Below are 56425 nucleotides of genomic sequence, written 5' to 3'. Positions count from 1 at the left end.
TTATATTGAAGTATATATTACTCTAGGTTTTACTTATATTTTCACTGCCTTGAATAGTTTTTAATAAATGAAGAGATATGGGGAGACTCGTATCTCTTTTTTAGTGAAAAATGGGGATTTAATAGAAAAGGGGGCTTTAATTTTTCAATCCTGAAAGTGTGGGATAAATATGCATATTAGTACTTTGTGCACAAATAAATACAATTTAAAATGTTTACTTTTAATAACAGCTTGGCAAGTGCCAGAAAGTAGAAACAGAATACAATAGAAGTATTGAAATTTATTTTCACAAATGGTAAGATACTTTCAGATGGAGGTAGTAAAAATGAATGACAGAATCAAAAACCTAAAAGGGAAACTGATTGTTTCATGCCAGGCGCTGGAAAATGAACCGTTACATTCAGACTTCATTATGGGGAGAATGGCTCTCGCGGCAAAGATGGGCGGAGCTTGCGGCATCAGAGCAAACACTGTTGTGGATATCAAGGAGATACAAAAACAGGTGGATTTGCCGATAATCGGAATAATTAAAAAAGATTATGATGACAGTGAGATTTATATCACACCTACAATGGACGAGGTAGATGCTTTGGTAGAAGCGGGAGTTGATATAATAGCACTGGATGCGACGAACAGACTCAGACCGAATAAGAAAAGCTTAAAGGAGTTCTTTGGAGAAGTTAGAGCAAAGTATCCGGATAAGCTGTTTATGGCGGATTGTTCTACAGAAGAGGAAGCAATCTTTGCGGATGAATTAGGTTTTGACTTCATCGGTACTACTATGGTCGGATATACAAAGGAGAGTGAAGGGCTAAGGATTGAGGAGAACGATTTTGAGATATTGAGAAATATCCTCGCTAAAGTAAAACATAAGGTAATAGCTGAGGGTAATATCAATACACCTGAGAAATGTAGGAGAGTAATAGAACTTGGAGCGTTCAGTGTGGTTGTAGGTTCAATTATTACCAGACCGCAACTTATAACAAAAGAATTTTCAAAGGCGCTTGAACAGGTTGTGTAAAGGAATAATCTTGAGTGTAAGACTCATTAAGGAGGAAATATGAAGAAATTATTGTTAACAGGTTTGACACTTACAGCGGCGGGTATGCTCGCGGCATGTGGAGGAGGAAAAGCGGCAGATCAAACAAGTGCAGCGGCTGATTCAAAGGCGGATACAAAGCAGGAGGGAGCAAGTGAAGCGGCAGGAGATACTGCCGAGGTATCACTTTGGACATATCCTGTAGGAAAATGGGGAGACTCTGCAACAGTTGACGGAATTATCAAAAAGTTCAATGAGAAGTATCCAAACATTAAGGTAACTGTAGAGTATCTTGACTATCAAAACGGTGATGACCAGATCAACACAGCTATAGAAGGAAAGCAGGCACCGGATATCGTACTTGAAGGACCTGAGAGACTTGTAGCAAACTGGGGTGCAAAGGGACTCATGGTTGATTTAAAGGATATGTTTGAGAAGGATGCGGCATCAGATATCTATGATCCTGTAAAGGCTGCATGTAAGAGTCCTACAGGTGAGTTTTATGAGTATCCTGCATTCATGGTTGCACATTGTATGGCTATAAACAAGACAATGTTTGAGAAGGCTGATGCATTACAGTATCTTGATTTGGATACACATACATGGACAACAGACAACTTCCTTAAGGCTGTTCAGGCGGTATATGATTCAGGACAGCAAAATGTAGGTGCTATCTACTGTGTTTCACAGGGTGGAGATCAGGGAACAAGAGCTTTGGTAAACAATCTTTACTCAGGTACATTTACAGATAAGGATCATACAAAGTATACAGTTGATTCTGAAGAGAACAAGAAAGCTTTACAGGCAATTGTCGATCAGGCAGGTTTAAACTTCGATCCGTCTATAGCAGGTGGTGATGAGATTACACTTTTCAGAAACGGTACTTTGGCAATGTCACTTTGCTGGAATGCATCACAGCAGACAAATTCAGATAACGGCCCTGCAGGAAAGACAAATGCAGGTGATGAGATTATACCTATGTTATTCCCAAGTGATGACGGCGTTACAGAGCTTTGCGGCGGTATCTGGGGATATGGAATCTTTGACAACGGAGATGCAGGTAAGATTGAAGCTGCAAAGACATTTATCGACTTCGTATGTAATGATGAGGCACAGGTTAAGGAAAGCGTTAAGGCTTCAGGATTCTTCCCTGTAAGACCTTCTGTAACAGGTGTATATGAGGGAACAGAGACAGCTGATGCAATGAAGCTTTTCGAAGAGAAGTTCATGCCTTCAATGGGTGACTACTATCAGGTAACAAAGGGATGGACTACAGCCCGTACAGAGTGGTGGAACATGCTTCAGAGAATAGGTGCAGGCGGCGATGTGGCAACAGAGGTCGCAACATTTACAACTAACGCAAACGCGGCAGCAGCTCAATAATAACAGTAGTAAAATACTGATCTTTAAAAAATAGTTAGGTGATCTAACATGTTATAAAATGTTGCTAGAGAGTTTCTTTAGCAACATTTTTTAGAAAGGGGAAACATGGCAAAGGGTGTTTATACAACTAGGTCAAAGGAATTGGTAAGAAGAGAAACCGCTTCAGCTTATATGTTTTTATTACCAAGCCTTGTATTCTTTATCGGTTTTGTAATAATACCGATGATTATATGTATATATACCAGCTTCTTTGATTCTACGATGGGCAAGGATGCTAAGGATGTATTTATCGGATTTGGAAATTATATAGAACTGTTTCAAGACGGAATTTTTCTAAAGGCACTTAAAAATACCTTTGTTATTGTTATCGTTTCAGTTCCTGTGGTTTGTATATTTTCATTGTGGGTTTCATCCGTAATATACAATCTAAATGATAAAGTGCTTTCAGTTTTCAGATGTATCTTTTATCTCCCTGTAGTCACCGGTTCGGTAGCCGTTACAGTGGTTTGGAAGTGGATGTACAATAATTATTACGGTATCTTCAATTATATCGGAAAAGGTACAGGTGTTTTAAAAACAAATATCAACTGGCTTGGAGACGAGAGATTTGCTCTGGCATGTATCATACTTATCCTGCTTACCACATCTGTAGGTCAGCCTATAGTATTATATGTATCCGCACTTGGAAATGTGGATAATTCATTGGTTGAGGCCGCACAGGTGGACGGAGCAAATGAGTTGCAATTATTCTGGAAAATCAAATGGCCGCAGATTATGCCTACAACATTATATATTCTTGTTATAACAACTATTAACAGTTTCCAGTGTTTCGCTCTTATACAGCTTTTAACATCAGGCGGACCGAATCATTCAACAGATACTGTAATGTATTATATCTATTATATGGCATTTAAGATGTTCAGATACGGATACGGAAATGCAATGGGCGTGGTACTTGCAATATTTATAGCGGTATTGTCTGCAATTCAGTTTAGAGTGGCAAAGGAGAGATAATATGAAAACTTCAAATACACTAAAAAAACTGTATACTGTTGTATCGATAATTGTACTGATAGCTTTGGCGTTTTGCTTTGTTTTTCCACTGTATTGGATAGTTACAGGTGCATTTAAAACACCTGTTTCAATAAATTCACCGGTACCTGATTGGATACCTAAGGAGCTGGTACTTGATAACTTTAAAAAGCTGTTCTCAAGACAGACGGCACCTATATTTGAATTGGGATTCATAAAGGGACCTATGGCGCCTGCGGCAGTAAGATGGATGATAAATACGGTATTTATGGCGGTTATGGCCATGGTACTTACATGCCTTACAGCATCTATGGCGGGATATGCACTTGCAAAAAAGAGATTTCACGGAAGAATTATACTTTTTACACTTATAGTATGTGCTATGGCATTGCCTAAGCAGGTTATTCTGATACCTCTTATCAGAGAGATGTCCGCACTTAAGCTTTATAACACTATATGGGCGGTTATACTTCCTACCGTAGGATGGCCTTTCGGTGTATTCCTTATGAAGCAGTTCTCCGAGGGTATACCTACAGAAATGCTTGAAGCTGCAAGAATTGACGGTGCAAGTGAATTTAAAACATTTACTGATATAGTTTTCCAGATGGTAAAGCCGGGAGTGGGTGCTTTGGCAATATTCACATTTATTAACAGCTGGAATGATTATTTCATGCAACTTATTATGCTAAGTTCTACTTCTAATTTGACAATTTCTCTCGGAATTGCTAAACTACAAGCAGAAAACTCGACAGATTTCGGACTTATAATGGCGGGAGCTACACTGGCCGCAGCACCTATACTGATAGTGTTTATTGCACTTCAAAAATACTTTACAAAAGGTATTACTCTGGGTGCTGTAAAGGGTTAGTAAGTAGCGGAAAGAGGGGAAAATGATATACGAAAAATCAGTGATTCCGATAATAGAATCAAAATATACGCTTTTTACAAATACTGAAAAAAAGATAGCGGATTATTTTTTACAATGTGATGCAAATATGGATATAAATATCCAGAATGTGGCCGAACAGCTCTATGTATCACAGGCATCTATTTCAAGATTTGCAAAAAAGTGCGGCTTTGTAGGTTTCAGAGAATTTATATTTGCCTACCTGGACAGTGCAAGAGTGAAAAAGCCGAACGGTAACAGCACTACACAAAATGTATTTAATACATATCAGGATCTTTTGAATAAGGCATATTCACTGCTTGATAACGATCAGGTACAAAGAATAGTGAAGATGCTTGTAAATTCAAAGAAGGTCATAGCTGTAGGTAAGGGAAGTTCAGGATATGCGGCAAGTGAAATGGAGAGCCGTTTTGTGAGAGTGGGACTTGATATAGACTCTCTTACGGATTCAGACAGAATAAGAATGCAGTCGGTATTTTTAAAAGACGGAGATACAGTGGTCGCATTCAGTATAAGCGGTAAGACTGAGGATATTATTTTCCTTTTAAAGCATGCACATGACAGAGGCAAGAAGACCGTATTTTTCACAGCGGCGGACAACCCTCATTTACATGAATTCTGTGATGAGGTTGTATTGGTGGCTTCACTTGAATATCTGGAGAACGGAAATCTTATTTCTCCACAGTTTCCGATGTTACTTGTACTTGACCTTATATACAGTGAGTACATAAATATCGATCCTGTTTTTAAGAGTGCAATCTTGGAGGATACCGTTACTACTTTAAATAAGAAAGAAGATGACAGAAGATTTTATCTGTCAAGACCGACCAGATAATTATTATATGAAAATTCGGTAAAGAGCTTGTATTATACTCGACAAAGTAATTTACAGGCTCTTTTGATATTATTTTCAATTTTACTGTATAAATATCCGCTTGAAAAAATATATTAAAAGCATTATAATGTCAATGCAAATGATAGAAGTAAATACAATGGCTACTTATATTCATTTTAAGAACGTGCATTTATTTCAGATTGTTTGCAGATAAAATAAAAATAGATATGTCAATTATCGGCATCTATTTGTGAAGGGATGATCTTAGTGGCTAAAGAAAACCGAAATACTACAGGAAGTAAGGCATCAAAAGGCAGTGAAAGTGCAAATAAGAAAAAGATGTCACCGCAGGAGTTCTTACAGAAACTGGAGGAACTTGTAAATAAGGGCATGGCTTCTGACATGAAACTTAATATAGGTGAGATAAATGATTTTTTTGCGGGTACGGAGCTGAATGCCGACAGCGTAGAGCAGATTTATTCTTACCTTGAGAACAAGGGTATTGAGATCAATGAAAACATCTCGGATGATATTAATATTGATATTGACAATATTGATAATATAGACAGTATTGTAGATGATGACTCACTACTCTTAGACGATGATGATGAGTTTGACAAGGACTCTGAAGAGGACATAGATCTCAGTGCGATTGACCTGCTTGAAGGTGTAGGTACTGAAGACCCTGTAAGAATGTATCTTAAAGAAATAGGTACTGTACCTCTCTTGACAGCAAATGAGGAGCTTGAATTGGCGAAAAGAAAACAGGATGGCGATGAATACGCAAAGCAGCGTCTTATAGAAGCTAACCTTCGTTTGGTTGTAAGTATTGCAAAGAGATATACAGGAAGAGGAATGAGTTTCCTTGACTTGGTACAGGAGGGTAATTTAGGCCTTATAAAAGGTGTAGAGAAGTTTGACTACACAAAGGGCTTTAAGCTTTCAACATATGCTACATGGTGGATCAGACAGTCTGTAACAAGAGCACTTGCAGATCAGGCAAGAACCATAAGAGTTCCGGTACATATGGTAGAGACCATAAACAAGATGAGCAAAATGCAAAGAAAACTTACTTTGGAACTGGGTTATGAGCCAAGTGTTACAGAACTTGCAAATGCACTTGATATGACTGAAGAAAAGGTCATGGAAATAATGCAGATTGCAAGAGAGCCGGCATCTTTGGAGACTCCTATAGGTGAGGAAGATGATTCAAACCTTGGAGATTTTGTTGCAGATGCAAATGTTTTGACACCTGAGGGAAATGTTGAATCGGTAATGCTCAGAGAGCATATCGATACATTGCTTGGTGACTTGAAAGAAAGAGAAAGACAGGTTATTGTGCTTAGATTCGGTCTTGAGGATGGACATCCTAGAACCTTGGAGGAAGTAGGAAAAGAGTTCAAGGTAACAAGAGAGAGAATAAGACAGATTGAGGCTAAGGCTTTGAGAAAGCTCAGAAATCCTGTCAGATCAAAGAGAATCAGGGACTTTTTGGCGTGATGAAGAGAAATTTACAAAAAGAATTGGAAGATATTATAAAGAAAGAGGAAGCTTTGGGCAATCGCCCAAGGCTTCTTCTTCATGCCTGCTGCGGACCGTGTTCATCATATTGTATGGAATATTTGGAAAAGCATTTTGATTTGACTGTGTTTTTTTACAATCCGAATATTGATGATACCAAGGAATATAAGCTCAGGGTGGAAGAAGCAAAGAGACTGATAGAAGAGATGGATTTTACTTCAGAGGTAAAATTCATCGAAGGAGATTATGATCCGAGCATTTTTCACAGCAGAATAAAGGGATATGAAAATGAAAAAGAGGGCGGAAAAAGATGTGATATCTGCTTTGAGCTAAGACTGCATGAGGCTGCAAAAGCGGCATCAGATTACGGTTTTGACTATTTTACAACTTCTCTTACCATTTCACCTATGAAGAATGCCGAAAAACTTTGTGAAATAGGCGAAGAGGTGGCTAAAGAATATAATGTAAAGTATTTGCCGAGCAATTTTAAGAAGAAAAACGGATATAAGAGATCTGTGGATTTGTCTAAGGAACATGAGCTTTACAGGCAGGATTATTGTGGATGCTCATTTTCAAAACGAGAGTCGATTGAAAGAGCCAAGGCAAGAGAGAATATCGTTTGACGATTGGTATACTTTGATTTATAATTAATAGGTAATGTTTATATCAATGATCAAAAGATCTTGAAATATGAAAGGAAGATTATTATGTTAAGTAGAAAAATTACTATCAAGAATCCTTCAGGTTTGCACCTACGTCCGGCAGGAGTTCTGTCACAGACAGCAATGAAGTTTAAATCAGATATAATAATTGAGTACGGTGAGAAGAAGATAGTTGCAAAGAGCGTGCTTAATGTTATGGCTGCAGGTATCAAGTCAGGTACAGAGGTAAATCTGATAGTTGAAGGTGATGACGAAGAGGAAGCAATGAAGACTTTGGTAGAGGCTATCGAGTCAGGCCTTGGTGAAAAATAATAAATAATTTTTCTATTTGTAACATATCATACTTGACAAATGCCTATATTTGGTGGTTAAATAATGCAATGTATTTTGTATTGTGCAAAATACGATGTTATAAAATGAGGTATAGATATGAAAGAAAGAAAAATCCGCCTTCTGTCGGTTGAAGACGCTAAGAACTTTGTTAAAGTTGCTACCGAGTGTGATTTTGATGTGGATTTATATGATAACAGTATTATGATTGACGCAAAATCTATTATAGGAGTGCTGAGCATGGATCTTAGACATGTTTTGACAGTCAGATATTCAGGCGAGAACGAAGAATTGGAAGCTTTTTTAGATGAACATATGAAGGGAATCGAAAAAATAGCTTAAGCATATTTATGATATATCATAAATGGTTTAAAATAAGCCGGCTTGACCGGTAGTTGTTTAACATACAGGCAGGTCTTTGACTTGCCTGTTTTTTCATATAGAAGAGACGGAAAGGTAATTATGAGAATAGGACATGGATATGATGTTCACAGACTTGTAGAAGGCAGAAAGCTTATAATAGGAGGAGTGGAGATAGAGCATACTCTGGGACTTCTCGGGCATTCGGATGCGGATGTACTTTTACATGCGATAATGGACTCTTTACTTGGAGCTGCAGGACTTGGAGATATAGGAAAACATTTTCCAGATACAAAAGCGGAATATAAGGATGTAAGCAGTGTTGTACTTTTGAAAAAAGTTGCTAATATACTTGACGAGAATGCATATATAATAGAAAATATAGATGCGACTGTTATTGCGCAAAAGCCTAAAATTGCTCCTCATATTGATAGGATGAAGGAAGTGATATGTGATACACTGAGTATATCACCGAGCCAATTGAATATAAAGGCAACCACTGAAGAGGGGCTTGGCTTTACAGGAAATGAAAGCGGTATATCTGCGCACAGTGTTTGTCTGTTGAATTCGGTAAGAGATGCTTTTTATGTATCTACAGATTCAAAGGATTGCACTGCCTGCAACGGATGCCCAAGTAAAGGATAAAAGGAATTTTATGAAGATTTTTAATACACTTTCTAAAAGGAAAGAAGAGTTTGTGCCTATTGAAGAGGGAAAAGTAAGAATGTATGTCTGCGGACCTACGGTCTACAATTTGATACATATCGGAAATGCCAGACCGATGATTTTCTTTGATACGGTAAGAAGATATTTTGAATACAGAGGATATGGTGTAAATTATGTTTCAAACTTTACGGATGTTGATGATAAGATAATCAATAAGGCGATAGAAGAGGGGGTTGATGCCTCTGTAATTTCCACAAGATATATAAATGAATGTAAGAAAGATATGGAGGCAATGAATGTGCTTCCAGCCACCAAGAATCCTCTGGCAACAGAAGAGATAGGCGGCATGGAGGAGATGATATCAACTCTTATCGAAAACGGCCATGCATATGTGGCAAAGGACGGTACGGTATATTTCAGAGTAAAAAGCTTTGACGGATACGGTAAGCTGTCACATAAGAATATTGATGAACTTCAGTCAGGATTCAGAGAGATTAAGGTAACGGGTGAGGACGGAAAGGAAGACAGCAATGACTTTGTTCTTTGGAAACCTAAAAAAGACGGAGAGCCTTACTGGGATTCACCATGGTCAAAGGGAAGACCGGGATGGCATATTGAGTGCTCCGTTATGAGTAAAAAATATCTTGGAGATCAGATAGATATACACGGAGGCGGTGAGGATCTTATCTTCCCTCATCATGAAAATGAGATAGCTCAGTCGGAGTCTGCAAGCGGAAAGAGCTTTGCAAATTATTGGATGCACAATGCGTTCTTAAATATTGACAATAAAAAGATGAGTAAGTCTTTAGGTAATTTCTTTACAGTAAGAGATATCAGTGAGAAGTACGATCTTCAGGTATTAAGATTTTTTATGCTCTCAGCACACTATAGAAGTCCACTCAACTTCTCTGCAGAGCTTATGGAAGCATCTAAGAACAGTTTGGAGAGAATTCTTACAGGAGTTGAGAATTTAAAGGATGTTCAAAAAAAGAATAATTCTTCACCAATTACAGATGCAGAGCTCTCAAATCTTGAGATGGCAAAGGTGTTAAAGGATAAGTTTGTAGCCGCAATGGACGATGATTTCAATACGGCTGATGCGATAAGTGCTATATTTGAGCTTATAAAGCTTTCAAATACTTCATTGAATGAAAACTCTACACTCGAGTATGCAAACGGACTTTTAAATATAATAGAGCCGCTTTGTGACGTACTTGGAATTATTACAGAAAGAAAGACGGAAATCCTTGACAGTGAAATAGAGGATCTGATAGAGCAGAGGACTCAGGCCAGAAAGAATAAGGATTTTGCACTTGCAGATAAGATCAGAAACGATCTTCTTGACAGAGGTATTGTACTTGAAGATACAAGAGAGGGAGTTAAATGGAAGAGATCTTAGATTATCTTCTGAAACCTTTTAATATAGAAAAAAGGGATGCAAAAGAGTTTTCTCCGCTGGTACTGGCTTATATAGGTGATGCGGTATATGAGCTTATAATAAGAAGCATTTTGGTATCCGGTGGAAACCGCCCGGTAAATAAACTTAATAAGGATGCCACTTCACTTGTAAAAGCGGGAGCACAGGCACAGATTATAAAACTTATAAATGACGAGTTAAGCGAGGAAGAGTTCACCATATTTAAAAGGGGCAGGAACTCTTCTCCGCATACCATGGCAAAGAATGCCAGTATGACTGATTATAAATATGCTACCGGGTTTGAAAGCCTTATAGGTTTTTTATATCTGGACAATCAGTTTGACAGAGCGCTTGAACTTGTCAAAACCGGTCTTGACAGATTTTTGGAAAATAATGATATTGGAGTAAAGAATATATGAATGAAAATGCCATTGAAGGCAGAAATGTGGTAATAGAGGCTTTCAGAAGCGGTAAAACTGTTGATAAATTATACTTGCAGGACGGTTTGAAGGACTATACTGTTTCTACAATATTAAGAGAAGCAAAAAAGCATGGTACATATGTAAATTTTGTGAGCAAAGACAGGCTTGACACAATGAGCGAGACCGGGAAGCATCAGGGAGTTATTGCAATAGTTGCGGCATATGAGTACGCAAGTGTTGAGGATATACTGGAAAAGGCAAGACAAAAAAATGAGCCGCCTTTTGTATTTATTTTAGACGGCATAGAGGATCCTCATAATTTGGGTGCAATCATAAGAACAGCCAATCTTAGCGGTGCTCATGGAGTGATTATACCTAAACACAGAGCCGTAGGGCTTACTGCTGTAGTGGCAAGAGCTTCTGCAGGAGCAATTAATTATACACCTGTTGCCAAAGTCACCAATATAAACAAAACTATGCAGGAGCTGAAAGATGCAGGAATGTGGTTTGTTTGTGCAGACATGGGCGGCGAAAAGATGTATAATATTGATTTGACGGGAAGTATCGGACTTGTAATAGGTAATGAGGGAGACGGAGTAAGTGAAAGTGTTAAGAAAAATTGCGATTTCATAGCTTCTATACCTATGAACGGTGATATTGATTCACTCAATGCATCTGTTGCCTGTGGTGTATTGGCTTATGAGATAGTCAGACAGAGGATTGCGAAAGGAGCAATATATGAAAAGTGATAAGAGAAAAGTTGTTCTTGTGGGATGCGGTATGGTCGGCATGAGCTATGCATATGCCATGTTAAACCAAAATGTTGTGGACGAGCTTGTTCTTATAGATGTAAATAAATTAAGAGCTGAGGGAGAAGCTATGGATTTGAATCATGGCTTGGCTTTTTCAGGCTCACATATGAGAATCTGGGCAGGAGATTACAGTGACTGTACAAATGCGGACATTGTCGTAATATGTGCAGGTGTAGCTCAGGCACCTGGAGAGAGCAGAAGAGATCTTTTAAAGAGAAATATGGAAGTGTTTAAATCCATTATCGATCCTATCACAGAGAGCGGTTTTAACGGAATATTCCTTGTGGCTACAAACCCTGTAGATATAATGACAGAGATCACATACAAGCTTTCAGGATTTAATCCAAGAAGAGTAATAGGTTCGGGCACCGCACTTGACTCTGCAAGACTCAGATATCTTCTCGGATCTTATATACAGGCAGATCCAAGAAGTGTGCATGCCTATGTTATAGGTGAACATGGTGATTCGGAGTTTGTGCCATGGTCAAATGCAATGCTTTCAACAAAGCCTATTACAGATCTTATAGCCGAATCAAAGGGTAAATTAAATATAGAAGAGCTTGACCGCATTGAGGAGGATGTAAGAACAGCAGCTTATAAGATAATAGAGGCTAAGAGAGCAACATACTACGGTATAGGAATGAGCCTTACAAGAATTACAAAGGCAATACTTGGTGATGAGAATTCAGTACTTACAGTATCGGCAAATCTGCGTGGTGAATATGGACAAAATGATGTATTCGTTGGAGTTCCATGTGTTATAAACAGCGCAGGAATTCAAAGAATACTTGAATTTTCTCTTACAGATGAAGAAAAGGCAAAGTTTGCAAAATCATGTGAGGAGCTTAGAGCTACGTATAAAGAGTTGGAAGAGAAATAAAAAAAACATCTTAGTTTCATTTGGAGGATAGACTTGAAAGATAAATATTATTCTATTGGAAGAGTATCTGAAATATGTAATATACCGATAAAGACTTTAAGATATTATGATAAGATAAATGTGATGGTTCCAAGTATCAGACAGGAAAACAATAATTACAGATATTATAGTCATGATCAAATGGTAAGGCTTTTTATCATAAAGAGGCTCAGATATTTGGGCTTTTCGCTGGAAGAGGTTAGAAATATATTAAAAGAAGATGATATTCAAAAGATAGAACTTATAGTGACAAAAAAACAAAACTCCATAAAAGATGAAATTATTGAGCTCAATAAAAAGTATGAAGAAGCTGCTACTTTAAATAATAAAATTAAATCTGCGCAAAGAATACTTGAAGACAGTAATAATTACAATGTAGAAAGTTCTTTTAAGCTTGAAAAGCAAAGAGAAGTATATGTATTTGGTAAAACTACCATGATGCAGTCTTATAAGAACGAAAAAGTCAGTCTGGAAAAATGGATAGATATTATAGAGTCTGCAAAAGAAAGGAATCTGAATATTCAGGGTGATATACTTGTATCCTATCATACTGAGATGTTTGGACAATTTATTCACAGAGATTGTGAGGTGGAGTTTTCCATTGTAGTTGAAAATGATATCAAGGATGCTGAAGTAAAGAAATTCGGAAACTTTCTTGCCGCCAATGCTATATATGTCGGCGATTACAGCGATATAGTGCATACATATATTTCTTTGAAAAGATGGATAGAAGAAAACGATCTGATGGTAGATGGACCTGTAACAGAAAGATTTATGCTTTCACCGGTGGATCTGCCTAATACAGATCAACATATAGTAAAAATAATAGTTCCGGTAAAACCGAGAAACTAATAATTGAATAAAGAGTATATTTATATACCGGTAAAAAGTCTCCCCTTAGGGGAGGCTTTTTTGTTTTACATAAATAAGGTTACAAAATTTTGAGATATACATAACTAACAAAAATACAAAGTTGATATTGTGTAAGATTACTTTCGAAAAATAGCAATATACACAAAAAAAGACTTATAGTTGCTTTTTGTTAAATTAATTATATGTAAATTTATGCTTTGAGTAATAAATTTATAGGAGACAAAAATGAAATACATATAAAATATATGTTAAATTCAGAAAAATTTAACTTGAATATACAATAGCTGTATATTCTAAGATAATAATTGAATAAAATAAGTTCTTAAACAAGTAATAGTTAATTATTTAACATTTTAAAATAAAATATGTAGGAAAGGAGGACAGTATGGCGGGATTTATTATATCAAATACCATATCAAACATAATTGTATGTGGTCTATGGACATATATATCAGCTATGTTTGCAGGTCCGCTGATAGCAACTTGGGTAGGCTTTGCAGGATGTACATCTTATTATGCAGCCGGTTGTGGTAAAAACGGTTTTATCAGATCTTTATGCAGTAATATGGCGGGAATCTTTATAGGATGTACCATAATTTGGCTATGTGTAAATGTAAATGGAAGTCTATGGTTTAACGGATTGATAACAGGAATTTTCAGTGGAGTTATCATTTATATCACTCATTGTGATTTGACCAGATTTGCAACTTGCACATTTATGGGCGGCTTCAGTGCATTTGCATCAGGTGGTAATTGGAAGATGCTTATTATTTGCTTTATCCTGGGAAATATCGTTGGGCTCGCATCAGATTATCTGGGAAGATTTATTTTAGCAAAGTTTTTCAAGAAGACCGATAAAAAAGACTGGGTCATAGCTAAATTTTTAGAGGATTAAGAATCAAAAAGTAAGGGGTTTTAATATGAGCAAAATTTTAAAATTGGCATATGGCATGGAGAAGTCGGAAGGCTTTAATTACAGACTTGCCATGGAGGAAGCATCCAGGTGTCTTCTATGTGAAGATGCACCTTGTTCTAAGGGATGTCCTGCAGGGACAGATCCGGCTAAGTTCATTCGCTCACTGAGATTTAAGAACATAAAAGGTGCTGCGGAAACAATAAGAGAAAATAATCCGTTAGGTGGTTCATGTGCTTGGGTATGTCCTTATGACAGAATGTGTGAAGAAGAGTGTAGCAGATGTGGAATAGATAAGCCGATTCAGATTGGTAAAATACAAAGATATCTGGTTGAAGAAGAGCAGGCTATGTCGGCAAAATTTGTCAGTGCGGGAAATAAAATCGGAAAAAAAGTTGCATTGATAGGTGCCGGACCTGCATCACTTGCTTGCGCAAGAGAGCTTGCACTTGCAGGAGTGGATACAACTGTTTTTGAAAAGCAGGCTAAGGCCGGTGGAGTTTTGAGATATGGTATTACACCTACAAGACTTCCCGACAGAGTTGTGGATTTTGATATAGAACTTATAAAAGAGCTGGGAGTAAAGTTTGAATTTAATAAGGAAATAAAATTTGAAGATATTCCTAAGCTAAAGAGTGAGTATGACGCCGTATTTGTCGGAGTCGGACTTTGGGATTCAAAGAAGGTTGCAGTAGAAGGAAGCGAGCTTAAGGGCGTTGAATCGGCTATTGATTTCTTGTTTAAAGCAAGAACCGGTGAGACAAAAGAGCTTCCGGAGAGAGTAATTGTAATCGGTGGTGGTGATGTAGCGATGGATTGTGCTACAACCGCAAGACAATTGGGTGCTGAGAAAACATGTATCTGCTATAGAAGAACTATAGAAGAAGCACCTGCAAATATTGAAGAGATTTCTTTTGTAAGAGATATGGGAATTCCTATTTATACAGGATTTGCGCCTGAAAAGATCTGTGGGGAAAACGGTCATGTAACGGCTCTTGTTGCAAAGGGAATGAAGGACGATAATGAGATGACACTTAAGGCAGATATGGTTATCTTTGCTATAGGCCAGGACCAGGTAGAGGATTATAAAGGACTTATGGCAGGTGATGGAGTATTCACCGGCGGTGACGCATTACATGGTGTCGGTATAACAGTGGTAGAGTCTGTTCATGAAGGAAAAGAAGCGGCTTACCAGATATTAGATTATATAAGGTGAGGAGATTAATATGGCTTTGAAAAAAGATTTATCAATAAATTTTTTGGGTGTTGATTGTGAGAATCCTTTTTTTCTATCTTCTTCACCTGTAGGCAGTAATTACGAGATGTGTGCTAAGGCACTGAGAGCCGGTTGGGGTGGTATTTTTTATAAAACAATAAGTGTTTTTATACCAAATGAATGTTCTCCAAGATTTGATATAGCTTCAAAAGAGGGAACACCTTGGACCGGATTTAAGAATATGGAGATGACTTCAGATAAGCCGAATGAAGTAAACTTTGAGTTTATTAGGCAACTAAAGAAGGATTTTCCGAATAAAGTAATAGTTTCAAGTATCATGGGCGCAACTGATGACGAGTGGGCAATACTTGCAAAAGAGTCTGAAAAGGCCGGAGCGGATATGATTGAGTGTAATTTCTCATGTCCACAGATGACATCATCCACTATGGGTTCTGATGTAGGACAAAATCCTGATTTGGTAAAACATTATTGTGAAGTGGCTTCTTCAAGTACTAAATTGCCGATAATAGCAAAGATGACACCGAATCTTGGAAATATGGAGATTCCTGCAAGAGCTGCTATAGAAGGCGGTGCAAAAGGAATAGCTGCAATCAATACAGTAAAATCTATTACAAATCTTGATATAAACTTAAGAACAGGAATGCCGGTTGTCAACGGAAAATCTGCAATATCAGGATATTCCGGAGCGGCGGTAAAACCTATTGCACTTAGATTTATATCGGATTTAATGCATGATCCTATTGTAAGTAAAGTTCCTATAACAGGAATGGGCGGTATAGAGACTTGGAGAGATTGTCTTGAATTCTTGATGTTAGGTGCATCAAATCTTCAGGTAACAACTGCAGTAATGCAATATGGATATAGAATTGTTGAAGATATGATAAGCGGTATGTCACATTATATGAATGATTACGGAATCAATAAACTTCAGGATATAGTGGGCACTGCTGTAGGAAATATTGTGGGAGCTGATGATTTGGACAGATCATATAAGATTCTGGTTCAGATTGATAAAGAAAAATGTGTCGGATGTGGAAGATGTTATGTATCATGCTTTGATGCGGCACATCAGGCTATTGAATATGACTATGCAACCAGAGTACCTACAATAAATGAAGATAAATGTGTAGGATGTCATCTCTGCTTAAATGTTTGTCCGGTAATGCATTGTATACAGCCGGGTAAACTCGTTTATAAAGATAAGAATGATAATCATACCATAAATTTAAAGGAAACTAATAGTTATCTATAATATATCAGGGGGGTTGATCTATGTTAGATTTAATTATTAAGGGTGGAACTGTAGTTACGGCAACGGATATGTTCCCGTGTGACGTGGGTGTAAAAGACGGTAAGATTGTTGAGATGGGAATGAATCTTGACATGGATGCAAAGGAAGTAGTGGATGCTACAGGAAAGCTTGTGCTTCCGGGAGCATTGGATGTACATACTCATCTGGCTATGCCTTTCGGAGGAACAATATCTGCAGACAGTTACCTTTCAGGTACCAGAGCTGCAGCCTGTGGAGGTGTTACTACAATATTTGACTATCCGGTTCAGAGAAAAGGTGGCACTATTATGGATTTGGTAAATTCCAAAAAAGCCATTCTTGAAAAAGAAGCCTGTGTAGACTGGGCATCTCATTGTATAATTACAGACTTTAATGACGGTCAGATACTTGAAGAGATGGAAGAAGCCGTTAAAGAAGGTATTACTTCTTACAAATGCTTCATGGTATACAAAAAAGCCGGAATGATGGTAGATGACGGAATGTTTGCGACTTTGCTTCTCAGAGCGAAGGAACTTGGAGCATTGGTAAATGTTCATGCAGAGAATTCCGATATGATAGATTATTTTGAAGCTAAGTTTAAAAAAGAAGGAAACTTAAGTCCTTGGTATCACTATCTGGCACGTCAGGAGTTTGTTGAGGCTGAAGCCGACAGAAGAGCTTTGCATTGGTGTAAGCATTTGGATGCACCGCTATACATTGTTCATATGGCTGACAAGGAAGGCCTTGAGGCATGTATAGAAGGCAAGAAAGAGGGCGTACCTATTTATGTGGAGACCTGTCCACAGTACCTTGAGTTTACATGCGAGGTATATAAGAGAGAGGACGGAAGAAACTTTGTATGTTCACCTCCTATAAAGGGCGAGGAAAGCAGACAGGCTCTTTGGGAAGCTATAAAGAAAAATCAGGTTGATGTTGTTGCGACCGATCATTGTCCGTTCCAGAGTTATGAAAAGGATTGGGGAATTGACGACTTTACAAAGATTCCAAACGGATGTGCAGGTGTAGAAAATATGTATCCATATATGCTTGATGCAGCTAATTCAGGCAAAATCACTTTCTCACAGGCGGTAGCTCTTTGCTCAACAAATCCGGCAAGAATATTCGGATGTGATAAGAAGGGCGGAGTCAGAGTAGGGAATGATGCGGATATAGTTATTTATGACAGAGATAAGTATTTTACAATAAGTGTAAATAATATGCATTCCGACTATGACCATACCATATGGGAAGGAAAGAAGCTTCATGGATATCCTGTAAAGACATTTCTTAGAGGACAGCTTGTCTATGATAACGGAGATTTCGTAGGAAAGCCTGGAATGGGTAGATTCGTAAAGAGAGTACCTAGAAGTTAAAGTATTAATGATTGTATTTTACTGTCACTGCTTTATATATAGGTAGTGGCAGTACGATTTTAAATAATATGTTGTTTTAATAGGGGGTAATATGTATAAGTGTAGCGAAGATAGAATGGCAGATAAAATCAAGACCATGAGTCAGTTTGGTGATGCAGGACATGGCGGTATCACAAGATATTCTCTTTCAAAAGAAAATCTTATGGCAAGAGCTGAATTCAAAAGAAGAATGGAAGCTATAGGTGCAAAAATAAAGACCGATGATATGGCAAATATGTATGCAACATTAGAGGGCAGCGATCCTACATTACCTGCAATTGTTATGGCTTCACATTCCGATTCGGTTAGAAACGGTGGAAACTATGACGGTATTTTAGGTGTAATGGGAGCTATGGAGGTCTTGGAGTCTGTTGCAGAGCAAAAGATACCTCATAAGCACAATCTCGTAGCAATGATTTGGACAAATGAGGAAGGATCTTTATATCCACCGGCTATGATGTCATCAGGAGTTATCTGTAATGATTACTTACCTGAAGAGATTGGAAAGAAATTTAAGCATGAGGATATGCTTTCATCAACTTCAGTCCTTGATAAGAATAAGACATTTAAAGAGGCCCTTGAAGCAAGCGGCTATAAGGGAGATGTAGCAAACAGATTAAATCCTAAGGATTATAAGGCAATGTTCGAGCTTCATATTGAGCAGGGACCTATCCTTGAGGCTGCAAAGAATGATATCGGAATAGTTACCTGTGTTCTTGGAATGATAAACTACAGAATCAAAGCGTTCGGACAGTCAGATCATGCAGGAACAACTCCTATGCCATATAGAAAAGATGCATTATATGCAGCTGCAAAGCTTTTACAGTATCTTCATGATGAGCTTGATAAGCTTGATAAGGCACTAGTATATACCACAGGTGAGATAGTATGTCATCCAAATGTACATACAGTTATTCCTGATTTTGTAGAGTTCTCGATTGATGCAAGACATGAGGATCCTAAGGTTATAGAGCAGGTTGTTGAAGTAATAAAGAATATGCCGAAGGAAATAGTAGGCTGTACTACAGGTTATGAGAGGGCATGGTCACGAGACACAGTTTACTATGATGAGAAGCTGGTAGGTTATGTAACAGAAGCTGTAAATGAGCTCGGATATTCAAATCAGAGAATTAACTCAGGTGCAGGACATGATGCACAGTTTGTAAGCTATATGATGCCTACTACAATGATATTTGTACCTTCAAAGGACGGACACTCACATTGCGAAGAGGAGTTTACACCGGTTGAGCAGTGTACAAAGGGTGCCAGTGTACTTTTGAATGCAGTATTGAAGTGTGATGCTCAATAATATGATTTAAGTGTTGGGGTCAAATATTTTGGCCCCAACATTACAGTAGAACAGAGGTGTGAAATGAGTGTTAGAAAAGTAGCGGAATTAAATTACAATATGACAACTGCCGATGCAAATAATGTAGACGGAAAAATACCGTTTGGAAGACAGTTTGATTTTATCGGTGATGTTGAAACAGAGTTGATGATATTAAATGACGGTGATGAATCTTTGTGCCTTGGATATACAGATGTTGAACTGTATGAAGATGCGTATGTAGGTGATCAACTTAATTTTAGAGCAGAGATGCTAAAGGTGGGAAATACATCAAGAACCTGTAGAATAAGTACATATAAGGTTGCAACACCTGCTTACAGAATGGGTATCAAAGATGCAAATCCGGGAGATATGTATTATTTTGATCCTCCAAAATTGATTACTGAAGGTACTGTAGTACTTGTAGTAAAGAAAGAATTACAACGTGGAAATCAGCCAAGTGGTGAAGTTATTGACCCTTGGAGAGAACTTGATCTTTAATAAGGGGGTATTATGAGTACTGAAGTTACATTAAGATATAGAATGTCCGATAGAGATGTTTTCTACGGTGGAGGAGTTGTAAACGGTGCAAGGTCTATTACTTTGATGGAAGATACCGCAAACAGATTGATGACCAAGGTTTATGGAAATCAGAGCAGATGTGCAAAGGTAAGAAAAGTAAGATTGTTTGTGCCATGTTTTGCCAGAGATTATATGGAGTATAAGGCGAGACTTTTGGGTGAAGAAAACGGTAGAGCAATTATAGAAGTACGTTCTTTTAAGGTTGCGGTTATCCCTGAGGAGCCTGAGTTTGAAAGCTCTATAGATGTTTTGGAAGATCCTCCTCTTTCAACCGTATGTATTTTTGAATATATTATTCCGGAAAAAAAAGAGAAAAAGAAGGCAAAAGCGCTTGAGGGGTTGAAAGTTCTTGACCTTACACATGCATATAACGGTCCTTTCTGTACCGCACTTTTAGCAGACAACGGTGCTGAGGTTATAAAGATAGAGCCTCTTACAGGTGATCAGTCAAGATATTGGCCTCCAATGGATGACAATAGCGGTGAGAGCGGATTTTATGCATTTATAAACAGAAACAAAAAGGGAGTTACTCTTAACTTAAAGACTGAAAAAGGAAGAGAGATTTTCTATGACCTTGTCAGAGAGGCTGATGTGGTGGTAGAAAACTTCAGAGTCGGAGTAACAAAGAAATTACAAGTTGACTATGAGACATTAAAGAAGATAAATCCAAGGATAATTTATGCTTCAGGTAGCGGTTTTGGACAGTATGGACCTTTCTCAAACAGACCGTGCTATGATATCGTTGCACAGGCTTTGGGCGGTATGATAAATCTTACAGGTTATACAGATGCCCCTCCTGTAAAATGTGGTGTATCGGTAGCCGACAATGTTACCGGAATTTATCTTTGCGTCGGTGTACTTATGGCTCTTTACAGAAGAAATGTAACCGGTGAAGGTCAGCAGGTAGATGTGGCTATGGCAGATACTATATTCACATTGCTTGAAAATGCAATAATCTATACAACCCTTAAGGGAATTATACCTCAGAGACAGGGAAATATTGATGCTACAGTTTCACCATTCAATGTATATGAGGCGAAGGACGGATATATAGCGCTTGGAGTAGGTACAGATAAGCTGTTCAAGGTATTCTGTGATGTAATAGGCAGACCGGACCTTGTTACAAATGAAAAATTTGCAACCAATGATCTCAGAATTAAAAATTACAATGACGGTTTACATGAGATAATTGTGGATTGGGTAAAGCAAAGAGGTAAGGCAGAAGTAGAGAGTATGTTTGAAGAGGTAGGAATACCTTGCGGACAGATACTTGATATGAAGGAAGCGATAGAACATCCACATTTCAAGGCAAGAGAGATGATGGTACATGTTGAGCATCCTACTATCGGTGATATGTATATACAGGGTTGTCCTATAAAGCTTAGCGAAACACCGGGAAGCGTAGATGCTCCGGCACCGCTACTTGGACAACATAATAAAGAGGTTTACGGCTTTGATGATGAAACATTGAAACAATTAAAAGAAGAAGGCGTAATCTAGTGGAGGAAAAGAAATGGATTTTAATTTTTCCAAAGCACAGTTGATGCTGAAAAAAACTGTAGCCGACTTCAGTGAAAATGTGGTAAAACCAAGAGCTGAAGAAATAGACAGAAGCGGAAAATTTCCAAAAGATTTATTTTTGGAGATGACCAAGATGGGATTAACCGGTATAGGAACTGAAGAAAAATATGGAGGAAGCGGAGGCAGCGATATCGAAAAGATAATTGCTGTGGAAGAGATAGCAAAACATTGCGGTTCTACCGCTGCAACACTTTCAATACATACTATATTTGCTTCCGTACTGGAAAAGTTCGGTACTGAAGAACAAAAACAAAAGTATTTACCTGTAGTATGTGCAGGTGGTGAGTTGGGGGCATTTGCCCTCACCGAGCCGAATGCCGGATCTGATGCGGGAAGTGCAAGAACAACTGCAATATTTGATGAGAGTACACAAGAGTATGTTCTAAACGGTACAAAATGCTTTATAACAGGCGGAGGATTGGCAAAGTATGTATTGGTATTTGCTCTTACATCACCTGAATTAAAGACCAAGGGGCTTAGCTGTATACTTGTGGAGCGTGGAACTCCGGGATTTTCAATAGGTAAGATTGAAGATAAGATGGGACTGCACGGATCTGAAACGGCAGAACTCATATTTGATAATTGCAGAGTTCCTAAAGATAATCTTATCGGTCCTCTTGGAAAGGGCTTTAAGATTGCGATGACTGCACTTGACGGTGCAAGAATAGGAATTGCGGCACAGGCTGTTGGAATTGCGGCAGGTGCATTGGATGAAAGCGTAAAGTACACAAAGGAAAGAGTACAATTTGGCAGACCGATTTCTTCATTGCAGGGATTACAGTGGTATCTGGCGGAAATGGCTACAAAGGTTGAGTGTGCAAGATGGATGACATATAGAGCGGCAAGCCTTAAAGTAAGCGGTATGCCGTATACAAAAGAGGCTGCTATTGCAAAGTTTAATGCATCAAAGGTAGCCGTTGAAGTAACAGATAAGGCGTTACAGATACATGGAGGATATGGATATATGAGAGACTACCCATTAGAAAGAATGTATCGTGATGCAAAAATAACAGAAATATACGAAGGTACTTCAGAGATTCACAAGGTTGTTATAGCCAGAGAAGTGCTGAAATAGGGGGTATTATGAAAATCATTGTATGTATAAAGCAGGTGCCAAATACAAGTGAGGTCAAGATTAACCCTGAGACAAAAACACTTATCAGAGACGGAGTGGAGAGCATAATAAATCCTGATGATAAAAATGCCCTTGAAGCGGCATTAAGGTTAAAGGACGAAAAAGGTGCGCAGGTCGTTGTACTAAGTATGGGACCTATGCAGGCAAAAGAGGCTTTGCTTGAAGCTTTGGCTATGGGTGCGGACAGCGCTTATCTTATAAGTGACAGAAAATTCGGCGGATCCGATACTTGGGCTACAGCAACTATATTGGCGGCTGCTATAGAAAAAATCGGAGGTTATGACCTTATAATATGCGGTAGACAGGCTATAGACGGTGATACTGCACAGGTTGGACCTGAAATAGCGGAATTCCTTAATATTCCACAGGTGACATATGCCAAAGAGCTGAAACTAAAAGACGGTGCGGTAACAGTTAAGAGATATTGTGAATCAAAGGACTATGAATTTGAAGTTAAACTTCCTGCTCTTATTACAGCTATTAAGGAACTTAACACTGTGAGATATCCAAGTGTAAAGGGAATCTTCAAGGCTTATGAGAGCGATGAGGAGTTGGTAGAGGTGTTGACCTTTGATGATTTAAATGTAGATGAAACACAGATAGGTATTAAGGGTTCACCTACAAATGTACACCGCTCGTTTGTACCTGTTAAAGAAAAACATAGTGAGTTTATAGAAGGAAATACAGCTATGGAAAAGGCTAAACTTCTTTTAACAAAACTATACGAAAATAAATTGATACAGTCCGGAGGTGCCAAGTAGTGGAAAGAGCAAAGGTAAATCAAGACATTAATCTTAATGACTATAAAGATGTATGGGTACTTGCGGAATCTGTAAACGGTAAGATATTACCTATAACATTGGAACTTATGGGTGAGGGTAGAAAACTTGCAAATGAGCTTGGAAAGCAACTTGCAGTTATTGTACCCGGATATAACATCGAAGAGGCCGCAAAGGAGCTTATGGAGTATGATGTTGATACAGTATACTATGTAGAACATGAGCTTTTAAAAGACTTTTCAACATTGGGTTTTGTTGAAGTATTATCAAAAGAAGTAAAGAAAAGAAAACCTGAAGTGCTCTTAGTAGGGGCAACTTCAATCGGCAGGGACATAGGACCGAGACTTGCTGCAAGACTTGGAACAGGACTTACTGCAGATTGTACCGGACTCGAGGTAGATGCAGAAGATAAGAAGCTTCTTATGACAAGACCGGCTTTTGGCGGAAATATTATGGCGACTATTATATGTCCTAAAAACAGACCTCAAATGGCTACAGTCAGACCCGGGGTAATGGCAAGAGCCAAGAAAACAGGCAAGTCGGGTGCAATTTTCGAAAAAATTGTTCCTGAACTTAAAGGAGAGGATATAAGAACAAAACTGTTAGGAACAGTTGAGCATGACAAAGAAAGGGTAAATCTGACAGATGCCAAGATTATAGTATCCGGAGGAAGAGGTATCAAAAATAAGGACGGTTTTGCTTTGATTGAAAGTCTGGCTAAAGCTTTGGGAGGTGAAGTCGGTTCATCACGTGCCTGTGTTGATGCAGGATGGATAGACTCATCTCACCAGGTTGGACAGACAGGAACGACTGTCAGACCTGATTTATATATTGCTTGCGGTATATCGGGAGCTATACAGCATTTGGCAGGAATGAGTGAGTCAAAGTATATTGTTGCAATAAACACAGATAAAAATGCACCTATATTTGATATTTGTGATTATGGCATTGTAGGCGATTTAAAAGAAATCATACCGGCTCTTGTTTCAAGTATAGAATCGGGAGAGTTTACATTATAGTCGATTGTTGGTAATTTTGAATATGGGGTGGCTGATGCTGCCCCTGATTTTGTTTATTTAAGGTTTGAAAAATTAAGGAGGAGATATGGAAGAAGTACGTGTGAAAAATAAAATGGAGGTGGAACCGATAAAATCTCTAATTTTAAAGATGTCCATACCGCCTCTTATTTCTATGTGCATGCAATACTCTTACAATCTTTTGGATTGTATATTTGTATCATGTGTCAGCGAGAAATCATTAAGCGCTGTATCAATAATTTTCCCTATTACTACACTTTATATTGCTATAGCTATTTGGATTGGAGTAGGAGTAAGTGTGCTTGTAGCAAAGTATTTGGGTGAAAAAGAGGAGGAAAAAGCAAATACTATAGTGGCAAACGGTATTGTAGTATCATTTGTAGTTAGTAGCCTGGTAACTTTCATAACAATGAATATTATTAAGGGATTTATACTTTCATTTACAAGTGATCCGGAAACTGTTGATTTGGCAATGGCATATATGGATATATGTGTATTTATGGCAATTCCATGCGCAGTACATATTTGTATACAAAAAGTATTACAGGGAGCAGGAAATATGCTGGCTCCCATGTGCTTCCAGATAGCAGGTGTTTTAACAAATTTGATATTCGATCCGATACTTATCTTCGGATATTTCGGATTTAAACCGATGGGAGTAAGAGGTGCGGCGATTGCCACTGTTATGGGATATACTGTGTCTACAATACTTGCATTTTTGGTGCTTATATTCCAAAAACAAAAGGTCGAGCTTGGTTTAAAATATTTCAGAATACATTTAAAACATGTAAGAGATATATTCGTGGTGGGATTTCCGTCTTTTATTATGAATGTGCTTGGAGCCGCTATGGTATATAATACCAATCTTTTCTTAAAACAATACTCTGAGCTTGCTATAGCCTTTTTTGGAGCGTATTTTAAGATACAGCAGATGGTTATAATGACACTGAACGGACTTATACAGGGATGTATACCTGTAATGAGTTATAATTACGGAGCGGCGAGAGAAGACAGGTTGAAGGAGAGCTTAAGGATAGGAACAATTGTGGCAATAATACTTACATCAATAAGTATAGTACTGCTCTGGGTATTTACAAAAAACATATTGATGACTTTCAATACTCCTGATGAAGTTCTTGAGTTTGGAATTTTCGGTATCAGAGTAATGAGTTTAAGCTATGTATTTGTTGGAATTACCACAATGATTGCATCATATATGCAGTCCACAAAGAATGTGGGGAAAAGCATATTAATAAATCTTTGCAGACAGCTTTTGGTATTGATTCCGGTAATGTTTATCGGATCAAAGACTTTCGGTTTGAAGGGAATATGGAGCGCTTTTTTGGTAACTGAGTTGATTTGTGTTGTATTCAGCTTTGTACTATATAAAAATACATAAATATGATTAATTTCCTGTATATTTAGAAAACAATATGTTATAATTTGGTTAGTGAAACCTAACTAAATTAGCTATAGTTTTATATACAGGAGGATTATTATGGCGGAAAAAGGACATGAATTCCTGGCAAGAATTGGTAAGACAAGGCTTAGACCGGGAGGAATAGAGGCAACTAACTGGCTGCTTGAAAAGGCTGATATTAAGGAGGACTCAAAAGTTCTTGAGGTTGCCTGCAATATGGGGACTACTTTAGTTCATATAGCAAAAAAATATGGATGTGATATTGTGGGGGTGGATCTTGATGAGAAGGCAATTGAAAAGGCTGATAAGAAAATAAAAGATAATGGATTGGAGAACAAAGTAAAAGCCATATATGGAAATGCATTTGATCTGCCTTTTGAAGATGAGAGCTTTGATGTGGTAATTAATGAAGCGATGCTTACAATGCTTTTGGGAGATCAAAAGGAAAAAGCTTTAAGAGAGTATTATAGGGTATTAAAACCGGGTGGTATGGTAGTAACTCAGGATGTGGTTTTAATTACAGATAATAATAATGAAAGGGCGAAGGAGCTTCGAATAGGACTTAGCAGAGCTATAAATGTAAATGTTGAACCTCTTTTGAGCGATGGTTGGGAATCCTGCTTTGAAAGGGTCGGATTTAAAGTGGAAAGTAAAACAGGCCCTATGACACTTATGAGTATTCCGGGAATGATGAAAGATGAGGGAATATTCGAGGCATTAAGTATTATAAAAACAGGATTACAGGAATTTAATAAAGAATATTTTCAGAGAATGCGCTCTTTTATGATGGATAATAAAAGGGAACTTGGGTATATCTGTTTTGCAGGAAGAAAAGAGTAAACAATAAAAAATTACTTGCAAATATTGCGCTCATATGCTAATATTGTCAAGTAATGAGCCGGTGTGGCGGAATGGCAGACGCGACAGACTCAAAATCTGTTATTCGAAAGGGTGTGCGAGTTCGAGTCTCGCCACCGGCATTAAACTGTATGAGGAATTCATGCAGTTTTTTTAATGCAAAAATATTTTACATTAAAAATCTTCCTATTAAATGGAAAAGTAAGTCTTTTTATGCTAGAATACATCAAAGAATTTTTATAAGACTTTTATAAAGGTGGTAATATGGATTATAGTAAAGAAGCTTTAAAATTACACGAGGAAAACGGCGGTAAAATTGCTGTTGTAAGTAAAATAAAAATAAATAACAGAGATGATTTGAGTACTGCATACACTCCCGGAGTAGCGGAACCTTGTAGAGAGATTGCAAAGGATCCTGAAAATGTGTGGAAGTATACTGCAAAGAAAAATCTTGTGGCGGTAGTTTCAGACGGAACGGCTGTGCTCGGACTTGGAGATATAGGCCCGAAGGCCGCAATGCCTGTAATGGAGGGTAAGGCTATACTTTTTAAAGAGTTCGGTGATGTGGACGCTTTTCCTATATGTGTAGATACAAAGGATACGGAGGAGATAATAAAGACTGTAAAGAATATTGCGCCATGCTTCGGTGGAATAAACTTGGAAGATATTGCATCACCGAAATGCTTTGAAATAGAAGAAAGACTTGAGAAAGAACTTGAGATACCTGTATTTCATGATGACCAGCATGGTACCGCAATAGTTGTTACAGCGGCACTTATCAATGCTCTCAAACTTGTAAAAAAGGAAATGTCTGAAATAAAAGTTGTGCTGAACGGACCGGGAAGCGCCGGTACTGCAATTATAAAAATGCTATTGGAATCGGGTGTGAAGGATATAACGGCTTGTGATGAGTTCGGTATACTGTATAAGACCAGACCTCAGGGTATAAAAGATCATAAGGAGTGGCTGTGTACAGTTACCAATCTTAACGATATGAGAGGAAACTTATCAGATGCTCTTGTAGGTGCGGATGTTTTTATAGGAGTTTCTGTAGCAAATATCCTTACCGAGGATATGATAAAGACAATGGCTGACAAGCCGATAGTCTTTGCCATGGCAAATCCGAACCCTGAGATTTCATATGACGAAGCAATAAAAGCCGGTGTAGCTGTAATGGGAACCGGAAGAAGTGACAGACCGAATCAGATAAACAATGTACTTGCTTTCCCGGGTATATTCAGAGGGGCACTTAATGCAGGCGCAAGAGATATTAATTATGATATGAAAAAGGCTGCGGCAAAGGCTATTGCGGAGTATATAAAGCCCGAGGATCTTAATGCGGAAAATATTATACCTTCCGCACTTGATAAGTCGGTGGCGCAGGCTGTAGCCAAGGCGGTAGAAAAAGCTGCTATAGATAGCGGTGCTGTCAGAAAGTAGGATACAGTTATGGAAGATATAAAAGAGATATTTTTATTTTCATATAATGAATTGAAAAAGGTAAAGACAATTACGACAGTTGCAATGTTTGTGGCTCTGTCAATTATACTTGGTGCTTTTACCGTTCAAATAGGAAATTTCCTGAAAATCGGTTTTTCCTCATTGACTACCGTAAGTATAGGATATTTGTTCGGACCGATAGTCGGAAGTATATTCGGTGCAATTACCGATATTGTAAAATATATGATAAAACCTACCGGACCTTTCTTTCCGGGATTTACATTTAATGCTGTCATAGCAGGCCTTATATATGGAAGTCTTCTATATAAAAAGCCTGTTTCGATAACAAGGATATTGGTAGCTGAAGTTTTGGTAAGCTTTTTATGTAATATATTGCTTGGTACACTTTGGCTCAATATATTATACGGAAAAGCCTTCCTTGCTATTTTGCCTATGAGAGTGGTAAAAAACATGATTTTACTTCCTATAAACAGTTTTATGGCATTTGCTATATTAAAGTTTATGGAGCAGCATAACTTAAGAAAAAACTTCGATTAGAAGTATTAAAATATAACTCACGAAAATACTATAAAAGCTGTGAAATAAAAATAATTTTAAAAAAGTGCTTGCAATCGGTTTTTGTTTGTGCTATCCTAGTATGGCTGTGACATTGATAGCTAAGAAGCATAGGTTGCCGTTTACGGGTTTTATGTGGAGCGAAGGTCATGTTGCAAAAACTGGCGACAAGTCACTGTACAAACAGCATCTCATATTGAGTATTTTCGTGGGTTAGTCACTATGACACGCACGGAAGAGTGTACAGTCACCACTTGTCAATTTCTTTTATAAAGATTGAAAAGGAGGCGGCTTTTTTTATGGCAAATCAGGTAATGAGAATCACATTAAAAGCTTATGATCATCAATTAGTTGACAGCTGTGCTGCAAGAATTGTTGATACTGTAAAGAAGACAGGAGCAGCTGTTTCAGGACCTGTTCCACTACCAACAAAGAAGGAAGTGGTTACTATCCTTAGAGCTGTACATAAGTACAAAGACTCTCGTGAGCAGTTCGAGCAGAGAACTCACAAGAGACTGATTGATGTCATTGCACCATCACAGAAGACTGTTGATGCACTTTCCAGATTGGAAATGCCAGCAGGTGTGAACATAGACATCAAAATGAAGAGTAGATAATCCGCTAAATAGCGTTAATCCTGCTCTAGGATGAGCACAGAGTGCTCCGCTGTAGAATAAACCAGGAGGTATATTAATGAAGAAGGCAATACTTGCTAGAAAAGTCGGTATGACACAGATTTTCGATGAGAACGGTGTGTTAATACCTGTAACAGTTCTTCTTGCAGGACCATGTGTTGTTACACAGGTTAAGACAGAGGAAAATGACGGATACAATTCAGTTCAGGTTGCATATGGACAGATCCGTACAAAGTTGGTTAATAAGGCTAAGGCAGGTCACCTTGCTAAGGCAGGAGTTGAGAAGGCTGTTGTAGAGAACGGTGATAAGAAGAGAGAAGTTTTTGCTGCCGGAAGATTTATCAGAGAGTTCAAGTTTGAGAACGCATCAGAGTATGCTCCAAAGGCTGAAATCAAAGCAGATATCTTCGCTGCAGGAGATAAGGTTGATGCAACTGCTATCTCAAAGGGTAAAGGATTCCAGGGTGCTATTAAGCGTCATGGACAGTCAAGAGGACCTATGAGTCACGGTTCCAAGTTCCACCGTCATCAGGGTTCAAACGGTTCATCTTCAGATCCAAGCCATGTATTTAAGGGCAAAGGAATGCCTGGACATATGGGCGCAAAGAAGGTAACTACACAGAATCTTGAAATCGTAAGAGTTGATGCAGATAAGAACCTTATCCTTGTAAAGGGTTCAATGCCGGGTTCAAAGAAGGCTCTAATAACATTAAAAGAAACTGTTAAGAAGAAATAACTAACAGAAAGGAGGAACACAAATGGCTAATATATCAGTATTTAATATTGAAGGAAAAGAAGTAGGTAGTATAGAATTAAATGATGCTGTGTTCGGAGTTAATGTTAACGAGCATTTAGTTCATATGGCAGTTGTTGCACAGTTGGCAAACAAGCGTCAGGGAACACAAAAGGCAAAGACCCGTTCCGAAGTTAGTGGTGGCGGAAGAAAGCCTTGGAAGCAAAAAGGTACAGGACATGCACGTCAGGGTTCAACAAGATCACCTCAGTGGAAGGGTGGCGGTGTTGTATTCGCACCTACTCCAAGAGATTATACAATCAACTTAAATAAAAAAGAAAAGAGAATTGCTCTTAAGAGTGCTCTTACAAGCAGAGTTCTTGAGAACAAGTTCATCGTTGTTGATGATTTCGCAATGAGCGAGATTAAGACAAAGAAAATGCAGCAGACTTTAAATAACTTAAATGTTAAGAAGGCGCTTGTTGTATGTGCTGAGAATGAGAAGAACACTGTACTTTCTGTTAGAAATATTTACGGTGTTAAGGCTGCTTCACCTAAGACTATCAATGTATATGATATCTTAAAGTACAATACAGTAGTTGCTTCAAAGGACGCTGTTAAGACTATAGAGGAGGTATATGCGTAATGGCAAATATTCAATACTATGACGTAATACTTAAGCCGGTTATTACAGAGAAGAGCATGCTCGGCATGACAGATAAGAAATATACTTTCCTTGTACATCCTGACTCAAACAAGACAATGATCAAAGAAGCGGTTGAGAAGATGTTTGACGGCGTTAAGGTTTCAAAAGTAAATACTATGAACCAGGATGGAAAGACAAGAAGAAGAGGAATGACAACAGGTAAGACTGCAAAAGTTAAGAAGGCTATTGTATGGCTTACAGAGGATAGCAAAGAGATCGAGTTGTTCCAGGGCTTATAAAGCAACAAAAGTTGCTTTCCCGAAATTGATTCGGGATATATTATACGGCATCCTGCCGTGATAAAGTGCGTAGCACAAGAAGGAGAAAAAAATGGGAATAAAGAAATATAGTCCATATACACCGTCAAGAAGAAACATGACAGGTTTGGACTTTAGCGTAATCACAAAGAGTACTCCTGAGAAGTCATTATTGGCACCAATTAAGAAGAACTCAGGAAGAAACAATCAGGGTAAAATAACAGTTAGACATCGCGGTGGCGGTGCAAAGAGAAAATACAGAATCATCGACTTTAAGAGAAACTCTAAAGACGGAGTTCCTGCAAAAGTTGTTGCTATAGAGTATGATCCGAACAGAACGGCTAACATTGCACTTATTGCATATGTAGACGGTGCTAAGGCTTATATACTTGCTCCTGAAGGACTTCAGGTCGGAGCTACAATCGTTAGCGGTTCAGGTGCAGAGGCAAGAGTTGGAAACTGTTTACCACTTGCAGAGATTCCTGTAGGTGCACAGATTCACAATATCGAGCTTTATCCGGGAAAGGGCGGACAGCTTGTTCGTTCAGCAGGAAATGTTGCACAGCTTATGGCAAAAGAAGGCAAGTATGCAACTCTTCGTCTTCCTTCAGGTGAGATGAGAATGGTTCCAATCATTTGTAGAGCTACTATCGGTGTTGTTGGAAACGGTGAGCATTCACTTGTTAAGCTTGGTAAGGCCGGAAGAAAGCGTCACATGGGTATAAGACCTACAGTTCGTGGTTCTGTTATGAACCCTAATGACCATCCACACGGTGGTGGTGAAGGTAAAACCGGAATCGGTCGTCCGGGTCCATCTACTCCTTGGGGCAAGCCGGCTCTTGGTCTTAAGACTAGAAATAAGAAGAAACAGTCTAATAAGTTGATCATCAGAAGAAGAGATGGTAAGGCCGCTACTAAATAAAGGAGGAAAGATAAATGTCACGTTCACTTAAAAAAGGACCATTTGCAGATGCAAGTTTATTAAAGAAAGTTGATGCAATGAATCAGACCGGCGACAAGAGTGTCATCAAGACATGGTCACGCCGTTCAACAATCTTCCCACAGATGGTAGGTCATACTATTGCTGTTCATGATGGAAGAAAGCATGTTCCGGTATATGTTACCGAGGATATGGTAGGACATAAGCTTGGTGAGTTCGTTGCAACAAGAACTTACAAAGGACATAAAGCTGACGATAAGAAAGCTTCAAGATAAGAGAGGGTTGAAAGGAGGTTTTTTAAATGGCAAAAGGACATAGATCCCAGATTAAAAGAGAAAGAAATGCAGTTAAGGACACCAGACCATCAGCTAAGCTCTCATATGCCAGAGTACCTGTTCAGAAAGCATGTTTCGTGCTTGATGCAATCAGAGGAAAGAATGTTGGTGAGGCTTTGGGTATTCTTATGTATAGCCCAAGATATGCGTCAAGTGTTATCAAGAAATTGGTAGAGTCTGCAGTAGCTAATGCTGAGAACAATAATAATTTAGATCCTTCTAAATTATATATTGCAGAGTGTTATGCAAGTGACGGCCCTATAATGAAGAGAATTAAGCCAAGAGCACAGGGTAGAGCTTATCGTATCGAGAAGAGAATGAGCCATATCACAGTGGTCTTAGATGAAAGATAGGAGGAGACGCGAAAATGGGACAGAAAGTTAATCCACATGGACTTAGAGTCGGTGTTATAAAAGACTGGAGCTCCAGATGGTACGCTGATAAGGATTTCGCTGATTGTTTAGTAGAAGACTACAATATCAGAAAGTTCTTAAAGAACAAGCTTTATTCAGCAAGCGTATCAGATATTGAAATCGAGCGTGCTTCAGACAGAGTTAGAATAATACTTCATACTGCAAGACCGGGTGTTGTTATCGGTAAGCAGGGTGCAGAAGTTGAGAAATTAAAGAAGGAAGTATCAAAGTTTACAGATAAGAAAGTATTCATTGATATCAAAGAAATCAAGAGACCTGATAGAGATGCACAGCTTGTAGCTGAGAGCATTGCGTCACAGCTTGAGAACCGTATTTCATTCCGTAGAGCAATGAAGTCAACAATGTCAAGAAGTATGAAGGCAGGAGTACTTGGTATCAAGGCAAGCTGTTCAGGACGTCTTGGCGGTGCCGACATGGCTCGTACAGAGTTCTATTCAGAGGGTACAATTCCTCTTCAGACATTAAGAGCTGATATTCAGTACGGTTTTGCAGAGGCAAACACAACATACGGTAAAGTCGGTGTTAAGGTTTGGATATATACAGGTGAGGTGCTTCCTCAGAGAAAAACACAGGAAGGGAGCGTAAAATAATATGTTAATGCCTAAGAGAGTAAAGCGTAGAAAACAGTTCAGAGGTTCTATGGCAGGTAAGGCCTTAAGAGGCAATAAGATTACTTATGGTGAGTATGGTTTAGTATCCCTTGATCCTTGTTGGATAAAGTCAAACCAGATAGAGGCTGCCAGAGTTGCTATGACTCGTTATATCAAGCGTGGTGGTAAAGTTTGGATAAAGATTTTCCCTGATAAGCCTGTTACAGCAAAACCTGCTGAGACTCGAATGGGTTCAGGTAAGGGATCTACAGAATATTGGGTAGCTGTTGTAAAGCCGGGTCGTGTATTATTTGAGATCGCAGGCGTACCTGAAGAGGTTGCCAGAGAGGCTCTTCGTCTTGCAATGCATAAGCTTCCTTGCAGATGTAAGATAGTTTCAAAGGCTGATTTGGAAGGCGGTGAAGCAAGTGAAAACTAAGAATTATGTAAACGAATTAAAGTCAAAAAGCTTAGAACAGTTAAATGAGGAATTGGTTTCCGCAAAGAAGGAACTTTTCAACCTTAGATTCCAAAATGCAACCAGCCAGTTGGATAACACTTCAAGAATTAAGGAAGTTCGTAGAAACATTGCCAGAATTCAGACAGTTATCACTGAGAATGCAAAATTGGCATAAAGATAAAGGAGATAAACCGTGGAGAGAAATCTTAGAAAAACCCGTATCGGCAAGGTTGTTAGCGATAAGATGGATAAGACAATCACTGTTGCAATCGAAGACCATGTAAAGCATCCACTTTATGGCAAGATTGTAAAGAAGACTGTTAAGTTCAAAGCACATGATGAAAAGAATGAATGTAACATTGGCGATACTGTAAAGATTATGGAGACAAGACCTCTTTCAAAAGATAAGAGATGGAGACTTGTACAGATAATTGAGAAGGCAAAATAATTTAGGTAGGAAGGAGTATCCGGCATGATTCAGCAGGAAACAAGATTGAAGGTAGCCGATAACACCGGAGCAAAGGAATTGCTTACAATTCGTGTTATGGGTGGTTCAACTAGAAGATATGCTCATATCGGCGATATAATCGTCGCTACCGTTAAAGATGCAACACCAGGCGGTGTTGTAAAGAAAGGTGATGTTGTTAAGGCTGTTGTAGTAAGATCAGTCAATAGCACACGCCGTAAAGACGGTTCATACATCAGATTCGATGAAAACGCAGCAGTTATAATCAAGGATGACAAGACTCCAAGAGGTACTCGTATCTTTGGACCGGTTGCAAGAGAACTTCGTGAGAAGCATTTCATGAAGATTGTATCTCTCGCACCTGAAGTATTATAAGGAGGTCTAGCGTGCATAAAATCAAAAGAGACGATATGGTTAAGATCATATCTGGAAAAGATAGAGGCAAGACAGGTAAAGTATTAAAGGTTGATACTAAGAAGAACAGAGTAGTAGTTGAAGGCTGTAATATGATTACAAAGCATACAAAACCAAGTATGGCTAACCAAAACGGTGGAATCGTAAATACAGAGGGAACTATTGATATATCAAATGTAATGTTAGTTGTTGACGGTAAGGCTACAAGAGTCGGTTTTGAAGTAAAAGACGGCAAGAAGGTTCGTGTAGCTAAGAAGACCGGCAAGGCTATCGACTAATTGGAAAGGAGGAAAACATGACAAGATTAAGGGAAACATATGAGAACGAAATCGTTGCAAAGATGATTGAGAAGTTTGGCTATAAGAATCCTATGCAGGTACCAAAGCTTGATAAGATCGTTATCAACATGGCTGTTGGTGAAGCAAAAGATAATGCAAAAGTATTAGATGCTGCAGTTAGAGATCTTGAAATTATCTCCGGACAAAAGGCGGTAGTTACAAAGGCAAAGAAATCAGTTGCTAACTTTAAACTTAGAGAGGGTATGCCTATAGGTTGTAAGGTAACTCTTCGTGGTTCAAAGATGTATGAGTTTGCTGACAGACTTATAAATCTTGCTCTTCCTAGAGTGCGTGACTTTAGAGGTGTAAATCCTAATGCATTTGATGGCAGAGGAAATTATGCTCTTGGAGTTAAGGAACAGCTTATCTTCCCTGAGATAGAGTATGATAAGATTGATAAAGTGCGTGGTATGGATGTTATATTCGTTACTACAGCAAACACAGATGAAGAAGCTAGAGAACTTTTGACATTATTCAATATGCCATTTTTCAAATAATTTAGGAGGAAGATTTCATGGCAAAGACTTCAATGAAGATTAAGCAGGCTAGACCGGCAAAATTCTCTACAAGAGAATACAGCAGATGTAAAATCTGCGGTCGTCCACATGCTTATCTTAAAAAGTATGGTATCTGTAGAATTTGCTTCCGTGAATTGGCTTATAAGGGTCAAATCCCGGGAGTTAAGAAAGCCAGCTGGTAGGCATTGAACACTTAACGAACGCAAGCAAAGCGAAGCGTGAGTTTAGTGTGAAAGCCCGTCCCGAGACATTGAACACTTAGTGAACACGCAGTGTGAACTTAGTGTGAAAGTCGTTCGCGACACTCAGCGAAAACGTAGTTTGAGCGCTAGTGGAGTCGAACCCACCTTGCACACATATGTATGCGAATGTCGAGTGGACGTATTTATCAAAAGGCTTAATCAAAGCAAAGAAAAGAAGTTATACAAGATACATTTAAAATAAACAGGAGGAAAAAATTCCATGACAATGAGCGATCCAATTGCAGATATGCTTACCAGAATCAGAAATGCAAATACTGCAAAACATGACTCAGTTGATATTCCTTCCTCAAAGATGAAAATAGCAATAGCTAACATACTTGTAGAAGAAGGTTATGTAGAGAAGTACGAACTTGTTGACAATGGTAACTTTAAGGATATCAGAATATTCTTAAAGTATACAGCTAACAAGAGCGAGAGAATAATAAGTGGATTGAAGAGAATTTCAAAGCCGGGCTTACGTATATATGCAAGCAGAGAAGAGCTTCCAAGAGTTCTTGGTGGTCTTGGAACAGCTATTATTTCAACAAATAACGGCGTTATCACAGACAAAGAAGCAAGAAAGCTTAACGTAGGTGGAGAAGTGCTTGCTTTCGTATGGTAATTCCAAACGAAAGAATATAATAATAATATAAATTAAGTTTCAACTCTAATAGCAGTAGTCATAAAGAAATATTTCTTTAATGGCTGCCTATTAGATGATATAAACCTGAAAACCTGAGCGAAAAGCTCACGACAAATTTAAGGAGGAAGACGGCATGTCACGAATTGGAAGAATGCCTATCGCAATTCCGGCAGGAGTAACTGTTACAATTGCAGAAAATAATCATGTGACTGTAAAAGGTCCTAAGGGTACACTTGAGAGAGCATTACCTGTAGAAATGACTATTAAGCAGGAAGGTGATGATATTGTAGTAACTAGACCAAATGACTTAAAGAAGAATAAGGCATTACACGGTCTCACAAGAACTCTTATACATAACATGGTAGTAGGTGTAACCGAAGGCTATGAGAAGGTACTTGAGGTAAACGGTGTTGGTTACAGAGCAGCAAAGCAAGGAAACAAGCTTGTACTTTCACTCGGATATTCACATCCTGTAGAGATGGAAGATCCTGAAGGTATCACATCTGTTCTTGACGGACAGAACATCATAAAGATTCAGGGTATTGACAAGGAAAAAGTTGGTCAGTACGCTGCTGAAATAAGAGGCAAGAGAAAGCCTGAGCCATATAAGGGCAAGGGTATCAAATACTCTACTGAAGTTATCAGACGTAAAGTCGGTAAGACCGGTAAGAAATAATAGGAGGGTAAGTAAATGGTTAGCAAAAAATCAAAAAGCGATCTTAGAACTAAGAAGCATTACAGATTACGTAATCGTCTCAGCGGAACAACTGAGAGACCACGTCTTGCTGTATTTAGAAGTAACAACCATATGTACGCTCAGATTATTGACGACACAGTGGGAAATACAGTAGTTAGTGCCTCAACACTTGAGAAGAGTGCAAGAGCGGAGCTTTCAAAGACAAATGATGTAGATGCTGCAGCATTCGTTGGAACTCTTATTGCAAAGAGAGCACTTGAGAAGGGTATAGACAAAGTTGTATTTGATAGAGGCGGATTTATCTATCAAGGTAAGGTTGCTGCATTGGCAGAAGCTGCCCGTGAAGCAGGATTACAATTCTAATAGGAGGAGAAACATACATGAAGAGACAAATCATCGATCCAAGCAAATTGGAGTTAAATGACAGAGTCGTAAATATCAAGCGTGTATCCAAAACCGTAAAGGGTGGACGTACAATGAAGTTTTCTGCTCTTGTTGTTGTAGGTGACGGTAATGGTCATGTCGGTATCGGTCTTGGTAAAGCAGGAGAGGTACCTGAGGCTATCCGTAAAGGTAAAGAAGCTGCAACTAAGTCATTAGTTGAAGTTAGAATAGATGAGAATTTCAGTGTACCACATGATTACACAGGAAAATTCGGAAGTGCAAGTGTTCTTTTAAAGAGAGCACCTGAAGGTACAGGTATCATCGCAGGTGGCCCTGCCCGTGCGGTATTGGAGCTTGCAGGATATAAGAATATCCGTTCAAAGTCTTTGGGTTCAAATAACAAGACAAATGTATGTCTTGCTACACTTGCAGGTTTAGCAGCACTTAAGACTCCTGAGGAGATTGCAAAACTCCGTGGAAAGTCAGTTGAAGAAATATTAGCATAATAGGAGGAAAATATGGCAAAGTTAAAAATTACATTGGTTAAATCCCCTATCGGTGCTATCCCAAAACAGAGAGCAACTGTAGAGGCGCTTGGTTTAAGAAAATTAAACAAGACAGTGGAAATGCCTGATAATGATGCTGTAAGAGGCATGATTTGGCATGTAAGACATCTTGTAAAAGTTGAAGAAGTCTAAAGAAGGAGGTGTAGTTATGGATTTATCTAATTTACAGCCTGCATTAGGCTCAAAGCATAGCGATAATTTCAGACGTGGCCGTGGACATGGTTCAGGTAACGGTAAGACTGCCGGTAAGGGTCACAAGGGTCAGAAAGCTCGTTCAGGTGCTACAAGACCGGGATTCGAAGGTGGACAGATGCCATTATACAGACGTATTCCAAAGAGAGGATTTACAAATCGTAACTCTAAGGATATCGTAGCTGTAAACATTTCTGTTCTTGATCGTCTTGAGGACGGTATAGAAGTTACTCCTGAGACATTAGTAGCTGCAGGAATAATCAAAAAAACTGGAGATGGAGTTAAACTCTTAGGAAACGGTTCATTGACAAAGAAGTTCAATATCAAGTATATTGCTGTTAGTGAAAGCGCAAAAGCTAAGATTGAAGCCGCAGGCGGAACTTGTGAGGTGATCTGATGCTCACAACACTCCGAAATGCATTTAAGGTAAAGGATGTACGAAAGAAGCTTCTGTACACATTTATAATGCTGGTAATTATTCGCTTCGGCAGTAATTTACCGATACCGGGTGTGAATACAACTTATTTTAAAGATTTTTTTGCAAAGCAGACCGGTGACGCATTTGGATTTTTCAATGCAATCACCGGAGGCTCATTTGAAAGTCTGAGTGTGCTTGCACTAAGCATTACTCCATATATTACAAGTTCTATCATAATCCAGCTTTTGACAATTGCAATTCCTGCACTTGAGGAATTACAACAGGATGGTGAAGACGGTAGAAAAAAGATAGTAGAGTACACAAGATACTTAACTGTCGCACTAGCCCTCTTACAGTCTTCAGCCATGGCAATAGGATTCGGTAGACAGGGACTTTTAATTCATTTTGGAATAAAGAGTGTAGTTGTAGCTGTAGTTACAATGACAGCAGGTAGTGCATTTTTGATGTGGATGGGAGAGAGAATTACGGAAAATGGCGTAGGAAACGGTATATCTGTTGTTCTTCTTCTGAATATTCTTGCTTCATTACCGTCAGATTTTAACAATCTGTATGTCAGATTCTTAAAGGGTCAGACAGTGGCAAGAATGGTGGTTGCCGCGGTTATTATAATAGCTTTTATAGTAGCAATGGTAGTGTTCACCATTATCTTACAGGACGCCGAGAGAAGGATTCCTGTACAGTATTCATCCAAAACGCAGGGTAGAAGAAGTGTAGGCGGAACATCATCCAATATTCCGCTCAAAGTAAATACTGCAGGTGTTATTCCTGTTATTTTTGCTTCTTCATTATTCTCTACACCTATAGTTATTGGCCAATTCTTGCAAATTAATAACGGCTCAATAATAGGTGAGATATTAACATATATGAATTCATCAATGTGGTTTAAGCCTGAAGCACCGAAGTATTCAATCGGACTTATAGTTTATATCATTTTGATTATCTTATTTGCTTATTTTTATACATCAATTACTTTTAACCCACTTGAGGTAGCTAACAATATGAAGAAATCAGGCGGATTTATACCGGGTATCAGACCGGGAAAACCTACCAGCGATTACTTCTCAAAGATTTTAAGCTACATTATCATTATAGGTGCAACAGGACTTATAATAGTTTGTATAATACCTATAATAATTTCAGGATTGTTCAATATCAGTAGACTTTCATTTACCGGAACATCCCTGATCATCATTGTTGGTGTAGTCCTTGAGACAATAAAAGCAATTGAATCACAAATGCTTGTAAGAAATTACAGAGGATTCTTATTAGACTAGTCATCTTACGAAAAACCACTGGGGATATTCTTCAGGGGTTTTTCGTGGTTACTAATGAAAATTGGGGAGATACGCCATGAAAATTATTATGTTAGGTGCACCCGGTGCCGGAAAAGGCACACAGGCAAAGAGAATTGCAAAAAAGTATAATATACCGCATATATCCACAGGCGATATATTCAGAGCAAATATAAAAGAAAAAACCGAGCTTGGAAATAAAGCAAAGGAGTATATGGATAAGGGAGAGTTGGTCCCTGATGATATTACTATCGGAATGCTTTTAGACAGAATACATAAAGATGATTGTAAAGACGGTTTTGTACTTGACGGTTTTCCAAGAACGATACCTCAGGCAAAGTCTTTAACAAAGGCGTTATCGGAGCTTGGTGAAAAAATCGATTATGCTGTAAATATAGATGTTCCGGATGAGTCGATTATCACAAGAATGGGCGGTAGAAGAGCATGTGTAAATTGCGGAGCTACATATCATATAGTATATTCGGCACCGAAAGCGGAAAATGTATGTGATACATGTGGTAACGAGCTTGTAATCAGGGATGACGACAAGCCGGAGACTGTAAAGAAAAGACTTGAGATTTATCATGATCAGACACAGCCTTTGATAGACTACTATGATAATGAGAAAATTTTGGCTTCAGTAGACGGAACAAAGGATATGGAAGAAGTATTCTTAGACATTATTGCAGTTTTGGAATAGATTGTGAGGATGAAAATGGCAGTAACAATAAAGTCTGACAGAGAAATACAATTGATGAGAGAGGCCGGAATAATACTGGCTAAAACTCATGAAGAATTGGAAAAGGCATTACATGCAGGTATGAGTACATATGAGGTGAATAAAATCGGAGATGAGATAATAAGATCATACGGTTGTGTTCCTTCATTTTTGAACTATCACGGTTATCCTGCTTCAATATGTGTGTCTGTAAATGAAGAAGTTGTACATGGTATTCCGTCAAAGAAAAGAATTTTAAAAGACGGAGACGTTGTGAGTCTAGACGCAGGTGTTATCTGGAAGGGATACCATTCAGATGCTGCCAGAACCCATATAATAGGCGAAGGAAGCGAAAAAGCAAAGGAACTTGTAAAGGTCACAAGAGAGTGCTTTTACGAGGGAATAAAATATGCGATTGCGGGAAATCACCTGAATGATATCTGTAAGGCAATAGGAGCATATGCAAAGGATAGAGGCTACGGTGTGGTAAGAGATCTTGTGGGACACGGTATAGGTACACATCTTCACGAAGATCCTGAAGTTCCGAACTTTGATATGAAAAGAGGCGGAATAAAACTACAGCCGGGAATGACTCTTGCTATAGAACCTATGATTACAGCGGGAAGAGATGAAGTGGTATGGCTTGATGATGACTGGACGGTTGTTACAGATGACAACTCGCTTGCGGCACATTATGAAAATACTATTTTGATAACAGACGGTGAGCCTGAGATCCTTTCTTTAAGGAAAATATGATAAATACAGGTGATATTGTAATATCGATAATGGGACATGACAGAGGAGAGCATTATCTGGTTATAGACTGTGACAAAGATTTCATCTATGTTGCGGACGGAAGATTAAAGACTCTTGACAAGCCTAAGAAAAAGAACATAAAGCATGTCAGCAGGCTTGGAAAAAGTGATGAATTTATTGATATTAAGAACAGTGGTGATAACTTTAACGATGTTAAGTTAAAATATCTCTTGAAAAAGTGGAGGAATAAATGTCTAAATCAGACGTTATAGAGATTGAAGGAACAGTTGTTGAGAAGTTACCTAATGCTATGTTTCAGGTAGAGCTTGAGAACGGGCATCAGGTATTGGCACATATCAGCGGTAAACTTAGAATGAATTATATAAGAATTTTACCGGGTGATAAAGTTACTATCGAATTATCTCCATATGATTTGACAAAAGGAAGAATCATTTGGCGTGATAAATAAAATAAGACCTTGCATATTATAGTAGTTAATGCTATAATACTATGGCGTCTTTATTAGTAGCGATGAAAGGAGAGTTACAATGAAGGTCAGATCTTCAGTGAAACCGATTTGCGAAAAATGCAAAATAATTAAGAGAAAAGGTTCCATCAGAGTAATTTGTGAGAACCCAAAGCACAAGCAGAGACAAGGTTGATCTGCATAGGAATAAGGAGGAAGTAGGTAAATGGCTCGTATAGCAGGCGTTGATTTACCAAGAGAAAAGCGTATTGAGATTGGTTTGACATATATCTATGGTATAGGTCTTACAAGTTCAAGACGTATCTTGAAAGAGGCTAATGTAAATCCTGATACAAGAGTAAAGGATCTTACAGACGATGAAGTAAAAGAGTTGGCACAGGTTATTTCCGATACTCAGATGGTAGAGGGTGATCTTAGAAGAGAGATCGCTATGAACATCAAGAGATTACAGGAAATAGGATGTTATCGTGGTATTCGTCATAGAAAGAATCTTCCGGTTCGCGGACAGAAGACTAAGACAAATGCAAGAACACGTAAGGGTCCAAGAAAGACAGTAGCAAACAAGAAGAAATAATAGATAATATAATCTGTTCATTTTTTCGAAAAGTAATTTTCGCTGTATGTTTTAAAAACAGGAGCGTAGTAAAGTTTAAAAAGGTAGGTTAGTTTAATGGCAAAGAATGCGTCCACCAAGAAGGTGACAAAGAAGCGCGTAAAGAAAAACGTTGAACGCGGACAGGCACATATTCAGTCATCATTTAACAATACAATTGTTACATTAACTGATACCCAGGGTAATGCGATATCATGGGCAAGTGCCGGTGGTCTAGGATTTAGAGGTTCAAAGAAATCTACTCCATATGCGGCATCTATGGCTGCAGAAACTGCTGCAAAAGCAGCTTTAGTACATGGACTTAAGTATGTAGATGTTATGGTAAAGGGACCCGGTTCAGGAAGAGAAGCAGCTATTCGTGCGTTGGCTGCATGTGGAATAGAAGTAACAAGTATTAAGGATGTAACTCCGGTACCACACAATGGATGTCGTCCACCAAAACGCAGAAGAGTCTAATAGGAGGTACTAAAAGTGGCAATTAATAGAGTTCCCGTTCTTAAAAGATGCAGATCACTTGGCCTTGAGCCGGGTTTTCTGGGAATAGATAAAAAGTCTAACAGAGATACAAAAAGAGCAGGCCGTAAGCTCAGTGAGTACGGTTTGCAGCTTAGAGAAAAGCAGAAAGCAAAGTTTATCTACGGTGTATTAGAGAAACCGTTCAGAAACTACTATGCTAAGGCTGAGAGAATGAAGGGTCAGGTTGGTGAGAACCTTATGATTCTCTTGGAGAGAAGACTTGACAATGTTGTTTTCCGTATGGGATTCGGCAGAACAAGAAAAGAGACAAGACAGATTGTTGATCATAAGCACGTTCTTGTAAACGGTAAGTGTGTAAATATTCCATCTTACCTTGTTAAGGCAGGAGATGTTATAGAGATCAAAGAGAAGGCAAAATCATCTGCAAGATATAAGGAAGTTGTAGAGTCAACAGCCGGAAGAATTGTACCGGCTTGGATTGATGCAGATCTTGAAAACTTAAAAGGTACTGTAAAGAGCCTCCCTACAAGAGAAGAAATTGATGTTCCTGTAGACGAACTTCTTATCGTTGAGTTGTACTCTAAGTAATAGGAATCTTAACAGCTGATACTTATTTTCGTATCAGCTGATTTGCTAATAATAGAAATATTTTAGCCTTGAAGTATTAACCAAGTCTCAAATATTTGAGACATAGATATAGTTTATCTAAAAGGAGGGACATTCGTGTTTGATTTTGAAAAACCCAATATAGAGATTGCAGAAATTTCCGAGGATAAGAAGTTCGGCAGATTCATATGTGAACCACTGGAGAGAGGTTATGGAACAACTTTAGGCAATTCCCTAAGAAGAATCATGCTCTCATCCCTCCCTGGATCGGCGGTCAGTCAGGTTAAGATTGACGGCGTGTTGCATGAATTTTCTTCCATACCGGGAGTAAAAGAAGATGTGACAGAGATCATAATGAATGTAAAGAGCCTTGCAATCAAGAATACATCTATCGATGATGAGCCGAAGGTTGCTTATATAGATTTTGACGGTGAAGGAGTTATCACTGCAGAAGATATTCAATGTGATCCAAGTATAGAAATCATTAACAAAGACCAGGTTATTGCAACAGTTTCAGAAGGCAAGTTCTATATGGAATTGACAATAACAAACGGTAGAGGTTATGTAAGTTCAGATAAAAATAAAGGAGAGGATACTCCTATAGGCGTGATAGCAATCGATTCTATCTACACCCCTGTAGAGAGAGTAAATCTTCTTGTAGAGAACACTCGTGTAGGTCAGATGACAGACTTTGATAAGTTAACACTTGATGTTACTACAAACGGTACATTGGCACCTGATGAGGCGGTAAGTTTAGCTGCCAAAGTTTTGAGTGAGCACCTTAATCTGTTTATAGATTTGTCTGATAACGCTAAAACTGTAGATGTAATGGTAGAAAAAGCAGAGGATGACAAGGAAAAAGTTCTGGAGATGAATATAGATGAACTTGAACTGTCAGTTAGATCTTACAACTGTTTAAAGAGAGCAGGAATCAATACAGTTGAAGAATTGTGTTCACGTACTTCAGATGATATGATGAAAGTCAGAAATTTGGGTAGAAAATCATTAGAGGAAGTCCTTCAAAAGCTTGAAGAGCTCGGACTTCACCTTCGTGAGAGCGAAGAATCATAAAAAAGAATAAACAGACATATATAGTAAGTCCAATGTTTGCGTATATATGTTTCCTATGGAGGAGAAAAAATGGCAAAGTATAGAAAACTTTCAAAGACATCAAGTCAGAGAAAAGCATTATTGAGAAACCAGGTTACAGCACTTTTACAGCATGGTAAGATTGTAACTACAGAAGCTAGAGCAAAAGAGATCAGAAAGATTGTTGAGCCGCTTATAGCATTAGCTGTTAAGGAGAAGGATAACTTCGACCTTGTAAAGGTAAATGCAAAGGTTGCAAGAAAAGATGCTGACGGCAAGAGAGTAAAAGAAGTTGTAGACGGTAAGAAAGTTACTGTTTATGATGAGGTAGAGAAGGAAATCAAGAAAGACAGACCTTCAAGACTGCATGCAAGAAGCAAAATCAATGCTGTAGTATATGTTCCAACAGAGTTACCTGCAAAGGCAGCCGGAAAGAAGAAGAATACAAAGTCTGTTGACATTGCAAAGAAGCTTTTCGATGAGTACGGTCCAAAGTATGCAGATCGTAAGGGTGGATACACAAGAATAGTTAAGATCGGTCTTCGTAAGGGAGATGCGGCTATGGAAGTTTTACTTGAGTTAGTATAATACCATCTTTGATATATAAAAGTAGCAGTCTATGACTGCTATTTTTTATGTAATAAACTTCCCTTTGATTGAGCTTACAGAATATTTATGATATAATTCGATAACTACGACAGGAGAGTCTTTTATGATTGAAAAAAAAACTTAGAGGATATATTCTGCCCAATATCCTTGCTACAACAGGTACATCATGTTATGTATTGGCGGATACTATTTTTATATCAATGGCGGAAGGGGCAAACGGCATAACAGGTTTAAATCTTGTTTTACCGATATTTGCAATAACATTTGCTATAGGAGCCATGATAGGAATAGGCTCCGCAACAAAGTACACATTGTTAAAGTCACTAGGTGATAAAAACAGTGCGGATAAATATTTTTCGAATTCATTTATTTGTACCTTACTACTTAGTTTACAATTTTTAATTCTGGGTATTTTTGTTCCGGATGTGGTGCTTAGAATTTTCGGTGCAGATGAGGTTATAGTGCATGTAACTCACACATATGCACGTATAATTCTTTGCTTCTCACCGTTTTTTATGTTGAACTTTACATTTACAGCCTTTGTGAGAAATGACAACTCACCGAGGATTGCTATGGCGGCAACACTTATAAGCGGAATTTTTAATATAATATTTGATTACATACTTATGTTCCCTGTAGGAATGGGTATGGCAGGTGCCGCACTTGCAACAGGAATATCACCAATAGTAAGTATGAGTATCTGTATGGTACATTTTCTGTCAAAAAAGAATAATGTGCGTTTTTGCTTCAATTTGCCTTCAGTAAAAAAATTGATTTTATCATGCAGTCTCGGTCTGGTGGCATTTGTAGGTGAAATTTCAAACGGAATAATAACGATAGTATTTAATTTTATTTTGCTCTCACTTGTCGGAAATATAGCGGTTGCCGCATATGGAGTTATAGCAAATTCCGCCTTGGTGGGAGTGGCGATGTTAAACGGTGTCTCACAAGGATTGCAACCTGTGGCAAGTGAAACTTACGGTAAAGGTGAGAAAAAAGACTTAAAGAAAATTTACTTATATTCACTTTTTACAGGTATGATTATAGCGGGAGTTTTGGTGGCAGTGGTTACGGCATTTGCTCCAAACATTATAGCCGCATTCAACAATGAAAATTCCGATGTACTGGCAAATTATGCTATTCCGGGTATCAGAATTTATTTTATTGGATTTATACCTGCCGCATTTAATATTATTACTGCAGGATTTTACAGTGCTACAGGAAGAGGAAAAGAGTCCTCTCTTATAGCAATATCAAGAGGTATAGTGGCAATAATTGTATTTGCACTTATATTACCTCGAATTTTCGGAATAACGGGAGTATGGAGCTCATTTTTTGTGGCGGAAATGTTTACTGCAATATTATGTTTAATACTGATGAGAAAAAGTTTTTAAAAAATAAAAAAATTGTAACAGCATGCAATAAAATGATATTCTCATGCATTAATATATTGAAAGGATGATTATTAGATGCTTAATTTTGTGGCGGTCTTGGAGGAGGGATCAAAAGCTTCGTCGACGGTGGATGATAAACTTATAAAAGATATCGCAAAGGGAAGTATGGAGGCTTTACATACTTTATATGAAAAAACTCATAAAAGTGTATATGCCTTTGCCCTTTCAATAACAAAAAATACTCATGATGCAGAGGATATTTTGCAGGATACTTTTTTGAAAATCTATCAAAAGGCAGCAGATTACACCTCATATGATAAACCTATGGCATGGATCTTTACGATAGCAAGAAATTTTGCACTTATGAAGATTCGTGACGGAAAAAAAGAGGGTAGTTTAGAAGATGATAACGATTTGCCGGAACAGGATTTTTCCTTTGTGGAAGATCTCAGTGAGCGTATTATTCTTAAAACAACTATAAATAAGTTGGACGAAAATGAAAGAACGATACTTTTACTACATGCGGTGGCAGGCCTTAAGAATCGTGAAATAGCGGAATTACTTGATATGTCCATAAATACCGTACTTTCAAAGTACAACAGGACTGTCAGGAAGATGCAGAAATACTTGGAAGAGGAGGGCTTTTGATGAAAAGAGAAGAAATTGAGAAGAAGCTCGACACTGCTGTATCGGGAATGATTCCCGAGGATATGTTTAAAAGAATTTCTGAAAATATCGTTTCTGTCGACGCAGAAAGGATTGAAAAAGGAATGAAGAAGAAATTTAATATATTCGGTAAGGGATTTGTAGGAGTGGCGGCTGCCGCTTGTGTGCTGTTTGCAGTAGGAGTTGTAGGAGTACCATATTACGGAAATAATTATGTTCCGGATTCACATGTGGATATTGACGTAAATCCGGGAGTTGAGATTGTAACAAACAAAAAGAACAAGGTGTTGGAAGTTCAGTCTACAAATCAGGACGGAGCCGCTGTAATTGACGGTATGAATCTTAAGAATACGGAGCTTAAGGTTGCAGTTAATGCACTTATAGGTTCAATGGTTCAAAAGGGTTATATCCAAAATGAGAATACAGGTATTTTGGTTACCGTAAGAAATGATAATGAAGATAAGGCAAACAAAGTTAAAGCCGAGGTGTTAAACGATATAAATATCGCGCTTTCAACAAATTCGGTACAGGCAACAGTTATAAATCAGACTGTAAAGAGTACTGTAGATGCTAAAAAGTTTGCCGCAGAAAATAATATATCTATAGGAAAGGCGGTATTTGTACTGAATCTTGCCGCTAAAGACAGTTCGCTGGATGCAAAAGAGCTTGCAAAGATGAAAGTAAGTGAGATTGCAAGTCTGGTTGTACAAAAGGGTATAGATATCAGAGATATAGTTGATTATGATTCTGATGACAGTATCTGGGAAAATATTGCAGATGCTATTGAAGATATAGATGAGGATGCAAGAGAAAAAGGAATCGCTACAAGTGCTGCTGTAGAGAACAATACTGCAGCCGCCACAACAGCACAGCCGGCAGCGACACAGCCTGCACCTGCGCAGCCGGCAGAAACACAGCCTGCACCTGCAGCAACAACAGCGGCACAGACAGAAGTACCTACACAGCCGGCGGCACCTACTCAGGCCGCCACACAACCACAGACGGCAGCACCTACACAGGCTGCAGCTTCAGGTATTTCGGCAGACAGAGCTAAGCAGATAGCACTTTCTCATGCGGGCATAAGCGGTGCAAGCTTTACCAAGGTGGAGCTTGATACGGATGACGGCGTAAGAGTTTATGAGATTGAGTTTAAGGTCGGAAATGTAGAATATGACTATGATATCGATGCTACAAGCGGTGCGATATTATCAAGCAGCTCAGAGATTGATGATTAAGTATATATTAAAAAGTTATAGTAAAATATAGTTATAAAAGTAACGATAGGATATATATTGACAAACAACTAAAAAGGATTTACATTGTATACAGATGCTCCTAACAGGGAAGACAGGATCTTTATACCGGATCTGACTTGGAAGGTGGTTTGTGAATGTATAAGATTGTGCGAAGGCACATTTATTTGAGTACCCAAAGCCACCGAGGCTTTGGGTTTTTTTGATACAAAAATCTATTATTTATAAAGGGGAAATATGGATAACAGAGTAGCATTGATGGCAATAATTGTGGAGGACAGGGATTCTGTAAAAGAACTCAATGATTTATTGCACGAGTACGGAGATCATATTATCGGAAGAATGGGAATACCATATCACAAAAGAGGTATAAGTGTGTTGTCGGTTGCTCTCGACGCACCTAATAATCTGATTTCAAGTTTGTCAGGTAAAATCGGAAAATTACCAGGGGTAAGTATTAAAACCGCTTATTCAAATGTGGGTGACGCCAATGGCTAAAGATATATCACTTTATAAGACGGACTTTAAAAATACCGAATATGACAGATATTTGGAAATCGATAAAAGTATTGCTCTGATAGAAAGATTAGAAAAAGAAAGAAGCCTTGACCTTGAAGAATACAAATATCTTGTAGAAAATTTGAATGAAGAGGTATTTGACTATATCAGTAAAAAGGCAAGAATTATAGGCGATGAAAACTACGGTAAAGATGTTTATCTCAGAGGCCTCATAGAGATAAGCAATATTTGCAAAAACGACTGTTATTATTGTGGAATAAGACATTCAAACAGAAACTGTGACCGCTACAGGCTCACAGAAGAAGAAATACTTGAATGTGCGGATGAAGGATATAGGCTCGGTTATAGAACCTTTGTAATGCAGGGAGGTGAAGACGGAAAATTTGAACCGGATTATATATGTAGTATTGTAAAGAAAATCAAGGAAAAGTATAAGGACGTTGCCGTTACGCTTTCTTTGGGAGAATATGAGAAAGAAGACTATCAGAAAATGTTTGACGCAGGTGCGGACAGATATCTTTTAAGACATGAGACTGCGGACAAAGAACATTATGAGAAACTTCACCCTAAGCAGATGTCGTTTGAACACAGAATGAACTGTCTGAAAGCTTTAAAAGATATCGGATTTCAGGTAGGATGCGGATTTATGGTGGGTTCACCGTATCAAAGTTCTTACACATTGGCAAAGGATTTAAAGTTTATAGAAGAGTTCGGACCGCAGATGTGCGGTATAGGACCTTTTATACCGCATCATGATACTGCATTTAAGGACGAAAAAAGCGGCAGTATTCAAATGACTTTATTTTTGATAGCCATACTTAGAATAATGAGACCGAATATGCTAATACCTGCAACCACTTCTTTAAGTACATTGGACAATCTGGGAAGAGAGAAGGGAATACTGGCAGGTGCAAATGTGGTGATGCCGAATCTTTCACCGTTAAAAACAAGAAAAAAATATGAACTATATGACGGAAAGGTATGTACAGGAGATGAAGCCGCTCACTGCATCGGATGTATTACCAACAGAATCAACAATATAGGTTACGGAGTTGCAAAAGTAAGAGGAGATTATAAATGTTTAAATACGATGTAAAATCAAGAAATGCCGAAGAATTTATAAACCATGAAGAAATATTGGAGACAATTAAGTTTGCCGAGGAAAATAAAAATAATATTCCTTTGATAGAAGAATATCTTGAAAAAGCAAGACCGAAAAAAACGGAGAAAGGTATTATAGCCAAAGGGCTTACTCACAGAGAGGCATCAGTACTTCTTGCCTGTGAGGACAAGGAAATCATAGAAAAGATTTATGCTCTTGCAGGAGAGATAAAGCAGACTTTCTACGGAAACAGAATAGTAATGTTTGCACCCCTCTATCTTTCAAACTACTGTGTAAACGGATGTGTATACTGTCCATATCATGCAAAGAACAAGAATATAGCCAGAAAAAAACTTACTCAGGAAGAAATAAAAAATGAGGTAATTGCACTTCAGGATATGGGACATAAGAGACTTGCCATAGAATCGGGAGAAGATCCTATAAACAGCCCTATTGAGTATATACTTGAATCTATAAAGACTATCTACAGTATAAAGCATAAAAACGGTGCTATAAGAAGAGCAAATGTAAATATTGCGGCCACTACGGTGGAAAATTATAAAAAGCTTCATGAAGCCGGAATCGGAACATATATACTTTTCCAGGAGACCTATAATAAAGAGTCCTATGAGAGCCTTCATCCTACAGGACCTAAGCATAACTATATCTATCATACCGAGGCTATGGACAGAGCTATGGAGGGCGGAATTGATGACGTAGGACTTGGAGTACTTTTCGGACTGGAGTCATATAAATATGAGTTTGCAGGACTTTTGATGCATGGGGAACATTTGGAAGCTACATTCGGAGTAGGACCTCATACTATAAGCGTACCGAGAATTAAAAGAGCCGATGATATAGATCCGGATACTTTTGATAACGGACTTGATGATGATATATTTGAAAAAATTATTGCATGTATAAGAATAGCGGTTCCTTATACCGGAATGATTATCTCCACAAGAGAGAGTCAGGAAGTAAGAGAAAGAGCTTTGAAGGTGGGAATATCACAGATAAGCGGTGCTTCAAGAACTTCAGTCGGCGGATATACTGAGGAAATCAGACCTACAGATTCGGAGCAGTTTGATGTATCAGATCAAAGAACTTTGGATGAGGTGGTGGACTGGCTTATGGGAATGGGACATATACCTTCATTTTGTACCGCCTGCTACAGAGAAGGCAGAACAGGTGACAGATTTATGAGCCTTTGCAAGAGCGGACAGATCATAAACTGCTGTCATCCGAATGCTCTTATGACACTCAGTGAATATATGACCGATTATGCATCCGATCAGACAAAAGAGCATGGAATGAAGATGATAAAATCGGAGATTGAAAAGGTAAGCAATCCGAAGGTGAAGGAAAGAGCGATTCAGTATATAAATGAAATTGAAACTACAAATGCAAGGGACTTCAGGTTCTGATATGAATAGTACACCGATGGGAGAGAGAGCGACTATTTGCCTTTTCGGTCGCTGTAATGTTGGAAAATCAAGCTTGATAAATGCTATAACCTCACAGGACATTGCAATAGTATCCGATATCAGCGGTACCACAACAGATCCTGTAAAAAAGAGTATGGAGCTTTTGCCATTCGGACCGGTGGTACTTGTGGATACACCGGGACTTGACGATAAGAGCAGCCTTGGAAATTTAAGAGTGGAAAAGAGTCTGGAATATATAGACAGGGCGGATCTCATACTATTTGTGGTGGATGCAGGTAGTGAGTTCAGTGATGATGAGCTTGAATTTTTAGAAAAGATAAAAGAAAAAAGATGTCTTGTTGTAGGAAATAAATGTGACTCTATAGCAGATGAAGAAAGAAAAGATGAAAAGATTGATATATATGTTTCAGCATTAAATAATATCAATATAGATAAGCTAAAAGATATGATGTCTGAGGTTCTTGGCAAAGAAAAGAAAGAAAAGACAATACTCGGTGATATGATGAAGGAAGGTGATATTATAATGCTTGTAACACCTATAGATTCATCGGCACCGAAGGGCAGACTTATTTTGCCGCAGCAGCAGGTAATAAGGGAAATTCTTGACAGACATGGTATCGCAGTTGTGCTTCAGGTGAATGAGATAGAAGCGACATTAAAAAAGTTTAATGATATTGCCTTGGTGGTATGTGATTCACAGGTGTTTAAGGAAGTGGATGAATTGATACCTCAAAACATACCTCTTACCTCATTTTCAATAATATTTGCAAACTATAAGGGCGCTCTTTACAATCTTTATAATGCCGCAAGAGTTATAGACACACTTAAAAAAGGAGATAAAGTACTTATAAGTGAAGGCTGTACACATCACAGACAATGCGAGGATATCGGAAGTGTAAAGATACCGAGGCTGGTCAGAAAATTTACCGGCCTGCAGGATGAAGATGCGTTGAAGTTTGAACTTTCAAGTGGAGGAGAGTTCCCAAAAGATCTTTCAGTATATAAGATAATAATTCATTGCGGTGCCTGTATGTTAAATGAAAACCAGATGAAGTCAAGGATGAAGTATGCAAATGAAGCTACCATACCTATGACAAATTACGGTATATCAATAGCTTATATGAACGGTATACTTGAAAGAGCGATGAAACCTCTTGAAGGAAAATTTTAGATAATAAAAACGGATGAGTTAACAGCTCATCCGTTTTTTATCTAAGGCTCAGTAAAGAAAGTGAGTCTTCATTTCTGAATCGCAGAGCAATCTCCGTGAGTTCATCGGGAGTTTCCTTCATATCTCTGCTCATCCAGAATATAAGATTGTTGTAAATTCCGCCTATTATATAAGAAAGCTCATATTGCTTGGTGAGCGGGAACTGAGTGGCAAGCTCACTGAATTGAAATCTCTTTGAAAGCACATCCAAAAGCAGGAATGAGAGATTTGCATAATGAATAAGCAAAATTTCATTTTTGTAATTAAAAAAAGCGGTATATATTGAATGTATATACAGTGTAAAATCAATGCTTGAAAGGTTTGTGTATCCGTCAAGCGATTCTTTTAAAACCATATAAAAAAAGAATGATATAATATCTTCCTTGGATTTAAAATGTCTGTAATAAGATGATCTGTCCACACCGGCCTTTTTGGCAATCTCACCGATTGAAATTTTAGTATAATCTTTCTCAAGCATAAGTTCCAACAGTGCTGTAGCCATATAGCCCATCATCATTTCATGTGTAGTATTTTTTCGTCTCATATATTTCTCCATAACAAAATACAAATGAATTATAATATCAGAAAAAATAAAAGGCAATATATATCCTTTATTTTAGATATATATTGCCTTTAAAGAGGGATGTATAAATATTTATTAGTCTTCTTTTTTCTTTGTAACTCCGGCAATCATTCCCATAGCTACCAATGAGCCTAAGAGCATCATTACGCTTCCTGTCATGTCTGAAACATCGGCAGTCTTAGGAACATTAAGTTTGCCTCTTGTGTTTTTTCTTGCCGAAGGACCTGTAGGTGAAGGTACTTTTGATGCATCGCCTGCTGTATTTTGAGCTGCAGGTGTTACACTTGGAGCTGCAGGTGTCTGGCTTGGAGTTGTAGCAGTGTAATTGTTGCTTGAATAAGAACGTCTGCCTGAACCGCCGCCTGAACTTGAACCGCCTGAGCTTCTTTTTGAGTTTGAACCTGTAGCAACAATAGGATTAGATGGTGTTGCAGGCTTTATTGTAGCTGTAGAAGATGTTGCTCTCGGTACTGAAGGAGTAGCAACAGCAGGTGCAGTAGGTGTAGTTGTAGTTGTTGTAACACTGTCTATTATGAAGATATACTGTGCATTTGAGTTCTTTGCTTTTCTTCTTACAAAGATTGCATCATTTGAACCAAGGTTTTGAACGCTCTTTCCTGCAGGAAGAGTAAGAGTAAAGTTACCTGAAGCGTCAGGAGTAGCAGTTGCATTTGAAAGAGATACTATATTTGAGCTTGCATTGAATATAGCATTTGCAGCGGCAGCTGTTATAGAACCTGAAACCCTTGGAGCAACAGTGTACTCATATGTATAGTCGCTTAAGCTCTGAGCAACTGTGTTAGAGTATAATGAGCCTCTTGTAACCTTTGCAGAAAGTGTAGTAGCACCTGCTGCAGGAATCTCAATTCTGATCTGTGTATCATTATTTACGATTTTGTTTGCTGTAGCATTAAATGTTGAAGTACCTACAGTTGAAGATACTTTAACACCCATCTGCTCAGAGTTATGGAAAAGTGTCTGCCAGTTTGCATGGAGCTGCAAGCTGAATCCTGTCCAAGCGCCTGTGCTGCCTGTCCATGTAAGTGTAGGTGCGGTAACGATTGCAGATCCTGCATTATTAGTTATAGTAACATAAGTTGCAGCTTTTACAGCATCACTGATTCCTGTTCCCTCAAGGGCTACAGTTACAGTGTTTCCTGAAATATTTACAACATCTGTGTTTGGAATTGCATGTCCCTGTGCTACGGCAGGATTTGATGTAAAACCTCCGGCGATAACATTTAATGTAGGGAATGCGGTTGCTGTAAACCCTGTTGCTAATGCTAATGAAAGTGCAAGTGCGACTGCTTTCTTGTTTAAATTTAATTTCATATTCCTATATCTCCTGTTCCTTTGAACTTCTTTAACATATTGGTATCATACAATATTCTTGAAAGGATATTGTAAAAAAGTATAAATTGCGTGATATTATGTATAAACTGCGTAAAAAATTCAAATATTAAGTAATCTTTACATTTTTTGGTTATAATCTTATCTTTTTTTTATAATCGGATTGGGATATAATAAGATAAGTAGTGCAAAATTACTATTTTAACAACAGGGGGTCAATATGTCAAAAAATAAAAATGCTCTTGGAGTACTTATGCTGTTGCTAGCGGCTTTGATATGGGGATCGGCCTTTTCAGCACAGAGTATAGGGGCAAGATATGTAAATGCTTATACATTCTTGGCAATAAGAAGCTGGATATCTTTTATTGCGATGATTCCTGTAGTATGTTTTTTTAAGAGTAAAAAAAGTTCAAACAAACATATAATAAATAAGTATTATAAAAAGACATTGATTATAGCTTCAATGTGCTCAGGATTTTTTCTTTTTATTGCAAGTGCTATGCAGCAGATAGGTATAAAAGAATCCAATGCGTCAAAAGCCGGATTTATCACCGCATTGTACGTGATTTTTGTTCCGATTATTTCCATTATATTCTTTAAGATGAAAGAAGGAATTAGACTTTGGATAAGTGTTGTACTAAGTGTTGCAGGACTGTTTTTACTATGTATACACGACGGATTCAATTTAGAGTACGGAGACGCAATTCTTTTATTTTGCGCATTTTTATTTGCCCTTCAGATAATAACGGTGGCTCATTTCGTAAAAAAAGTGGACGTTTTGGATTTGTCTATATTTCAATTTTTGGTGGTGGCAATTTTTTCAAGTATTGTGATGATTGCTGTTGAAAAGCCGTCTGCAGATATGATACTTAAGGCAATGCCGTCACTTTTATTTGTAGGAATTTTCAGCGGAGCATGTGGATATACATTGCAAAATGTAGGGCAGCAATATGTAAGACCAAGTATTGCAAGTCTTTTGATGAGTTTGGAGAGTGTTTTCAGTGCGATATTCGCATGGATAATATTGGGGGAAATGTTGGGAAGTCGTGAGATGCTTGGAGCAATACTTATGTTTTCCGCCATAATCTTGGCACAGCTTCCTATAAAGGGTAGAGAATAATGGATATCTATGATTTGATAAAGGATGAAGAAAGAGTCTCTTTCATCGGAATGTGTAAGAATGCAGGAAAGACCACAGTATTAAATGAGGTAATAAAAAAACTTCATAATAATAATGAAAGTATTATGCTTACATCCATAGGAAGAGACGGTGAAGAACTTGATCTTGTGACCAATACCAAAAAGCCTGAGATATATGTTTATAAGGATGATTATATTGCAACAGCAAGAGATTTGATAAAATATTGTGATATAACAAAAGAGATAGTGGAAAGTACGGGAATATATACTCCTCTCGGTGAGATAATAATAATTAGAGCGATGAGCGACGGCTTTGTACAAATAGCCGGTCCGTCCATTGCAACACAGATGGCAACGATTTGTAATAAATTCAAAGAATATA

The 56425-nt window shown here is 38.2% G+C and carries 73 protein-coding genes and 1 tRNA gene (2 of these 74 only partly in view); 72 read left to right on the top strand and 2 right to left on the bottom strand.

Annotation, left to right across the window (positions count from 1 at the left end):
* The 70 genes from HMPREF1135_RS06690 to hydF all read left to right on the top strand — a co-directional run.
* Positions 1-26 carry the end of an NCS2 family permease gene (locus tag HMPREF1135_RS06690; RefSeq protein WP_007593417.1) on the top strand. The gene continues 1360 nt to the left of window position 1, outside the view, so the window shows 26 of its 1386 coding nt (coding positions 1361-1386); its start codon lies beyond the left edge, outside the window; it ends in the stop codon at positions 24-26.
* A gap of 299 nt (positions 27-325) precedes the next feature.
* Positions 326-1021, top strand: a complete 696-nt coding sequence (locus HMPREF1135_RS06685; protein WP_007593415.1) for an N-acetylmannosamine-6-phosphate 2-epimerase — start codon at positions 326-328, stop codon at positions 1019-1021.
* 39 nt (positions 1022-1060) lie between these two features.
* A complete protein-coding gene (locus tag HMPREF1135_RS06680; RefSeq protein ID WP_007593414.1) occupies positions 1061-2422 on the top strand; it encodes an extracellular solute-binding protein in 1362 nt (453 codons plus the stop codon).
* 105 nt (positions 2423-2527) lie between these two features.
* Entirely contained in the window at positions 2528-3436 is a 909-nt protein-coding gene (locus HMPREF1135_RS06675; protein ID WP_007593412.1) for a carbohydrate ABC transporter permease, read from the top strand.
* Position 3437: 1 nt separating this feature from the next.
* Entirely contained in the window at positions 3438-4322 is an 885-nt protein-coding gene (locus HMPREF1135_RS06670; RefSeq protein WP_007593410.1) for a carbohydrate ABC transporter permease, read from the top strand.
* 22 nt (positions 4323-4344) lie between these two features.
* On the top strand, positions 4345-5196 hold the full coding sequence (locus HMPREF1135_RS06665) for a MurR/RpiR family transcriptional regulator (protein WP_007593408.1): 852 nt from the start codon (positions 4345-4347) through the stop codon (positions 5194-5196).
* A gap of 258 nt (positions 5197-5454) precedes the next feature.
* Complete coding sequence (gene rpoD / locus HMPREF1135_RS06660; RefSeq protein WP_084544505.1) at positions 5455-6696, top strand: RNA polymerase sigma factor RpoD; 1242 nt, start codon at positions 5455-5457, stop codon at positions 6694-6696.
* Positions 6696-7340, top strand: coding sequence for an epoxyqueuosine reductase QueH (locus HMPREF1135_RS06655; RefSeq protein WP_007593404.1), 645 nt, complete (start codon positions 6696-6698; stop codon positions 7338-7340). Before rpoD ends, HMPREF1135_RS06655 begins: the two co-directional genes overlap by 1 nt.
* Positions 7341-7424: 84 nt before the next feature.
* Positions 7425-7691, top strand: coding sequence for an HPr family phosphocarrier protein (locus tag HMPREF1135_RS06650; protein WP_007593403.1), 267 nt, complete (start codon positions 7425-7427; stop codon positions 7689-7691).
* 117 nt (positions 7692-7808) lie between these two features.
* Positions 7809-8051: an HPr family phosphocarrier protein gene (locus HMPREF1135_RS06645; protein ID WP_007593401.1), complete on the top strand. Its 243-nt coding sequence runs from the start codon at positions 7809-7811 to the stop codon at positions 8049-8051.
* Between the two features lie 120 nt (positions 8052-8171).
* A complete protein-coding gene (gene ispF / locus HMPREF1135_RS06640; RefSeq protein ID WP_007593399.1) occupies positions 8172-8714 on the top strand; it encodes a 2-C-methyl-D-erythritol 2,4-cyclodiphosphate synthase in 543 nt (180 codons plus the stop codon).
* 10 nt (positions 8715-8724) lie between these two features.
* Positions 8725-10134 (top strand): cysteine--tRNA ligase, encoded by a 1410-nt coding sequence (gene cysS / locus HMPREF1135_RS06635; RefSeq protein ID WP_034242983.1) that lies wholly within the window; start codon positions 8725-8727, stop codon positions 10132-10134.
* The gene (locus HMPREF1135_RS06630; protein WP_007593395.1) at positions 10119-10571 is read left to right on the top strand and encodes a Mini-ribonuclease 3; all 453 of its coding nucleotides are present in this window, start codon (positions 10119-10121) and stop codon (positions 10569-10571) included. The genes cysS and HMPREF1135_RS06630 overlap by 16 nt, the downstream gene beginning before the upstream one ends.
* Positions 10568-11323, top strand: a complete 756-nt coding sequence (rlmB, locus tag HMPREF1135_RS06625; protein ID WP_007593393.1) for a 23S rRNA (guanosine(2251)-2'-O)-methyltransferase RlmB — start codon at positions 10568-10570, stop codon at positions 11321-11323. Before HMPREF1135_RS06630 ends, rlmB begins: the two co-directional genes overlap by 4 nt.
* Complete coding sequence (locus HMPREF1135_RS06620) at positions 11313-12266, top strand: L-lactate dehydrogenase (RefSeq protein WP_007593392.1); 954 nt, start codon at positions 11313-11315, stop codon at positions 12264-12266. Before rlmB ends, HMPREF1135_RS06620 begins: the two co-directional genes overlap by 11 nt.
* 33 nt (positions 12267-12299) lie before the next feature.
* Positions 12300-13157, top strand: coding sequence for a MerR family transcriptional regulator (locus HMPREF1135_RS06615; RefSeq protein WP_007593391.1), 858 nt, complete (start codon positions 12300-12302; stop codon positions 13155-13157).
* 406 nt (positions 13158-13563) lie between these two features.
* Complete coding sequence (locus HMPREF1135_RS06610) at positions 13564-14073, top strand: DUF1097 domain-containing protein (protein ID WP_007593390.1); 510 nt, start codon at positions 13564-13566, stop codon at positions 14071-14073.
* Positions 14074-14098: 25 nt separating this feature from the next.
* Entirely contained in the window at positions 14099-15307 is a 1209-nt protein-coding gene (locus HMPREF1135_RS06605; protein WP_007593389.1) for an FAD-dependent oxidoreductase, read from the top strand.
* A gap of 10 nt (positions 15308-15317) precedes the next feature.
* Positions 15318-16580 carry an NAD-dependent dihydropyrimidine dehydrogenase subunit PreA gene (gene preA, locus HMPREF1135_RS06600; protein ID WP_007593388.1) on the top strand — a complete coding sequence of 421 codons (1263 nt, stop codon included), beginning with the start codon at positions 15318-15320 and terminating at the stop codon, positions 16578-16580.
* A 20-nt stretch (positions 16581-16600) separates the two neighbouring features.
* Positions 16601-17971: a dihydropyrimidinase gene (gene hydA / locus HMPREF1135_RS06595; RefSeq protein ID WP_007593387.1), complete on the top strand. Its 1371-nt coding sequence runs from the start codon at positions 16601-16603 to the stop codon at positions 17969-17971.
* Positions 17972-18062: 91 nt separating this feature from the next.
* Positions 18063-19319: a Zn-dependent hydrolase gene (locus HMPREF1135_RS06590; protein ID WP_007593386.1), complete on the top strand. Its 1257-nt coding sequence runs from the start codon at positions 18063-18065 to the stop codon at positions 19317-19319.
* 63 nt (positions 19320-19382) lie between these two features.
* Positions 19383-19838 carry a hypothetical protein gene (locus HMPREF1135_RS06585; protein ID WP_007593385.1) on the top strand — a complete coding sequence of 152 codons (456 nt, stop codon included), beginning with the start codon at positions 19383-19385 and terminating at the stop codon, positions 19836-19838.
* A gap of 12 nt (positions 19839-19850) precedes the next feature.
* On the top strand, positions 19851-21419 hold the full coding sequence (locus HMPREF1135_RS06580; RefSeq protein ID WP_007593384.1) for a CoA transferase: 1569 nt from the start codon (positions 19851-19853) through the stop codon (positions 21417-21419).
* A 13-nt stretch (positions 21420-21432) separates the two neighbouring features.
* A complete protein-coding gene (gene acrC / locus HMPREF1135_RS06575; RefSeq protein ID WP_007593382.1) occupies positions 21433-22575 on the top strand; it encodes an acryloyl-CoA reductase in 1143 nt (380 codons plus the stop codon).
* A gap of 8 nt (positions 22576-22583) precedes the next feature.
* Positions 22584-23396, top strand: coding sequence for an electron transfer flavoprotein subunit beta/FixA family protein (locus HMPREF1135_RS06570; protein WP_007593381.1), 813 nt, complete (start codon positions 22584-22586; stop codon positions 23394-23396).
* Complete coding sequence (locus tag HMPREF1135_RS06565; protein WP_007593380.1) at positions 23396-24433, top strand: electron transfer flavoprotein subunit alpha/FixB family protein; 1038 nt, start codon at positions 23396-23398, stop codon at positions 24431-24433. The genes HMPREF1135_RS06570 and HMPREF1135_RS06565 overlap by 1 nt, the downstream gene beginning before the upstream one ends.
* Before the next feature lie 85 nt (positions 24434-24518).
* Positions 24519-25850 (top strand): MATE family efflux transporter, encoded by a 1332-nt coding sequence (locus HMPREF1135_RS06560; protein ID WP_007593378.1) that lies wholly within the window; start codon positions 24519-24521, stop codon positions 25848-25850.
* Positions 25851-25949: 99 nt separating this feature from the next.
* Entirely contained in the window at positions 25950-26711 is a 762-nt protein-coding gene (locus HMPREF1135_RS06555) for a class I SAM-dependent methyltransferase (RefSeq protein ID WP_007593377.1), read from the top strand.
* A gap of 57 nt (positions 26712-26768) precedes the next feature.
* Positions 26769-26851 (top strand) — tRNA-Leu (locus tag HMPREF1135_RS06550).
* 142 nt (positions 26852-26993) lie between these two features.
* On the top strand, positions 26994-28169 hold the full coding sequence (locus tag HMPREF1135_RS06545) for an NAD(P)-dependent malic enzyme (protein WP_007593376.1): 1176 nt from the start codon (positions 26994-26996) through the stop codon (positions 28167-28169).
* Positions 28170-28178: 9 nt separating this feature from the next.
* Positions 28179-28727, top strand: a complete 549-nt coding sequence (locus HMPREF1135_RS06540) for a folate family ECF transporter S component (RefSeq protein ID WP_007593374.1) — start codon at positions 28179-28181, stop codon at positions 28725-28727.
* Between the two features lie 317 nt (positions 28728-29044).
* Positions 29045-29362, top strand: coding sequence for a 30S ribosomal protein S10 (gene rpsJ, locus HMPREF1135_RS06535; protein WP_007593367.1), 318 nt, complete (start codon positions 29045-29047; stop codon positions 29360-29362).
* Positions 29363-29438: 76 nt separating this feature from the next.
* A complete protein-coding gene (gene rplC / locus HMPREF1135_RS06530; protein ID WP_007593365.1) occupies positions 29439-30116 on the top strand; it encodes a 50S ribosomal protein L3 in 678 nt (225 codons plus the stop codon).
* A gap of 22 nt (positions 30117-30138) precedes the next feature.
* Positions 30139-30759, top strand: a complete 621-nt coding sequence (rplD, locus tag HMPREF1135_RS06525) for a 50S ribosomal protein L4 (RefSeq protein ID WP_007593364.1) — start codon at positions 30139-30141, stop codon at positions 30757-30759.
* Positions 30759-31058 (top strand): 50S ribosomal protein L23, encoded by a 300-nt coding sequence (gene rplW / locus HMPREF1135_RS06520; RefSeq protein ID WP_007593360.1) that lies wholly within the window; start codon positions 30759-30761, stop codon positions 31056-31058. The genes rplD and rplW overlap by 1 nt, the downstream gene beginning before the upstream one ends.
* Before the next feature lie 91 nt (positions 31059-31149).
* Positions 31150-31998 (top strand): 50S ribosomal protein L2, encoded by an 849-nt coding sequence (rplB, locus tag HMPREF1135_RS06515; protein ID WP_007593357.1) that lies wholly within the window; start codon positions 31150-31152, stop codon positions 31996-31998.
* A gap of 14 nt (positions 31999-32012) precedes the next feature.
* The gene (rpsS, locus tag HMPREF1135_RS06510; protein WP_007593355.1) at positions 32013-32291 is read left to right on the top strand and encodes a 30S ribosomal protein S19; all 279 of its coding nucleotides are present in this window, start codon (positions 32013-32015) and stop codon (positions 32289-32291) included.
* A gap of 26 nt (positions 32292-32317) precedes the next feature.
* On the top strand, positions 32318-32704 hold the full coding sequence (gene rplV, locus HMPREF1135_RS06505; RefSeq protein ID WP_007593354.1) for a 50S ribosomal protein L22: 387 nt from the start codon (positions 32318-32320) through the stop codon (positions 32702-32704).
* A gap of 14 nt (positions 32705-32718) precedes the next feature.
* Positions 32719-33375 carry a 30S ribosomal protein S3 gene (gene rpsC, locus HMPREF1135_RS06500; protein ID WP_007593353.1) on the top strand — a complete coding sequence of 219 codons (657 nt, stop codon included), beginning with the start codon at positions 32719-32721 and terminating at the stop codon, positions 33373-33375.
* Position 33376: 1 nt separating this feature from the next.
* On the top strand, positions 33377-33814 hold the full coding sequence (rplP, locus tag HMPREF1135_RS06495; RefSeq protein ID WP_007593351.1) for a 50S ribosomal protein L16: 438 nt from the start codon (positions 33377-33379) through the stop codon (positions 33812-33814).
* Entirely contained in the window at positions 33804-34010 is a 207-nt protein-coding gene (gene rpmC, locus HMPREF1135_RS06490) for a 50S ribosomal protein L29 (RefSeq protein WP_007593349.1), read from the top strand. Before rplP ends, rpmC begins: the two co-directional genes overlap by 11 nt.
* 18 nt (positions 34011-34028) lie before the next feature.
* Complete coding sequence (rpsQ, locus tag HMPREF1135_RS06485) at positions 34029-34283, top strand: 30S ribosomal protein S17 (RefSeq protein WP_007593341.1); 255 nt, start codon at positions 34029-34031, stop codon at positions 34281-34283.
* Between the two features lie 24 nt (positions 34284-34307).
* Entirely contained in the window at positions 34308-34676 is a 369-nt protein-coding gene (gene rplN, locus HMPREF1135_RS06480; protein WP_007593340.1) for a 50S ribosomal protein L14, read from the top strand.
* A gap of 11 nt (positions 34677-34687) precedes the next feature.
* Positions 34688-34993 (top strand): 50S ribosomal protein L24, encoded by a 306-nt coding sequence (rplX, locus tag HMPREF1135_RS06475; RefSeq protein WP_007593339.1) that lies wholly within the window; start codon positions 34688-34690, stop codon positions 34991-34993.
* Between the two features lie 17 nt (positions 34994-35010).
* Positions 35011-35550, top strand: coding sequence for a 50S ribosomal protein L5 (gene rplE / locus HMPREF1135_RS06470; protein ID WP_007593338.1), 540 nt, complete (start codon positions 35011-35013; stop codon positions 35548-35550).
* A 17-nt stretch (positions 35551-35567) separates the two neighbouring features.
* Positions 35568-35753: a type Z 30S ribosomal protein S14 gene (locus HMPREF1135_RS06465; protein ID WP_007593336.1), complete on the top strand. Its 186-nt coding sequence runs from the start codon at positions 35568-35570 to the stop codon at positions 35751-35753.
* Positions 35754-36033: 280 nt separating this feature from the next.
* Complete coding sequence (gene rpsH, locus HMPREF1135_RS06460; protein WP_007593334.1) at positions 36034-36435, top strand: 30S ribosomal protein S8; 402 nt, start codon at positions 36034-36036, stop codon at positions 36433-36435.
* Between the two features lie 154 nt (positions 36436-36589).
* Positions 36590-37132: a 50S ribosomal protein L6 gene (gene rplF / locus HMPREF1135_RS06455; RefSeq protein WP_007593332.1), complete on the top strand. Its 543-nt coding sequence runs from the start codon at positions 36590-36592 to the stop codon at positions 37130-37132.
* A gap of 15 nt (positions 37133-37147) precedes the next feature.
* Complete coding sequence (rplR, locus tag HMPREF1135_RS06450) at positions 37148-37516, top strand: 50S ribosomal protein L18 (protein WP_007593329.1); 369 nt, start codon at positions 37148-37150, stop codon at positions 37514-37516.
* A 17-nt stretch (positions 37517-37533) separates the two neighbouring features.
* Complete coding sequence (rpsE, locus tag HMPREF1135_RS06445; protein WP_007593327.1) at positions 37534-38043, top strand: 30S ribosomal protein S5; 510 nt, start codon at positions 37534-37536, stop codon at positions 38041-38043.
* A gap of 12 nt (positions 38044-38055) precedes the next feature.
* The gene (gene rpmD / locus HMPREF1135_RS06440; protein ID WP_007593325.1) at positions 38056-38235 is read left to right on the top strand and encodes a 50S ribosomal protein L30; all 180 of its coding nucleotides are present in this window, start codon (positions 38056-38058) and stop codon (positions 38233-38235) included.
* Between the two features lie 16 nt (positions 38236-38251).
* The gene (gene rplO / locus HMPREF1135_RS06435) at positions 38252-38692 is read left to right on the top strand and encodes a 50S ribosomal protein L15 (protein ID WP_007593323.1); all 441 of its coding nucleotides are present in this window, start codon (positions 38252-38254) and stop codon (positions 38690-38692) included.
* Positions 38692-40008, top strand: coding sequence for a preprotein translocase subunit SecY (gene secY / locus HMPREF1135_RS06430; protein ID WP_007593321.1), 1317 nt, complete (start codon positions 38692-38694; stop codon positions 40006-40008). The genes rplO and secY overlap by 1 nt, the downstream gene beginning before the upstream one ends.
* Before the next feature lie 76 nt (positions 40009-40084).
* The gene (locus HMPREF1135_RS06425; RefSeq protein ID WP_007593320.1) at positions 40085-40726 is read left to right on the top strand and encodes an adenylate kinase; all 642 of its coding nucleotides are present in this window, start codon (positions 40085-40087) and stop codon (positions 40724-40726) included.
* Between the two features lie 15 nt (positions 40727-40741).
* Positions 40742-41500: a type I methionyl aminopeptidase gene (gene map, locus HMPREF1135_RS06420; protein ID WP_007593319.1), complete on the top strand. Its 759-nt coding sequence runs from the start codon at positions 40742-40744 to the stop codon at positions 41498-41500.
* On the top strand, positions 41497-41772 hold the full coding sequence (locus HMPREF1135_RS06415; protein WP_007593318.1) for a KOW domain-containing RNA-binding protein: 276 nt from the start codon (positions 41497-41499) through the stop codon (positions 41770-41772). The genes map and HMPREF1135_RS06415 overlap by 4 nt, the downstream gene beginning before the upstream one ends.
* The gene (gene infA, locus HMPREF1135_RS06410; RefSeq protein ID WP_007593317.1) at positions 41751-41969 is read left to right on the top strand and encodes a translation initiation factor IF-1; all 219 of its coding nucleotides are present in this window, start codon (positions 41751-41753) and stop codon (positions 41967-41969) included. The genes HMPREF1135_RS06415 and infA overlap by 22 nt, the downstream gene beginning before the upstream one ends.
* 79 nt (positions 41970-42048) lie before the next feature.
* Positions 42049-42162 carry a 50S ribosomal protein L36 gene (rpmJ, locus tag HMPREF1135_RS06405; RefSeq protein WP_003497809.1) on the top strand — a complete coding sequence of 38 codons (114 nt, stop codon included), beginning with the start codon at positions 42049-42051 and terminating at the stop codon, positions 42160-42162.
* Positions 42163-42192: 30 nt separating this feature from the next.
* Positions 42193-42561 (top strand): 30S ribosomal protein S13, encoded by a 369-nt coding sequence (gene rpsM, locus HMPREF1135_RS06400; RefSeq protein WP_007593315.1) that lies wholly within the window; start codon positions 42193-42195, stop codon positions 42559-42561.
* A gap of 96 nt (positions 42562-42657) precedes the next feature.
* Entirely contained in the window at positions 42658-43056 is a 399-nt protein-coding gene (gene rpsK, locus HMPREF1135_RS06395; RefSeq protein ID WP_007593313.1) for a 30S ribosomal protein S11, read from the top strand.
* Positions 43057-43071: 15 nt separating this feature from the next.
* Positions 43072-43665 carry a 30S ribosomal protein S4 gene (rpsD, locus tag HMPREF1135_RS06390; protein WP_007593312.1) on the top strand — a complete coding sequence of 198 codons (594 nt, stop codon included), beginning with the start codon at positions 43072-43074 and terminating at the stop codon, positions 43663-43665.
* Between the two features lie 135 nt (positions 43666-43800).
* The gene (locus HMPREF1135_RS06385; RefSeq protein WP_007593307.1) at positions 43801-44754 is read left to right on the top strand and encodes a DNA-directed RNA polymerase subunit alpha; all 954 of its coding nucleotides are present in this window, start codon (positions 43801-43803) and stop codon (positions 44752-44754) included.
* A 69-nt stretch (positions 44755-44823) separates the two neighbouring features.
* Entirely contained in the window at positions 44824-45360 is a 537-nt protein-coding gene (locus HMPREF1135_RS06380) for a bL17 family ribosomal protein (protein WP_007593305.1), read from the top strand.
* Between the two features lie 128 nt (positions 45361-45488).
* A complete protein-coding gene (locus HMPREF1135_RS06375; RefSeq protein ID WP_007593303.1) occupies positions 45489-46775 on the top strand; it encodes an MATE family efflux transporter in 1287 nt (428 codons plus the stop codon).
* A gap of 75 nt (positions 46776-46850) precedes the next feature.
* Positions 46851-47423: an RNA polymerase sigma factor gene (locus HMPREF1135_RS06370; protein ID WP_007593301.1), complete on the top strand. Its 573-nt coding sequence runs from the start codon at positions 46851-46853 to the stop codon at positions 47421-47423.
* Positions 47423-48676, top strand: a complete 1254-nt coding sequence (locus HMPREF1135_RS06365; protein ID WP_007593298.1) for a PepSY domain-containing protein — start codon at positions 47423-47425, stop codon at positions 48674-48676. Before HMPREF1135_RS06370 ends, HMPREF1135_RS06365 begins: the two co-directional genes overlap by 1 nt.
* Before the next feature lie 255 nt (positions 48677-48931).
* A complete protein-coding gene (locus HMPREF1135_RS06360) occupies positions 48932-49192 on the top strand; it encodes a TM1266 family iron-only hydrogenase system putative regulator (RefSeq protein WP_007593290.1) in 261 nt (86 codons plus the stop codon).
* Positions 49185-50309, top strand: coding sequence for a [FeFe] hydrogenase H-cluster radical SAM maturase HydE (gene hydE / locus HMPREF1135_RS06355; protein WP_084761721.1), 1125 nt, complete (start codon positions 49185-49187; stop codon positions 50307-50309). The genes HMPREF1135_RS06360 and hydE overlap by 8 nt, the downstream gene beginning before the upstream one ends.
* Positions 50291-51739 carry a [FeFe] hydrogenase H-cluster radical SAM maturase HydG gene (hydG, locus tag HMPREF1135_RS06350; protein ID WP_007593287.1) on the top strand — a complete coding sequence of 483 codons (1449 nt, stop codon included), beginning with the start codon at positions 50291-50293 and terminating at the stop codon, positions 51737-51739. The genes hydE and hydG overlap by 19 nt, the downstream gene beginning before the upstream one ends.
* 1 nt (position 51740) lies before the next feature.
* On the top strand, positions 51741-52931 hold the full coding sequence (gene hydF, locus HMPREF1135_RS06345) for a [FeFe] hydrogenase H-cluster maturation GTPase HydF (protein WP_007593286.1): 1191 nt from the start codon (positions 51741-51743) through the stop codon (positions 52929-52931).
* Positions 52932-52968: 37 nt separating this feature from the next.
* Here hydF and HMPREF1135_RS06340 read toward each other — a convergent pair whose 3' ends face one another.
* Together HMPREF1135_RS06340 and HMPREF1135_RS06335 are read right to left on the bottom strand one after the other, a co-directional pair.
* Positions 52969-53514 (bottom strand): TetR/AcrR family transcriptional regulator, encoded by a 546-nt coding sequence (locus tag HMPREF1135_RS06340; RefSeq protein WP_007593285.1) that lies wholly within the window; start codon positions 53512-53514, stop codon positions 52969-52971.
* A 114-nt stretch (positions 53515-53628) separates the two neighbouring features.
* A complete protein-coding gene (locus HMPREF1135_RS06335) occupies positions 53629-54885 on the bottom strand; it encodes a hypothetical protein (RefSeq protein WP_007593284.1) in 1257 nt (418 codons plus the stop codon).
* Positions 54886-55123: 238 nt separating this feature from the next.
* Here HMPREF1135_RS06335 and HMPREF1135_RS06330 point away from each other — a divergent pair, with 238 nt between their 5' ends.
* Together HMPREF1135_RS06330 and HMPREF1135_RS06325 are read left to right on the top strand one after the other, a co-directional pair.
* The gene (locus HMPREF1135_RS06330) at positions 55124-56023 is read left to right on the top strand and encodes a DMT family transporter (RefSeq protein WP_007593283.1); all 900 of its coding nucleotides are present in this window, start codon (positions 55124-55126) and stop codon (positions 56021-56023) included.
* Positions 56023-56425, top strand: the 5' portion of a protein-coding gene (locus tag HMPREF1135_RS06325) for a hypothetical protein (protein ID WP_007593281.1). Its footprint extends 611 nt past the window's final position; only the first 403 of its 1014 coding nucleotides appear in the window; its start codon is at positions 56023-56025; the stop codon falls past the right edge of the window. The genes HMPREF1135_RS06330 and HMPREF1135_RS06325 overlap by 1 nt, the downstream gene beginning before the upstream one ends.

The sequence above is a fragment of the Lachnoanaerobaculum sp. OBRC5-5 genome (assembly GCF_000296385.1).
GTDB lineage: Bacteria > Bacillota > Clostridia > Lachnospirales > Lachnospiraceae > Lachnoanaerobaculum.
This window is presented reverse-complemented; position numbering and strand designations above follow the sequence as displayed.

Bases quoted from the DNA above. Each gene is read 5' to 3' on its own strand.
- HMPREF1135_RS06605 (WP_007593389.1), top strand. From the start codon at position 14,099: ATGAGCAAAATTTTAAAATTGGCATATGGCATGGAGAAGTCGGAAGGC.
- rplP (WP_007593351.1), top strand. From the start codon at position 33,377: ATGTTAATGCCTAAGAGAGTAAAGCGTAGAAAACAGTTCAGAGGTTCT.
- HMPREF1135_RS06630 (WP_007593395.1), top strand. From the start codon at position 10,119: ATGGAAGAGATCTTAGATTATCTTCTGAAACCTTTTAATATAGAAAAA.
- rplF (WP_007593332.1), top strand. From the start codon at position 36,590: ATGTCACGAATTGGAAGAATGCCTATCGCAATTCCGGCAGGAGTAACT.
- HMPREF1135_RS06540 (WP_007593374.1), top strand. From the start codon at position 28,179: ATGGAAGATATAAAAGAGATATTTTTATTTTCATATAATGAATTGAAA.
- rpoD (WP_084544505.1), top strand. From the start codon at position 5,455: ATGATCTTAGTGGCTAAAGAAAACCGAAATACTACAGGAAGTAAGGCA.
- hydA (WP_007593387.1), top strand. From the start codon at position 16,601: ATGTTAGATTTAATTATTAAGGGTGGAACTGTAGTTACGGCAACGGAT.
- cysS (WP_034242983.1), top strand. From the start codon at position 8,725: ATGAAGATTTTTAATACACTTTCTAAAAGGAAAGAAGAGTTTGTGCCT.
- rplC (WP_007593365.1), top strand. From the start codon at position 29,439: ATGAAGAAGGCAATACTTGCTAGAAAAGTCGGTATGACACAGATTTTC.
- rpsS (WP_007593355.1), top strand. From the start codon at position 32,013: ATGTCACGTTCACTTAAAAAAGGACCATTTGCAGATGCAAGTTTATTA.
- HMPREF1135_RS06425 (WP_007593320.1), top strand. From the start codon at position 40,085: ATGAAAATTATTATGTTAGGTGCACCCGGTGCCGGAAAAGGCACACAG.
- HMPREF1135_RS06680 (WP_007593414.1), top strand. From the start codon at position 1,061: ATGAAGAAATTATTGTTAACAGGTTTGACACTTACAGCGGCGGGTATG.
- rplD (WP_007593364.1), top strand. From the start codon at position 30,139: ATGGCTAATATATCAGTATTTAATATTGAAGGAAAAGAAGTAGGTAGT.
- rpmD (WP_007593325.1), top strand. From the start codon at position 38,056: ATGGCAAAGTTAAAAATTACATTGGTTAAATCCCCTATCGGTGCTATC.
- HMPREF1135_RS06555 (WP_007593377.1), top strand. From the start codon at position 25,950: ATGGCGGAAAAAGGACATGAATTCCTGGCAAGAATTGGTAAGACAAGG.
- HMPREF1135_RS06330 (WP_007593283.1), top strand. From the start codon at position 55,124: ATGTCAAAAAATAAAAATGCTCTTGGAGTACTTATGCTGTTGCTAGCG.
- HMPREF1135_RS06685 (WP_007593415.1), top strand. From the start codon at position 326: ATGAATGACAGAATCAAAAACCTAAAAGGGAAACTGATTGTTTCATGC.
- rpsH (WP_007593334.1), top strand. From the start codon at position 36,034: ATGACAATGAGCGATCCAATTGCAGATATGCTTACCAGAATCAGAAAT.
- HMPREF1135_RS06655 (WP_007593404.1), top strand. From the start codon at position 6,696: ATGAAGAGAAATTTACAAAAAGAATTGGAAGATATTATAAAGAAAGAG.
- HMPREF1135_RS06670 (WP_007593410.1), top strand. From the start codon at position 3,438: ATGAAAACTTCAAATACACTAAAAAAACTGTATACTGTTGTATCGATA.
- rplO (WP_007593323.1), top strand. From the start codon at position 38,252: ATGGATTTATCTAATTTACAGCCTGCATTAGGCTCAAAGCATAGCGAT.
- HMPREF1135_RS06380 (WP_007593305.1), top strand. From the start codon at position 44,824: ATGGCAAAGTATAGAAAACTTTCAAAGACATCAAGTCAGAGAAAAGCA.
- HMPREF1135_RS06645 (WP_007593401.1), top strand. From the start codon at position 7,809: ATGAAAGAAAGAAAAATCCGCCTTCTGTCGGTTGAAGACGCTAAGAAC.
- rpsE (WP_007593327.1), top strand. From the start codon at position 37,534: ATGAAGAGACAAATCATCGATCCAAGCAAATTGGAGTTAAATGACAGA.
- HMPREF1135_RS06340 (WP_007593285.1), bottom strand. From the start codon at position 53,514: ATGAGACGAAAAAATACTACACATGAAATGATGATGGGCTATATGGCT.
- HMPREF1135_RS06610 (WP_007593390.1), top strand. From the start codon at position 13,564: ATGGCGGGATTTATTATATCAAATACCATATCAAACATAATTGTATGT.
- HMPREF1135_RS06545 (WP_007593376.1), top strand. From the start codon at position 26,994: ATGGATTATAGTAAAGAAGCTTTAAAATTACACGAGGAAAACGGCGGT.
- HMPREF1135_RS06585 (WP_007593385.1), top strand. From the start codon at position 19,383: ATGAGTGTTAGAAAAGTAGCGGAATTAAATTACAATATGACAACTGCC.
- HMPREF1135_RS06560 (WP_007593378.1), top strand. From the start codon at position 24,519: ATGGAAGAAGTACGTGTGAAAAATAAAATGGAGGTGGAACCGATAAAA.
- rpsJ (WP_007593367.1), top strand. From the start codon at position 29,045: ATGGCAAATCAGGTAATGAGAATCACATTAAAAGCTTATGATCATCAA.
- HMPREF1135_RS06415 (WP_007593318.1), top strand. From the start codon at position 41,497: ATGATAAATACAGGTGATATTGTAATATCGATAATGGGACATGACAGA.
- rplB (WP_007593357.1), top strand. From the start codon at position 31,150: ATGGGAATAAAGAAATATAGTCCATATACACCGTCAAGAAGAAACATG.
- rpsK (WP_007593313.1), top strand. From the start codon at position 42,658: ATGGCAAAGAATGCGTCCACCAAGAAGGTGACAAAGAAGCGCGTAAAG.
- preA (WP_007593388.1), top strand. From the start codon at position 15,318: ATGGCTTTGAAAAAAGATTTATCAATAAATTTTTTGGGTGTTGATTGT.
- rpsC (WP_007593353.1), top strand. From the start codon at position 32,719: ATGGGACAGAAAGTTAATCCACATGGACTTAGAGTCGGTGTTATAAAA.
- rplN (WP_007593340.1), top strand. From the start codon at position 34,308: ATGATTCAGCAGGAAACAAGATTGAAGGTAGCCGATAACACCGGAGCA.
- map (WP_007593319.1), top strand. From the start codon at position 40,742: ATGGCAGTAACAATAAAGTCTGACAGAGAAATACAATTGATGAGAGAG.
- HMPREF1135_RS06620 (WP_007593392.1), top strand. From the start codon at position 11,313: ATGAAAAGTGATAAGAGAAAAGTTGTTCTTGTGGGATGCGGTATGGTC.
- HMPREF1135_RS06370 (WP_007593301.1), top strand. From the start codon at position 46,851: ATGCTTAATTTTGTGGCGGTCTTGGAGGAGGGATCAAAAGCTTCGTCG.
- hydE (WP_084761721.1), top strand. From the start codon at position 49,185: ATGGCTAAAGATATATCACTTTATAAGACGGACTTTAAAAATACCGAA.
- rplW (WP_007593360.1), top strand. From the start codon at position 30,759: ATGGCAAATATTCAATACTATGACGTAATACTTAAGCCGGTTATTACA.
- secY (WP_007593321.1), top strand. From the start codon at position 38,692: ATGCTCACAACACTCCGAAATGCATTTAAGGTAAAGGATGTACGAAAG.
- rlmB (WP_007593393.1), top strand. From the start codon at position 10,568: ATGAATGAAAATGCCATTGAAGGCAGAAATGTGGTAATAGAGGCTTTC.
- HMPREF1135_RS06580 (WP_007593384.1), top strand. From the start codon at position 19,851: ATGAGTACTGAAGTTACATTAAGATATAGAATGTCCGATAGAGATGTT.
- HMPREF1135_RS06650 (WP_007593403.1), top strand. From the start codon at position 7,425: ATGTTAAGTAGAAAAATTACTATCAAGAATCCTTCAGGTTTGCACCTA.
- HMPREF1135_RS06665 (WP_007593408.1), top strand. From the start codon at position 4,345: ATGATATACGAAAAATCAGTGATTCCGATAATAGAATCAAAATATACG.
- HMPREF1135_RS06590 (WP_007593386.1), top strand. From the start codon at position 18,063: ATGTATAAGTGTAGCGAAGATAGAATGGCAGATAAAATCAAGACCATG.
- HMPREF1135_RS06570 (WP_007593381.1), top strand. From the start codon at position 22,584: ATGAAAATCATTGTATGTATAAAGCAGGTGCCAAATACAAGTGAGGTC.
- acrC (WP_007593382.1), top strand. From the start codon at position 21,433: ATGGATTTTAATTTTTCCAAAGCACAGTTGATGCTGAAAAAAACTGTA.
- HMPREF1135_RS06335 (WP_007593284.1), bottom strand. From the start codon at position 54,885: ATGAAATTAAATTTAAACAAGAAAGCAGTCGCACTTGCACTTTCATTA.
- infA (WP_007593317.1), top strand. From the start codon at position 41,751: ATGTCTAAATCAGACGTTATAGAGATTGAAGGAACAGTTGTTGAGAAG.
- hydG (WP_007593287.1), top strand. From the start codon at position 50,291: ATGTTTAAATACGATGTAAAATCAAGAAATGCCGAAGAATTTATAAAC.
- rpsM (WP_007593315.1), top strand. From the start codon at position 42,193: ATGGCTCGTATAGCAGGCGTTGATTTACCAAGAGAAAAGCGTATTGAG.
- HMPREF1135_RS06675 (WP_007593412.1), top strand. From the start codon at position 2,528: ATGGCAAAGGGTGTTTATACAACTAGGTCAAAGGAATTGGTAAGAAGA.
- rplE (WP_007593338.1), top strand. From the start codon at position 35,011: ATGACAAGATTAAGGGAAACATATGAGAACGAAATCGTTGCAAAGATG.
- HMPREF1135_RS06360 (WP_007593290.1), top strand. From the start codon at position 48,932: ATGGATAACAGAGTAGCATTGATGGCAATAATTGTGGAGGACAGGGAT.
- ispF (WP_007593399.1), top strand. From the start codon at position 8,172: ATGAGAATAGGACATGGATATGATGTTCACAGACTTGTAGAAGGCAGA.
- HMPREF1135_RS06465 (WP_007593336.1), top strand. From the start codon at position 35,568: ATGGCAAAGACTTCAATGAAGATTAAGCAGGCTAGACCGGCAAAATTC.
- rpmJ (WP_003497809.1), top strand. From the start codon at position 42,049: ATGAAGGTCAGATCTTCAGTGAAACCGATTTGCGAAAAATGCAAAATA.
- hydF (WP_007593286.1), top strand. From the start codon at position 51,741: ATGAATAGTACACCGATGGGAGAGAGAGCGACTATTTGCCTTTTCGGT.
- rplV (WP_007593354.1), top strand. From the start codon at position 32,318: ATGGCAAAAGGACATAGATCCCAGATTAAAAGAGAAAGAAATGCAGTT.
- HMPREF1135_RS06365 (WP_007593298.1), top strand. From the start codon at position 47,423: ATGAAAAGAGAAGAAATTGAGAAGAAGCTCGACACTGCTGTATCGGGA.
- rplR (WP_007593329.1), top strand. From the start codon at position 37,148: ATGGTTAGCAAAAAATCAAAAAGCGATCTTAGAACTAAGAAGCATTAC.